The following is a 57,324-nucleotide window of genomic DNA, read 5'->3' as shown; positions in this document are numbered from 1 at the left end:
CGCCCCCGGGGCGACAGGACGCCCGCGGGGCTGCGGAATTGAAGCGCCTGGACCCCACAATTCCGTGGAATTTCCCTCAACTTCCTTGAGGCCAAGGCGGTCCCGATCGCCGCGACCCGGCGGCGGACCTCGGGCCCGGCCGATCCGGCTTGAGGAATTCAGGAATTGAGCATTTGAAGCGCCCGCCGCGGACCGGGCACCGGGTGCAGCGCGGGCGTTGACAATATTCCTATACGCGCGGCCGGCCGCGGCTGCAAGAAGGAAGATCGGGGAGAAGGTATTCTCCCCGGACCCCTCATCTATTTCCATGAGTCGGCATTCGCCGCGCGGCGATGACAAACCCACAGAAAGGAAGGGAGGGGTTCGGGGAGGGAATACTTTTCCCTCCCCGACCTTTCTTGTTTTCTACCGCCCCCGCTCTGCGAAGGCTTTCCCCGGATCGCCGAACCGCATGCTCGGATGGCTCCGCGCATATTGCGGCGGGAAGGGCGCGGTCGCGCCCAGTGCCTCGGCCGCGTGCCAGGCCCAGCGCGGCTCCCACATCATCCCCCGCCCCAGCGCGATCAGTTCCGCCGCGCCGTCCTGCAGCGCCTGCTCGGCCAGGTCGGGCTCGTGCAGCAGGCCCACCGCCATGGCGGGCATCCCCGCCTCCTGCTGGATCCGCCGGGCGAAGGGCAGCTGGTAGCCCGGCCGCACCCGGATCGCCTGGGCCGGGGTGATCCCGCCGGAGGACGCCGTGACGTAGTCGCACCCCAGCGCCTTCAGCGCGACGGCGAAGGCGACGCTGTCGTCGGCATCCCAGCCGCCGGCGGCCCAGTCGGTCGCCGAGATCCGCACCCCGATCGGCTTGCCCGCCGGCCAGGCGGCGCGGACCGCGGCAAAGATCTCCAGCGGCCAGCGCATCCGTCCGGCGAGATCCCCGCCATAGGAATCGTTCCGCCGGTTGGCCAGCGGCGACAGGAAGCAGTTCAGCAGGTAGCCATGCGCCGCATGCAGTTCCAGCAGGTCGAAGTCCAGCGCGGCGGCGCGGCGGGCGGCGGCGACGAAATCCGCCTGGATCGCCGCCATCTCCCCGATGGTCAGCATCTGCGGCACCGGCCGCCCCGGATAGGCCAGGTCGCAGGAGGACACCGGCTGCCAGCCCCCGGCCTCGGGCGGCAGGCTTTCGTTGCCCTCCCAGGGCCGTTCGACCGAGCCCTTGCGCCCGGCATGCGCCAGCTGGATGCCGAGCGCCGCCTTGCTGTGATCGCGGCAGAACGCGACCACCGGCTGCAGCGCCTCGGCCTGGGCGTCGGTCCAAAGGCCGAGGCAACGGGTCGAGACCCGGCCGCGCGGCTCGACCGCCGTTGCCTCCATGATGACCAGGCCGGCGCCGGACACCGCCAGGTTGCCGACATGCATCAGGTGCCAGGGCGTGGCATGGCCTTCGGGGGTCGCCGAATACTGCGCCATGGGCGAGACGGCGATGCGGTTCGCCAGGGTCAGGTCCCGCATCATATAGGGCGCGAACAGCAACGCCGACATGGATCAGCTTTCCCCCAGATGGGGGGCTTGCCCGTCCGGCTGCCGTCCCGGCCTGCCGGCTCCTGCCCCCCTCAGGGGGGTGATTGTGGCGTTGTTCGCGCAGGGGGCAAGCCTCCCTGGGGCAGGATGCGTCCGGCTTCGCTCACGCATCCTGCGCTGGCGTCCGTCGGGCCGCGCGATCCAGGCTTCCCGGCGCATCCGCCGCAGGCCATCGCGCTCCTCTGCCGGGCCGCGCGATCCAGGCCTCTCGGCGCATCCGCCGCAGGCCATCGCGCTCCTCTGCCGGGTCGCGCGATTCAGGCCTCTCGGCGCATCCGCCTCAGGCCATCGCGCTCTACCCGAAGGCGCCCACCTCATGCGTGATGGCGGCGCCGCAGCCGCGCACCAGGGCGAAGAGCCGGGCCATCGGCTGGAAGATCGCCGCGTGCTCGCGGGCATAGCTCAGGCCTTCGCGCGCCGGCGCCGGCTCGTGGAAGTCGAGCCCGACCACCGCGCCGGGCGCGGCGGGGAAGATTTCCTCCAGCAGGGCCAGGACGGGTTCCACGTCCAGCTGCAGGACGCGCAGCACCATGGTCTCCCGCGTCGCGCCGTGGCGCGGGCTGAAATCCGGCAGCTCCACCGCCAGCAACCAGATGCGGTGGATCAGCGCCAACCGCAGCGCGTGCAGCAGCACCAGCCGGTCCGGCATCACCGGCAGCCCCGGCCAGGCATGGCGCAGCGAGAGGTGGTCTGCCTGCAGCCGGCGGAACAGCCGCCGGGTCGGCGCGTCGAGGTCGAGCCGGTCGACCGCCCCGGCGACGCCGAGCAGCGTCTCCCGCCGCCCCGGCCGGCGGGTGAAGCCGGCGCGGTCCAGCCAGGGGCCGGGGTCGAGCGTATCGACCACCGCCCGCAGCACGCCGATATCGGAACAGGCCGAGGCCCGCGCCGCCATCGCCAGCGCGCGGCGGAAGCGCGGCGAGCGCGCCAGCAGGTCCTGGAAGGCGTCCGGATTGGCCTCCGCCGCGATGCCGAGCCCATGCAGCGAATTCGCCATCCAGCCGAGCTGCTGCAGGATGGCGTTGTTCGGGATGGCGCGGAGCTGGGACGGATGGCTGATCCGCATCGGCCCGCCCATGCCGTCGCTCTGGCGGACTGCCGGCCGCGACCCGGTGCGGTCGAGCAGGCCGGGGCCGAAGGCGCCGAGCAGCGCGGCATAGCCGGGGTCGGCCACCAGCGCCTGCATCTCCCGCCTGACGGTTGCGAAGAAGTCGGCGACGTAGTCGGCCTCGGCATAGACCGGGTCGTCCACCGGGCCGACGGGGGCGAAGGCGTGCGCCGCGATGCCGGCGACGGTGGCGGCGGCCAGCTGCGGCGTGCCGAACAGCAGGTAGCCGTCGCCGCCCTGGAAGGCCATCTCCTCCCGCAGCTTGAGCCCGGCGCGGTCGAGCGCGGCGCGGGCCTGCGGCGGCGAGAGATAGGCCATGCGGTCGGCCAGGCTGTCCGGATGCCCGCCGCGGCCGACGCTCTCGCCATGGGTGTCGAATAGCACCACCTCGATGCCGTCCAGCTTGTGCCGGCGCAGCAGGTCGACCAGCCGCAGCTTCAGGCGCTCGGCCAGGTAGCTGGCGGCGAGCTGGCCGACATAGCGGCCGCTGTCGGAATAGCCGAATTGCAGGCAGATCCGGCCGTGCAGCCGCAGGTAGTCGCGGTAGTGGGGACTGCGCAGCGCCTCCTCCAGCACCCGCTCGCCGCGGTCGAGCGCCTCGGCCGTCTCGAACAGCGGGGAGAGCTCGATGGCGTGGTCGCAGCCGAAGCGCTTCGCCAGCCACAGAGCGGCCAGCAGGGTATAGCCGGTCTCGGTCTCGGCGATCAGGAAGCGGATGGGCGCCGAGCCATCCACATGCTTGGCGATCTGGGTGCAGACCAGCATCAGCCGGGCGGCCGAGGCCTGCTCGGCGATCAGCGCGCCGAAATCGACCGGCTGCGGGGTGACCTCGGCCAGCGCCGCGTTGATCGAGGCGAGCAGGCCGCGGCGCTGCGCCATGTCGTCGGCCGAGACCGCCAGCCCGAGCCGCTGGCGGACCGCGTTGTGCACCTGCGCCGCGTTCAGCCGGACATGGGTATGGGCCAGCGCCAGCCCATGCGCCGCGAGCCCGCCGCGGGCAACCGCCAGGGCGAGCCGCGTTGCGTCGTCGGGCGCGGCGGCGATGGCGGTGCGGAACAGCTCCAGCAACGGCTCGGTCGTGGTCAGCGCCTCGCCGCGGCGGTCGAGCATCACGGCCGCGAGCCGCTCCACCGCCTGCGGCTCGGGCTTCTCCGGCACCGCGGCGATCTGCGCCTCGACCGCGTCGCGTGCCGCGCCGATGCGGTCGGCCAGCGGCGCGGCAGCGTCGCCGAGCGGGGCCATCTGCGCCTGCAGGCGCTCCAGCTGCAGCCGCTTCATGGTCAGCCGCAGCCGCAGCGTGTCCCACCAGCCGATATCGGTGCGGCCATCGGTGTCGTAGCCGACCCAGGAGGCGAGGATGACCGGGCGCGGCACCAGCCCCGTCCAACGGTCGCCCCAGACGCCGCGGGCGGCGGCCAGCAGCGCGGCGGCGAGGCCGTCCAACGCATCGCGGCCGCGCTGGATGGCGGCGACGGCCTGGCGGAATTCCTCGGCGAGCGTCGGCGCGGTCGGACGGTGGACCATGCCCTCCGGCCAGGCGGCGCCACTGGCCGCCTGGGCCAGGGCCTGGTTGGTCGCATAGGGCAGCGAGAAGGTCGGGTGCGCGGTGAAGACCGCGGCGAAGCGCGGGGTCTCCACCAGGGCGCGGTAGCGCGCGAAGGGGATCGGGCTGTCCTCGGGGTCCGGCCGGACCAAGCGTTCCGCCAGTTCTGCCAGGCTCGGCGTGCCGCCATCGAGCCCGACATAGGCGGCGATCCGCCCGGCCCGGTCGGTGGCGGCGGCGTCGGACAGCCGCTGGACCATGGCGGCGAGGCCGTCGAGGTCCAGCACCCCGTCATCCATCCGCCGGCTGATGGCCAGCGCGATGAGCAGGACGGGATCGCCGAAGGGGTCCTGCGCGGCGGCGGCGCGGGCCTCCCGCAGGCGGGCCAGGAGTTCCTCGAGGGGGTCGGGGGTGATGTCCGGCATCCCCCCATGGTGCACGTGCGAAGGGATGCCGCGCCAGGGGGGAGTTAGGGGGGCAAAGGGCCGAAAGCGCGGCGGGCGGGGCCGCCCGCGCTTCCATTGCCGCGAATCCGGGCAGGCTGGGCAGAATCAGCGCTGGGCGATGCCGCCCGAGGCGCTCACCCGCCAGACCTTGTTGCCGACATCGTCGGCCACCAGCAGCCCGCCGCGGTGGTCCGGGGCGACGCCGACCGGGCGGCCCTGCGCCTTGCCGCCGGCGTCGAGAAAGCCGGTGAGCACGTCGACCGGCAGGCCGTTCGGCCGGCCCTCGGCGAAGGGGACGAAGACGACCTTGTAGCCGGAGGGCGGCTTGCGGTTCCAGGAACCGTGCTGGCCGACGAAGGCGCCCTCGGCATAGGGTGCCGGCAGCCCGCCCTGGCCCGGGGCGAAGGCCAGGCCAAGCGAGGCGGTATGCGGGCCGAGCGCGTAGTCGGGCGGGATCGCCTTGGCCACCATCGCCGGGTTGGCCGGCGGCCGGCTGTCCACGTGCTGGCCGTAGTAGCTCCAGGGCCAGCCGTAGAAGCCCCCGTCCTTCAACCCGGTCATGTAGTCCGGCACCAGGTCGCTGCCGAGCTCGTCTCGCTCGTTCACCGCGGTCCACAGGATCTTCGTCTTCGGCTCCCAGGCCAGGCCGACCGGGTTCCGGGTGCCGGTGGCGTAGAGCCGGTGGGCACCGGTCCGGGCATCCTCCTCCCAGACCGCGGCGCGCTCGTGCTCGGCCTCCAGCCCGTTCTCGGCGACGTTGCTGTTGGAGCCGACGGCAACGTAGAGCTTGCTGCCGTCCTCGCTGGCGATGACGTTCTTGGTCCAGTGATGGTTCAGCGGCCCGCCGGGCAGATCGGCGACCTTCTCGCCGGGCGCGGTGATGCGCGTGTCGCCGCCGCGGTAGGGAAAGCGCAGCAGGGCGTCGGTGTTGGCAACATACAGCGCATCGCCGACCAGGGCCATGCCGTAGGGCGAGTTGAGGTTCTCCAGCAGCGGCGAGCGCGTCTCGGCGCGGCCGTCGCCGTCGGCGTCGCGCAGCAGGGTGATGCGGTTGGCGCTCTCGGTCTTGGCGCCGGCCCGGCTCATGATGAGGCCCTGCACCCAGGCCTTGATGCCCTTGTTGTCGTCGGGCCGTTTCGGGGCGTTGCTCTCGGCCACCAGCACGTCGCCGTTCGGCAGCACGAGGAGCTGGCGCGGATGGTCCAGCCCCTCGGCGAAGGCGGCGACGCGCAGGCCGTCGCCCGGCTGCGGTGTCGCGCCCTCGGCCCAGCCGCGGGCCGGGGCGACGTTGACGGTGGGGATCAGGCTCGATACCGGAGGCGGCAGCTTGGGCGACGGCCCCTGCCCTTCGGCGACGGTATGCTTCGCCTCGTCGCCACAGGCGGCCAGGGCGAGGAGGAGGAGAAGCGCGGCGGAGTGGCGGGGCATGCGGGGTCCTGCGTGAAGCCGTGGGCTCAACGCAGGAGACGCCCGCCGGTGCCCCGCCGGGGACTCAGCCGGCCATGGCCCGCAGCGCGGCGCAGATGCGGTCCACCTGCGCATCGTCGAGTTCCGGGTACATCGGCAGGCTGAACACCTCGGCGGCGGCGCGGGCCGTCTCGGCGCAGCCGGCGGGGCCCAGCGCGACGCGGCCCTCATAGGCCGATTGCAGGTGCACCGGCGCCGGGTAGTGGACGCCGGTGCCCACGCCTTCCGCCTTCAGCCGGGCCATGAATTCGGCCCGGCGGGAGCTGCGCAGGACATACTGGTGGAAGACGTGCTCGGCATCGGCGCGGCGGACCGGCGGCGCCAGCGGGCCGCCCTCCAGCGCCGCGTCGTAGCGCGCGGCGATCGCCCGGCGGCGGGCATTGCCGGCATCGAGCGCGGTCAGCTTGACCCGCAGGATCGCCGCCTGGATCTCGTCGAGCCGGCTGTTCACCCCGACCATCGAGGAGATGTAGCGCTCCTTCCAGCCATACTGGCGGATCGCGCCGATGCGGTCGGCCAGCTCGAAGTCGTCGGTCGCCAGCACGCCGCCATCGCCCAGCGCGCCGAGGTTCTTGGTGGGGTAGAGCGAGAAGGCCGAGGCCGCGCCCAGCGTGCCGAGCTTGCGCCCGTGCAGGGTCGCGCCATGCGCCTGGGCGCAATCCTCGATCAAGGCGACGCCGTGCTCGGCGCAGGCGGCCAGCATCGGGTCCAGCTCGCAGGCCTGGCCGTAGAGGTGCACGGCGATGACGGCGCGGATCGGCGGCAGGCCGGGCGGCGGGTCGCCCAGCACGGCGGCCAGCTCCTCCGCGTCCATGGTGTAGGTGTCGGGGTCGATGTCGAGCAGCAGCGGCGTGGCGCCGGCCATCTCGATCGCGGCGACGGTGGCGACCGCGGTGTGCGAGACGGTGACCACCGTCGCGCCCTCCCCGATGCCCAGGCCGCGCAGGATCAGCGCCAGGGCGTCGGTGCCGTTGGCGCAGCCGACCGCGCGGGTGGTGCCGAGCCAGGCGGCGTATTCCTGCTCGAAGGCCTCGCCCTCCTTGCCGAGGATGTACCAGCCGGAGGCCAGCGCGCGGGCGACCGCGGCGTCGATCTCGGCCTTCTGCGCCAGGTAGCCGGCGCCCGGATTGGCCTGCGGGATCATGGTGGTGGTGGCGTTCATGGCTGTCGGGTCCCGGGGAGCGTTCAGGTGTAGTCGGCGAGGCGCGAGCGGTACCACTCGAGCGAGCGGGCCAGGCCTTCGTCCAGCCCGACCAGCGGCTCCCAGCCCGTCGCGGCGCGGAAGGCGCGGTCATCGGCGTGGTAGCTGCCGATGTCGATCGGCGCACGGTCGGCGGGGAAGGACTTCACCGCATAATGGCCGGCGCCGCCATTGGCGGCGATCAGCCGGTCGGCGAGCTCGATCAGCGAGGCGGGCGGCGAGCCGCCGAGGTTGAAGACCCGGCCGGCGACATCCGGCTTCGTCGCCTGCTCGGCGGCCAGCAGGAAGGCGCGGACGACGTCATCCACGTAGGTCATGTCGCGGAGCTGCTCGCCGCCCCAGACCTCGAAGCCCTCGCCCTTCAGGACCTGGCGGATCCAGATCCCGAGGAAGGTCTGCCGCGCGTCGCGGATGCGCAGGCGGGGCCCATAGCAATTGGTCAGCCGCAGCGACACGACCGGGCGGTGCAGCACGCGCTGCTCCAGCAGCCAGTACTGCTCGCCGGCGAATTTGGAGACGCCGTTGGCGTCCGGCGGCTGCACCGGGTGGAATTCGTCGACCGGCAGGCGGACCGGCCGGCCATAGAACTGCCGGGTCGAGGCATGCACCACGGTCGCCTCCGGCGCCGCGTCGCGCAGCGTCTGGATCAGCCGTACCTGGGCCACGGCATTGATGGCGATGTCGGCCACCGGGTCGCGCTGGCCGCCCATGTGGCTGGTCTGCGCCGCCATGTTGAAGACCACGTCCACATCCTGGGCGAGCGAATGCAGCTCTGCATCACGGATGTCGCCGCGCACCAGCAGCACCGAGGCCCCTTCGAGGTTGGCGATGTTGGCACCGCCATCCTCCATCATCGCGTCGAGCGCGGTGACCCGGGCGCCGACCGCTGCCAGCCGGTGGCAGAGCGCGCTGCCGAGGAAGCCGGCGCCCCCGGTCACGAGCACGCGCTTGCCGCGCCAGAAGGCGGCCCGTTCCGCGTCGGTCATAAATCCTGCATCCTCATTCCTGCCGCGCCAGCCCGGCGGCATCCCACGTCGCTGTGGCCACGCCGCATGAGATCGCCCGGGATTGCGGCGGAAGCACGCCTAGTCCCCGGCGACGCCAGGGCGCCGCACCTGCGGTGCAACATGCGGCAGATGGGGGGCATCCGTGTAATGATGAGTGCGAGAGGCGGGAGGTCCTTCCACCTGCGCGTCATTTTGACCGGCGCGGGCCGGCGCGTCCGGCCCCCCGGCGCGGCTGCCGCGCATGATCTCGTAGAAGCCGAACAGCAGCAGCAACTGGGCGAACAGCATCTGGATGCTGGCCAGCACGCGGATGCCGTCATCGACCGGCTGGATGTCGCCGTAGCCGACCGAGGACAGCGTCACGACGCTGAAATGCAGCGCGTCCGAGAAGTCGATGCGGAGCGGCCCGGCCGGGCCGTGGAACAGCGGCCCGGCGGAAAGCCCGTCGGCGATCCGGTAGATCGACCCGAAGATCACCACCAGCAGCGCCCAGATGCTGGAGAAGGCGGCGATCGGCACGGCGAGGCGGGACAGCCGCAGGGTCACCGCGCGGAAGATCACCGCCATGTCCACCAGCAGCCGCACCACGTCGGCCACCGCGATCACGCTGATGAGGGCAATGGCCGCCATGGCGAGCAGCAGCGCCACCCCCTGCCCGGTCGGGTCCAGCCGGTTGATCGGCGTCGCCAGCGAGACCACCCCGACCGCGCCGGTCGCCACCAGCCAGCGCGCGAAGCGCGGCAGATGGGTGAGGTCCGCCGGCTCCTCCCCCTGCGCCCAGCCGCGCAGCAGCAGGCGCCGGTGCCAGCAGGCGACCACGAAGGCGAGGACCGGCAGGACGAAGCCGATGCCCCGCGCCCAGTCCGGCGCCCCGGGGAAGCCGGCCCGGCCCAGCACGGCATAGAGGCAGGCATACATCGCCAGGCCATTGGCCGCGCCGAGCGCGAATTGCGGCCCATGCGGGAAGACCAGATACAGCAGCCCCATCGCCGCCGCGGCCCCGCCCAGCACCACCAGGGGGAAGGCGCCGCCACGGTCGGCGATGCCGCCGGCGACCAGCAGCATCAGCGCGAAGGACATCGCCAGCGCCTTGGCGAAGCCCTTGGGCGGCCGGCCCGGTCCGGTGCGGCGCGGCAGGATCATGCCGGCGGCAGGGCGGCGGTCCCGGTGATCTCGACCTTCCAGGCCGGATCGACCAGCGGCGCCTGGATGGTCATCCGTGCCGGCTTGGCCGTCGGGTCCAGCCAGCGGTCCCAGGCGCGGTTCATCGCCGGCGCATCGCGGATATCGGCCAGCACCACGGTGACGCTGAGCAGCCCGGCCTTCGAGGTCCCCGCCGCGGCCAGCAGCGCATCGATCTGGGCCAGGATGTCGGCGGTCTGGCCCTCGGCATCCAGGCTGGCGTCGTCGGCCACCTGGCCGGCGAGCCAGACCACCCCGCCATGCACCACCGCGCCGGAAAGCCGCGCCTCCTCAGCAAGCCGCCGGATCGTCATCGCCACCCTCCCGTCGCTTCCCCTTGCCGTGGTGATAGCCTGCCGCGGGCGGCGGGCCACCCCCCGCATCGCCGCCCTTGCCGCCCGGCAGCCCGGCCGGCCATACCGGACGCGTCGCGATTCCGGGACCCATCCATGCTGCCGCTGCTCGCCCGCGTCATCCTCGCCAGCCGCTACCTGCTGGCCTTCTTCTTCCTCGGGCTGGTGGCCTCGCTCGGCCTCTATGCCATCCGCTTCGCGGCCAAGCTGTGGAAGCTGGCGCAGGGCGTGACCGAGATGGCGGAGGACGATTTCCTCATCGCCGTGCTGCACCTGGTGGATGCGGCGCTGATCGCCTCGCTGGTGGTCATCGTGGCGCTGGCAAGCTTCGACAGCCTGGTCGGCCGGCTGAACCGGGACGAGGCCGACGACGACCTGCGCTGGGTCTCCGCCACGGACCATTCGAACCTGAAGATCAAGGTGGCGACGGCGATCGTCGCGATCTCCTCGATCCACCTGCTGCAGGTCTTCCTGAAGGTGGAGAGCTACCCGGAGGCCGCGGTCTTCTGGCAGGTGGTGATCCACATGGTCTTCGTCGTCGGCGCGGTCCTGCTGGGGCTGCAGGACTGGATCGGGCGCCTGGGGAAGAATGCGGGGAAGCCGAAATAGCCAGGGCGCTTCCGCCGGGCAGGCCTCAGGCCGCAGGCGCGACCTCGTCCAGCGGCTCGGGCAGCAGGATCTCGATCCGCACCCGCGGCCGCTGGAAGGCGGGAACGAGGGCGACGACGCGCAGCACCGCCGTCTCGGGCTCGACGCCCAGGCTGGTCAGGGCCTCCTCGTCCTCCCGCGGCAGCCAGCCGAGCGCGGCGCCGGCCTCGGTCAGGATCTCGACCGAGAAGCCGCGCACCGGCTTGGCGACCCGGCGCAGGCGCAGCGGCAGGCCGATGCGCAGCTGGGCGAGCGCCGCCGGCATCGCGCGGTCGCCGACCCCGCTGATGAAGCTGTGCAGCGCCGGCTGCATGGGGCCGTCCGGCGCACGTGTGACTGACATGGGTGTTTTCCGTTCAGGCCGTGAGAGGCGCTGCAGAGAAGGTAGCCTGGTCGCCTGCCGGGCCTTGCCCGGCCGGGCTCATCCATCCACCGTCCACGCTGCCCCTCCCCTCGCCGGCCATCGGCCGGTCCGTTTTGTCTTATTGCCGCACCAAAGCGTGCTTCTGCCGCATCGGCGACAGGGACTCCGGCAGCACAGAACGCCACCGGGCGAAAAGGTACACCTCAAACTATGGCGATTCCGTTGCCAAACGGAGGCGGCTGCAATGCAGTGTGCGCGTCCCTAGATGCGAAGCCATGGAAAGCCCCCCGATCCGCGTGAACCGCGCCCCTGTCCTGACCCTCTGGGCCGCCGTGGTGGCGGAACGGCTGGGCCACCCGCCGGACACCGCGCTGAGCCTGGCCAGCGCGGTCGCCGGCACCGCCGCCCGGGCCAAGGCCAGGCGGCTTGGCCTGGCGGAGGAGCACCACGGTGATGCCCCCGCGCCGCCGCCGCGGCAGACCGTGCGGTTGCTGGGCCGGGAGGTTCCGGTGACCGAAACGGCGGAGGGGCTGCTGGCGGCGGACCCCGACGGCAAGCCGGCCAGGCCGGCCGCGGTCAAGGCCTATGTCACCCGGGCCTTCGGCGAGCGGCTGGCGGAGGTGCGGGCAGCGATGGAGGGCCTCGCCGCCGGGCTGGCGCCGGAGGAACTGAACCGCACCGGCTTCCGGCTGTATGAGGGCTTCCGGCCGGAGGTGCCGGCGGACGTGACCGGCTGGGGCGCCAAGGGGATGCTTGCGCTGGAGCGGATCCGCCAGGCCGCGGACTGATGCAGGGCAAGGCCGGGGAGAAGGTGGCCTCCCCCTCCCCCCTCAACTCCTTCCGCGCGTTGGCGCCGGCCGCGCGGCGAATGCCCAACCCACGAAAGACAATGGCCGGGCCTGGGAAGGAAATCCCTCCCTCTCCAACACCGCGCGTCAATCCCCCGCCGCCAGCCGCCGTGCCGCGGCCTGCTGCTCGTCCACCCAGGCACTGTGGTGTTCCCGCGCATAGTTGACGTCGACCCGGCCGGTGGACATCGTCTCGAAGGCGCCTTCGGTGCCGATGGTGCCGACATAGATGTGCCCAAGGATCACCGCGATGAGCAGCATCGCCATGACGCCATGGACCAGATGCGCCAGTTGCTGGTCGGTGATGTTGTCGAGCAAGGCGGGGGCCATCAGCAGGTAGCCGCTGACCGCCACCAGCGCGCCGCCGCCGACCTGGAACCAGAACAGCGCCTTCTGCGCCGCATTGAACCGCCCCGCCGGCGGATGCCCCTTGGCCAGCGGTCCGCCCGCCTTGACCCAGGCGACATCCACCCGCCGTGGCCAGTTGTCCCGCGCCCAGGCCGCCAGCATGCCGGCCAGGCCGACGACGAAGGCGAAGGAGACGTACTGGTGCGCCGCCTGGCCCCACCAGGTGACCGCGGTGAAGGCCTCCGGCCCGATCACCGGTCGCAGCACGTAGACGCCGAAGGTGATGTTCAGCCCGGTGAGCGCAAGGATGATGAAGCTGCTGGCGACCATCCAGTGGTTGAACCGCTCCAGCCAATTATAGCGGGCCATGCTGCGGCCGGACCGGCCGGATTCGATCGGCGTCGGCCCTTTCCAGAGGAACAGCCCGGCCAACAGCGCGACGGTGCCGAGCACGACGACCGCGCCGGCGATGGTCAGCACCGTGGTGCGCCAGGTCCGCCAGTCGCGCCCGACCGGCTGGATCAGGATGCCGGCGGACTGGTTGGGGATGGTCACCGTGCCGCGCAGCACGCCGAGCTGGCGGGCCATCTCCTGCTCGACCTCGGCCGCGTCCGGGCGGCCGCGGGAGGCGAAGGGCGGCGCCGGGACGATGGGCTCGACCGGGACGGCCGGGCGCGGCGCGACGCCCTGCGGCGCGGGACTGCGCTCCTGGCCGGTGTCGGAGGACTGCTCGGTACTCGTCGGCTGCTGGCTGTTGTTGGTGCCGCCGCGGCCGGCGCCGACCTCGGGCGCGGCGGATTGCACCTCCGGCGCGCCGGCCGCCGGTTGGGCCATGGTGCTGCCGCCGGACAAGGACAGGGCGATGGCGAGGGCGGCGGCGGGAAAGCCGGTCATACCGTCAGCTCCTGCTTGTAGGCGGTGCGCCAGCCCCAGGCGCCGGAGCCGTAGCCGCGCTGCTGCACCCGCTCGCGGTAGATGCTGGCGATGATGTCGCCATCACCCGCGAGCAGCGCCTTGGTCGAGCACATCTCGGCGCAGAGCGGCAGCTTGCCCTCGGCGATGCGGTTGCTGCCGTACTGCAAATACTCGACCGGCGTGTTGTCCTGCTGCGGCCCGCCGGCGCAGTAGGTGCACTTGTCCATCTTGCCGCGCCCGCCGAAATTGCCGACCTTCGGGTATTGCGGCGCGCCGAAGGGGCAGGCGTAGAAGCAGTAGCCGCAGCCGATGCACAGGTCCTTGTCGTGCAGCACGATGGCGTCCGCCGTGGTGTAGAAGCAGTCCACCGGGCAGACCGCGGCGCAGGGCGCGTCGGTGCAGTGCATGCAGGCCATGGAGATCGAGCGCTCCCCCGGCTTGCCGTCGTTGATGGTGACGACGCGGCGGCGGTTGATGCCCCAGGGCACCTCGTGCTCGTTCTTGCAGGCGGTGACGCAGGCGTTGCATTCGATGCAGCGATCCGAATCACAGAGGAACTTCATCCGCGCCATCAGCGTGCCTCCCCGCGGGAATGGCAGCGATTCACGTTCCGGGCCATGCGGCCCTCCACGATCGCAGCCATCATGCCCCCCTGATCTGACAGAGCGTCACCTTGGTTTCCTGCATGAAGGTGACCGGGTCGTAGCCATAGGTGGTGATGGTGTTGGCGCTTTCGCCCAGCACGTAGGGGTCGGTGCCGGGCGGGTAGAACTTCCGCCGGTCCTCGCCCTGCCACCAGCCGCCGAAGTGGTAGGGCACGAAGGCGACGCCGGGGCCGACCCGGTCGGTGATCATCGCCTTCACCTTGATCCGGCTGTTGCTCTCCGGCCCCAGCACCCAGACGAACTGGCCGTTGACGACGCCGCGTGCCGTCGCGTCGGCCGGGTTGATCTCGATGAACATGTCCTGCTGCAATTCGGCCAGCCAGGGGTTGGACCGGGTCTCCTCGCCGCCGCCCTCGTATTCCACCAGCCGGCCGGAGGTGAGGATGATCGGGAAGTCGCGTGCCACCTGGTGCGAGCGCATCTGCACCGAGAGCCCGAGATGCGGCACCCGGAAGCCGCGGCGGTCGCGCAGCGTCGGGTAGGTGCCGGTGGGCGCCTCGGCCTTGGGGTCGGCCGCCATCGCCGCGGCCTGGTCGGGGGTCGGGATCAGGTCGAGCCGCGGGGTGTAGATCGGCTCGCGGTGCATCGGCACCGGGTCGGGCAGGTTCCAGGCCACGGCGCGGGCCTTGGCGTTGCCGTAGGGCACGCAGCCATGGTCCATCGCCACCCGGATGATCCCGGCCGACAGGTCGGTGGACCACGACACGCGGTCGATGTTCTCGCCGCCGACGCGGGCGATGCTCTCCTTCTCCCGCGCCGTCAGCTCGTCGAACCAGCCGAGCCGCTTGAGCACGGCGACGGTGAATTCCGGGTAGCCGCCCTCGATCTCCGAGCCCTTGGTCCAGGACCCCTCGGCCAGCAGCGTCTCCCCGTTCCGTTCCACGCCGAAGCGGGCGCGGAAGGTGCCGCCGCCCTCCTTCACGTGCAGGGAAGTATCGTACAGGATGTGGGTGCCCGGATGCTTCATCTCGGGCGTCCCCCAGCAGGGCCAGGGCAGGCCATAGACCTCGCCCTCCACCGGCGAGCCCTTGGCGCCGCGCAGCGTGGTGATGTCGAAATGCTGCTGGTTGGCCATGTGGTGCTTCAAGCGCTCGGGCGATTGGCCGGTATAGCCCAGCGCCCAGGTGCCGCGGTTGATCTCGCGCAGGATGTCCTCGACCACGACGACGCCGTCGTTGACCTTGATGTTCTTGAACATCTCCTCGGCGAAGCCCAAGCGCCTGGCCAGGTCGTACATCACGTCGTAGTCGTTGCGGCTCTCGAAGATCGGCGACACCACCTGCTCGCCCCATTGCAGGGATCGGTTGGAGGCGGTGCGGCTGCCGACCGTCTCGAAATTGGTGCAGATCGGCAACAGGTAGGTTCCGTCGCGGCGGTCGGAGATCTGCGCGTAGGTGGTCGGATGCGGATCGCAGACCACGATGAGCTCCAGCTGCTCCATCGCCTTCACCGCTTCCGGCATGCGGGTGACGGTATTGCCGCCATGCCCCATGACGAAGATGGCCTTGCAGTTCGACGGCTGGTCCACCTCGCCGCGCGGCAGCACCACGCTGTCGAACCAGCGGGTGCTGGGGATACCGGGCATCTCCATCAGCTTCTTGCTGTGGAAGCGGCCGACCATCCAGTCGTAGTCGACCTGCCAGACCCAGCACCAATGCCGCCAGGCGGCGTCGTCCAGGCCGTAATAGGCCGGCAGGGTCGAGACATCGAGGCCCATGTCCGTCGCGCCTTGCACGTTGGTATGGCCGCGGAAGATATTGGCCCCGGTGCCGGCCGAGCCGACATTGCCGGTCGCCATGCACAGGATGCTGAAGGCCCGCACGTTGGCGGTGCCCACCGTCTTCTGGGTCGCGCCCATGCACCAGATCAGGGTGCTGGGCTTCTGCGTGGCGAAGACCTGCGCCATGCGCTTGAGCTGCGCCTCGGGCACGCCGGCCACCCGCTCCACCTCGGCCGGCGGCCATTTGGTCACCTCGCGGCGGATCTCATCCATGCCATGGACCCGCTGGGCGATGAATTCCTTGTCCTCCCAGCCATTCTGGAAGATGTGCCACAGCATCCCCCAGATGATCGGGATGTCGGTGCCCGGGCGGATGCGGACGTAATCCGTCGCATGCGCCGCGGTGCGGGTGAAGCGCGGGTCGACGACGAAGAAGTTGGACCGGTTCAGCTCCCGCCCCGCCAGCATGTGCTGGGTGGCGATGGGGTGGGATTCCGCCGGGTTGCCGCCCATGACGATCATCGTCCTGGAATTGCGGATGTCGTTGTAGCTGTTGGTCTGCGCGCCGTAGCCGAAGGTGTTGGCGACGCCAGCGACCGTGGTGGAATGGCAGATGCGCGCCTGGTGGTCGGTGTTGTTGGTGCCCCAGAAGGCGCCGAACTTGCGGAACAGGTAGGCCGCCTCGTTGGTGAACTTGGCCGAGCCCAGCCAGAACACCGCCTCCGGCGTCGAGCGCTGGCGGATCTCCAGCAGCTTGGCGGCGATCTCCGACATCGCCTGGTCCCAGGACAGCCGTTGCCACTCGCCGCCGACCAGCTTCATCGGATATTTCAGCCGCCGGCCGCCATGCACCAGCTCGCGCACCGAGGCGCCCTTGGCGCAGTGGGTGCCGCGGTTGATCGGCGATTCGAAGGCCGGCTCCTGGCCGGTCCAGACGCCGTTCTGCACCTCGGCGATGACGCTGCAGCCGACCGAGCAATGGGTGCAGACATTCTTGATCCGTCTGGCCGGGACGCTGCGGTCCATCGCCTCGGCGACCGGCGACTGCGCCTGCGCCAGCCGCGGCGGCAGCGCGCCGAGCGCCGCCAGCCCGGCCCCGCCCAGCCCCGCCTGCCTGAGGAAGCCGCGGCGGTCGGTGCCGCTGGCCGAGAGACCCTGGTAGGTCTCCGCCAGCCGTCGCCGGCCCGCCTGCGCGTCATTGCGCCGGATCAGCATCGCGTCGGGCCCTCAGTAACGGTTGGTGCGGTAGAAATCCCGCACATGGTCGGTTTCGCGGTAGCGCGGGGTGCGCCGCGCGCGCTCGCCCTCCTTCCGCGGCGCAAGCCCGCCGGTGCCGCCATCCGCCTCGATCGCCGCGGCCGGGGCGGCAACGGCGGCGAGGCCCAGGCCGCCGAGGAAGCGGCGGCGCGCCTGTGCCTTGTCGTCACGATCGTCCCGCATGGCCTGCCCACTCCCACCCAAACGCGCAGCGGCAACGCGGCACGCGGTGGCGGGATGCCGGAGCAGCCACGGATTTATCCGGGCAACCGTGCGGCGGCAGGCGGCGTTGCCACGGCACCCCGCCATCCAGGCCTGCCATTCAAGGAATGTCCCGTCATGCCGGCGCCCGCCCGACTCGCGCTCGTCCTGCTGTTGGGGCTGGCGGCGCCGCTCGCCGCCGCGGCCCAGGGCACCGCCCCCGGCCAAGGGGTGACGACGCCGATTCCGCAAGGCGCCCCGCCGGCGCAGCCGCCGGCACCGCGCCCGTCCGACCTCAGCGACGGCCGGCCGAAGCAGGATCCGGGGGGCGGTGCGGCCAGCACCGCGCCGGGGTCGACCTCGAGCCTGCCGCTGCCGCTGCCCGGTCAGGCCGACCCGCCGGGAAAGCAGTAAGCGCCGGCCGCTTGGCCTAGGCGATGAATACAAAAAAAGTTACAAGTCTCGGCACATGACGCAAATCTCGGCAAAAATAACTCATTTTTGAGAAATTAGCGATCATAGGTTGCAAATCGCCGCTTCCGCGGACATCACTCAGCTAGCGCCCCGTCACGAACCGATTACGCAATCCGGCGCGCGTTGAGGAGTGTCCGGGCATGGCGCCGCGCCCCGTCGTCTCGTTCGAGACCGTCGCTTCCACCGATGTCTATCTTGGCGACAGCACCACCCTCACCCTCCGCTTCGACAACATCCCGACGGATCCGACGGAGGTCGGCTACGCTCCCTACATCGACGTCATCCTGCCACGAAACGGCACCGACGGCAGCGGCACCGGCAACGCCCCGGCGAATGACGGCCTGACCTTCCTGCAGGCGACGCATCTCGGCGTCGCGGTCGAATCGACCCTGGTCGAATTCGATGCGGCCGGTCTCGCGCTGCACCCCTTCGCGCTGGATGCCGCAGGCAACCCGCTGGTCGTCCACGGCACGCCGGGCGACCAGCTGCTGGTGCTCAAGCTGCCCTTCGGCAGCTTCACCGGCGCGCAGACGCCGGCCGACATCCTGCTCACGCTCGGCCTGTCCAACCTGGCCGACCTCGGCCAGCCGCTGGCTGTCACCGCCACCGGCGGCTTCGCCTATGGCGCCGACGAGTTCAACGACCCGGCGGCCGACCCGGTCATCACCGGCGCGCCGGCGACCCTGGGCGTCAACCCGATCGTCGCCACCCTGCATGTCGACTACTGGGGCCCGGAACAGGAAACCGCCACCGGCCCCTCCTACCCCCGCACCTGGGTGGCCTGGGCGCAGCTCGCCACCGGCCAAAGCTTCGACAACCTGACGCTGATCGACACCCTGCCGGACGGCGTGGTGCTGACCCGGACGCCGCAGCTGATCGACGGGCTGACCGGCGCGGCCCTGCCCGGCACGGTCCAAGTGGTGCGGAACGCCGACGGCACCCAGACGGTGACCGGCGCCTTCGACGGCACCATCCTCGCCGGCACGGTCAAGCCGATGCTGAAGCTGGACTGGTACGTCACCGAGTTCCTCAGCAACACCGCGCTACCGCCGAACACCCCGGTGCTGGACCCGGCCACCGGCGCCTTCCGCCCGCTGCAGGACCATGCGCGGCTGACCGCCGACTGGATCCCGATCGACGCCCGCGACCGCGCCGATGTCGGCCAGCCGGCCGGCACCCCCCCGAGCATCCGGATCGACATCGACCCGGTCGGGCCGGAGGACATCGTCACCGCCAAGTCGATCGCCATCCAGAAGGGCGTCGCCCTGGTCAGCGGCGATGCCGACCTGAACGGGGTGAAGGACTGGCAGCCCGGCGGCGACCTGCGCTACACGCTGGAAGGCCAGGTCTCGAACTACTTCGAGATGCAGGACCTGGTGGTCGACGACACGCTCGGCGACGGGCAGACCTTCGACGCGGCGCAGGCGCCGACCATCTCGATCTTCGAAGGCGGCACGCTCGTCTACAGCGGCGCGGTGGTCTATTCCGCCGGCGTCGCCGGCGCCGGCGCGCTGGCCAAGACCGCGGCGGGCAGGACGCCGCTGGTCTTCGACATCTCGGCGACCCTGCGGAATGCCGGGCTGGACCCGGTGCTGGACGGCAACGGCGGCGGGCTCGGCGCGGTGCCGCATGCCGCCGCCTACCGGCCCGCCACCATCAGCATCGCCTACCACACCACGCTCGACGCCAGCTGGACCGGTCCGGTGCCGGGCGACGGGCTGGTCGACCAGGGCGACCCGATCCGCAACGACGTGCTGTACGACGGCGCCGTCTACCTGACCGGCGAGGTGCCGCGGGACGACAGCGGCGCGCATGTCACGCTGCCGGTGAGCAGCGTCTCCAAGGCGATCTACGCCATCAACGGCGACACCACGAAGGGCACCACCGGCTTCGACGCGCCGGCGCAGACCCAGGCGGGCGACCTGATCACCTTCCGCCTCGGCCTCGACCTGCCGCTGACCTCGGCGCACAAGGTCACGCTGGCGGATTTCCTGCCGCTGCCGGTGCTGCGCGCGGCGGATGCCGATGCGGATGCGGCGACGCCGGCCGGCTTCAGCTTCCTCAATATCGCCGATGCGACCAGCCCGGCGGCCGGCGTGGTGAAATTCGGCCCGGCCGACACCTTCCACGACCGCCTGCCGGGCCTGCTGCCCACGCTGCGCTTCGATGCCGCGGGCAACAGCCTGACGCTCGACTTCGGCGACGTCACCGACCCTGCCTACCGGCGCACGACGCTCGACCTGCTGGTCACGCTCCGGGTCAACGACAAGCCCTTCGGCGACGGGCTGCTGCTGACCAACCAGGTGACCTCGAGCGAGACCAACTCCTTCGGCGACGTCTCCGCCCGCAACGCGATCATCCAGTTCATCCTGGGCGAGCCGGTCCTGAAGCTCACCAAGGGGGTGATCGGCAGCGACAACCCGGCCTCGGGCTTCGTCAACGCGACGACGCTGGACGGCAGCCTCGGCCCGCTGGCCTTCACCGCCCCGGGCAGCGCCGGGCCGCGCTTCGCCGGCACGCTCGGCAGCGACCTGCTCTCGACCACGCCGGTCGATGCCGACCTCCACAACGGCGATGCCGGCGACACCGTCTCCTTCGCCATCGTGGTGGAGAATACCGGCCAGGGCTGGCGCGGCGCCTTCGACACGCTGATCCGCGACATCCTGCCGACCGGCTATGTCGCCACCGGCCTCGGCGCCGCGGGCATCAACCTCCAGGTCACCGACGGCAGCGGCCGGGCGCTGGCCTGGCAGGCGGTCGGGGCCGGGCTGTTCGACGCTGCCGGCGGGATCGAGCTGGTCGACCCGGCCAGCGGCAACGGCGCGCTCGGCAGCTACGATCCGACGAGCGGCGCCAATATCGCCGTCATCACCTACGACCTGAAGCTGGCGGACACGCTGGCACTCGCCGCGGTGCCGCTGCGCAATACCGCCGCGATCGCGCATTACGCGGCGGAGGAAGGCGGCATCGACCGGGTGCCGAGCAACCCGCTGCCAGTCAGCGACGACGCCTCGATCGACAATGTCCCGACCATCACCAAGCTGGTCGCGACAAGCAGCCTTGGCGCCACCGGCACCGCCCAGGGCGATGCCGCGCTGGCCGACCTGGCGATCGGCGAGACCGTCACCTACAGCATCACCATCCGCCTGCCGGAAGGCTCCGCGACGGCGCTGCAGCTGCAGGACCTGCTGCCGAACGCCGGCGGCCAGCTGCAGGCGATCTCGGCCACCCTGACCGGCATCGGCGCCAACCTTTCGGGCGGCGCGCAATTCGTGCTGGGCCAGGCCGGCCTGCTCAGCGACCGCAATGCCGACGGCGTCGCGGACACGCTGAGCTTCGACTTCGGCAATGTCGCCAACGCGCCCGACAACGTCACCGATGGCGGCGACCTGATCGCCGTGCAGGTGGTGGCGCGGCTGACCGACACGGCGGCCAACCGCGCGCTGGACGGCCAGGCGCTGACCAACACCGCGACGCTGAGCTTCCAGGCCGCCGGTGACCCGGCCGACCGCCGCAGCATCAGCGCGACCGCGGATGTCGAGGCGGTGAAGCCGCATCTGACCATCGCCAAGGGCATCAGCCAGTCCACCGGCGATGCCGCCGACGTGGTCACCTACACCATCACCCTGACGAACGAGGCGCGCGGCTACGACGCGACCGCCTACGACATTTCGATCGACGACGACCTGCTGGCCGACCTCGGCATCGATGCCGCGGTGCTGGCCAACTCGATCACCTTCGCCAGCGGCAGCGCCGCCGCCACGGTGGTCCAGGGCAATGCCGCCGGCGCCGCAGCGCTGCAGGTGACCGCGGCCGCGCTCGACGCCGGACAATTCATCAGGTTCAGCTTCAAGGCCAAGATCAGCGACACCGTGCCGGCCGGCACCACCATCACCAATACCGCGACGGCCACCGCCAGCACCCTGCCCGGCACCGACCCGCAGGAACACGCCTACAGCCTGGCCGACGATGCCGTCTTCAAGGTCAATCCGCCTTCGGTGGCGAAGCTGGTCTTCGCCACCGGCTATGCCGATACCGCCACCGCGCAGGGCAGCAGCGCCAGCGACGCCGACGTCAAGGTGAACGAGGAGATCACCTATCGGATCACCGTCACCCTGCCCGAGGGCATCAGCCAGAATTTCCGTATCGTCGACAGCTTGGCCGACAGCCTGGCGCTCGGCACCGGCGGCGGGCTGCTGAGCTATGTCGCGGGGTCGGCCAAAGTGGTCTCGATCGGCGGCAACCTCAGCGGCGGGGCGCTGCTGGCGGCCCCGACCATCACCGCGACCGACAGCGGCGCGGCGAACGGCTTCGTCGACCGCATCAGCTTCGACTTCGGCACCATCGACAACGACCCGAACCTGAACCTCGCCGGCGGCGACGATATCGTCGTCGAGCTGAAGGCGGTGGCGGCCAGCCATGCCGCCAACCAGGCCGGCGACCGCCTGACCAACAGCGCCTATGCCGAAACCGATCTCGCCAGGTCGACCACCGCGACCGCCACGGTGGACTTCGTCGAGCCCCGCCTGACGGTCGACAAGGCGGTCGACATCGCCGTCGGCAATGCCGGCGACATCGCCACCTATACCGTCACCATCCGCCATGCGGCCGGCAGCGGCGCGAACGCCTACGACGTCGACCTGACCGACCTGCTGCCGGCCGGCGAGGCCTATGTCGCCGGCAGCCTCAGCACGCTGGCCGGGCTCAGCATCTCCGGCGGCACCATCGCCTTCCACCAAGATGCATTCGCGCTCGGCAGCGGGCCGATCAGCTTCAGCTACCAGGCGAGGCTGCTCGACGATGTCGTCAACGGCCAGGCGATCACCAACACCGCCGTGCTCGACTGGCAGACCGCCGGCGCGGCGCAGGCGCCGAACCCCGGGCGGACCTTCAGCGCCAGCGACCCGGCGACGGTCTCCGTCGCGCTCGGCAACGCCATCGGCAAGGCGGTCGACACCGGCACCAGCCTCTATACCACCGGCAGCAACGCCGCGGCCGGCGAGACCTTCACCTACACCATCACCGCGACCCTGGCCGAGGGCACCCAGCACCTGGTGCTGACCGACCTGCTGCCGGCCGGGCTCACCTTCATCTCCGCGTCGCTGGTCTCGATCGGCAGCAACATCACCGGGGCGACGCCGGCCGGCGGCACCTGGAACGCGGCGACCCGCAAGGTCGGCTTCGACTTCGGCGACGTCACCAATGCCGGCGACAACCTCAGCGACGCCCGCGACCAGATCACGGTCCAGGTGGTGGCGCAGGTGCCCATCGGCGCCAGCGCCGGGACGACCTTGACGAATACCGCCAGCCTGTCCTCGACCGTGCCGGTCAACGCATACGGCGTGGCGGCGGGGACGGCGCAGCCGGACCTGACCGACGCCCGGTCACTCACCACCGTCGCCGCGGCGATCGGCAACCTCGTCTTCGTCGACAAGAACGGCAACGGGATCCAGGATTCCGGGGAGACCGGGGTCAACGGCTTCACCGTCAGGCTGCTCGACCCCGGCACCGATGCGGTGCTGGCGACCACCACCACGGCGCGGGTCGGCGGCACCGATGGCAGCTACAGCTTCACCAGCCTGGTGCCCGGCCAGTACAAGCTGCAATTCCTGCCCGCCGGCGCGACCGCGAGCTACCTGTTCTCCGCCGCCGATGCCGGCGCCGACGATACCAGGGACAGCGACGCCAACCCGGCCAGCGGCAAGACCGGGGTCTATACCCTGACCAACGGCACCACCGACACCAGCGTCGATGCCGGCGTCTATCTGCCCATCACCATCGGCGACACCGTCTTCGAGGACGTCAACGGCAACCGGCTGCAGGATGCGGGCGACCGGCCGCTCGCCGGCGTCACGGTGCAGTTGCTCGACGCCGCAAATGTCGCGATCGCCGGCAGGTCGGTCGTCACCCTGGCCGATGGCAGCTACAGCTTCTCCGGCCTGGCGCCCGGCAAGTATGCCGTCCAGTTCACCCGGCCGGCCGGCTCGGCCTATGTCATCACCGGCACCACGAGCGGCGCGGCGGCGACCGACAGCGACCCGAATGCCGGCACCGGCATCACCGCCGGCAAGACCTACGCCTCCGGCGCCAGCGACAGCACGATCGATGCCGGCTTCTATTTGCCGGCCGCGCTCGGCGACCGCGTCTGGCTCGACACCAACGGCAACGGCCTGCAGGATGCGGGCGAGGCCGGGCTGGACGGCGTCACCATCAAGCTGTTCAGCTTCGGCACCACCACCCAGGTCGGCGCGACGCAGACGACCTCGGGCGGCGGCGCCTACGGCTTCACCGGGCTGCGGCCGGGCGACTACTACGCCACCGTCACGGCGCCCGCCGGCTACCTGCTGACCAAGGCGACCAGTGGCGCCGCTGCCACCGACAGCGACCCGGTGACCACCGGCGGCGTGGTGAGCGCCAGCACCGGAAAGATCACCCTGACCTCCGGCCAGACCGACCTGGCGATCGATGCCGGCGCCTGGCGGCCCGTGACCATCGGCGACCGCGTCTTCGAGGATGCCAACCTCAACGGCCGCGACGATGGCGAACCCGGCATCGCTGGCGTCGCCGTCTCGCTGCTCGATGCCAGCGGCGCGGTGGTGACGACCACCACCACCGGCGCAACCGGCGCCTATGGCTTCAGCGTCGCTCCCGGCACCTACCGGGTGAAGGTGGCGACGCCCGCCGGCACCATCATCACCACGCAGGATGCCGCCGGCGTCGCCGATACCCTCGACAGCGACATCGACGCCGGCGGCCTCGCGCCGCTGCGGACCTATGTCTCAGGCGATGCCGACGGCTCGATCGATGCGGGCTTCTGGCGGCCGGCCTCGATCGGCGACCGGGTCTGGGTCGATACCGATGGCGACGGCGTGCAGGATGCGGGCGAGGCCGGGCTGGCGGGCGTCACCGTCAACCTGCTGCAGGGCGGCAGCCTCGTCGCCAGCCAGGCCACGGGGGCGGGCGGCACCTACCGCTTCGCCCTGCTGCCGCCTGGCGACTACAGGGTTCAGGTCGTCGCCCCCGCCGGCTACCGGCTTACCCTGGCCGATCGGGCCGGCGACGCGCTGGACAGCGACGCGGATCCGGCCACGGGCCGCACCGGCAGCTATACGCTGACCGCCGGGCAGGACGTGACCTCGGCCGATATCGGGCTGTTCCAGCCGGTCGCGATCGGCGACCGCGCCTTCGAGGACCTGAACGGCAACGGCATCGACGATGCCGAGCCCGGCGTCGACGGCGTCACCGTCACCATCACCAACGCGCTGACCGGCGAGAGCCTTTCCCAGGTCACCCATGACGGCGGCCAGTACCTCTTCACCGGCCTCCGCCCCGGCACCTGGCAGGAAAGCGTCGCGGCCCCCGCCGGCTGGGTACTGGCGCCGGCCGGCCGCGGCACCGCGGCGACCGACAGCGACCCGGACCCGGCGACCGGCCAGGGCGCCGCCTTCGCCATCGCGTCGGGTCAGAACGACCTCACCCACGATGTCGGGCTCTACCGCCCGGTCAGCCTCGGCGACACCGTCTTCCTCGACCGCAACGGCAACGGCATCCAGGATGCCGGCGACGGCGTCCTGGCCGGCGTCACGGTGCGCCTGCTCGGCGCCGATGGCCTGCCCATCGCCGGGCAGCAGGCGACGACCGATGCCGCCGGCCATTACGGCTTCGCCGGCCTCGCGCCCGGCCGGTACGGCGTGCAGTTCGACCGCCCCGCCGGCTACGTCGCCGCCTCGACCGGCGCCGGCACCGCTTCCACCGACAGCGACGCCGACCCGCTGACCGGCCGGACCGCGCTGAAGACCTATGCTTCGGGCGCCGCCGATGCCGATCTCGATGCCGGCTTCTACAAGCTCGGCTGGATCGGCGACCGGGTCTGGCTGGATGCCGATGGCGACGGCCGGCAGGACGCTGGCGAATCCGGCATCGCCGGCGTCGCCGTGCGGCTGCTGCGCGCCGACGGCAGCGCGACCGGCCTGACGACCACGACGGCGGCCGATGGCAGCTATGCCTTCGAGGCCCTGCCGCCCGGCGACTACCGCGTCGGCTTCACCGCCCCCGCCGGCCTCAGTTTCACCCGCCCCTTCCGGGGCGCGGCCGCCACCGATAGCGACGCCGACCAGGTCTCCGGCATCAGCGGCATCCACAGCCTCGCGTCCGGCAGCTTCGATGACGGCATCGATGCCGGGCTCTACAGGCGCGTCACCATCGGCGACCGGGTCTGGGAGGATGTCGACGGCGACGGGCTGCAGGGCAGCGGCGAGCCGGGGCTCGACGGCATCACGGTGACGCTGACCAACGACGTCACCGGCGACACCGCGACGCAGGTGACGGTGGGCGGTGCCTACCTCTTCACCGACCTGCCGCCCGGCCGGTACCACGTGGCCTTCACCGCCCCGCCTGGCTGGCGCTTCACGCAGCAAGTTACCGGCGATGCGGCGGCGGACAGCGACGCGCGGCCGGACGGCAGCACCGCCGGCCTCGACCTGACCAGCGGCGGCAGCGACCTGGCCCAGGATGCCGGGCTCTACCGGCCGGGCTCGCTGGCCGGGCATGTCGGCCTCGCGCTGCCGCCGGCGATCTGCGACTTCAAGCTGCCCGGCGCGGTCTTCGCCGGCGTCACCGTGCGGCTGCTCGACAGCCATGGCGCGCAGGTCGCCGCGACCACCACCGACCATGCCGGCGGCTATGTCTTCGCCGATCTCGCCCCGGCGCGGTACACGCTGGAATTCGTGCTGCCGGGCGGCCTCGTCTTCACCGCCGGCGGCACCGCGACCCAGCCGGTGGTGCTGCAGAGCGGGGAGGATTTGACCGGCCTCGACCGCGTGCTGGCCTATCGCACCGGCTCGCTGCTCGACGGCACGCCGCTGGTTGTCACCGGCGGCGCCTACGACGTGAAGGACGTGCCGCGGTACATCGCGCTGCCGGAGGGCGGCGTGGTGAACCTGAACGTCGCCGGCAACTTCATCGTCGCCGGCGTCGGCAACCTCAATGCCAATGGCAATGTCGGCGGCCAGTATGTCATCGGCGGCACCGGCAACAACGTGCTGCATTCCGGCCCGAATGGCGGCTCCATCCTGGTCGGCGGCGGCGGCAGCAACATCTTCGAGGGCAGCGCCGATCCCGACATCATGGTCGGCGGCTGCGGCCCCAACAACATGCAGGCGCTGGGGACCTCCAAGGCCTGGTTGGCCGGCTACGACATCCTGCTCGGCGGGCCGAGCAACGACGTGCTGGAAAGCAACGACAGCCTGGCGCTGATCTACGGCGGCGGCGGCAACGAGGACATCCACGGCAGCGGCACGCTGATCGGCGGCACCAACGACGGCACCATCCACCGCGACGCGACGACCGGCGAGCTGTCCGGCCTGCGCATCGGCGACCTGGTCAAGGGCGGCAACCAGGCCGACACCTTCATCTATCAGAAGGGCGACGGGGTGCAGTGGATCGAGGCCGTGCACCCCGGCCAGGGCGACACGGTGCAGGTCTACGGCTATGCCGCGCCGACCGCGACCGGCCGGCTGAACGGCATGGAGGTGCTGTATTTCGGCGAGGATGCGGCGCTGGTCTTCAACAGCCCGGTCCAGCCCGGCTCCATCGTCTACCACCCGGACGAGGACGCCATGCCCGGCGCCTTCGGCCATATCGCCCCACTCCCCCCGGTGGTCCTCGCCCCCGGCGCGAACCGGTTCCATGGCACCGAGGGCGACGACATCGCGGTGGCCACCACCGGCACGACCTTCCACGGCAACGGCGGCAACGACGTGCTGATCGGCAGCAACGCCGCGGATGTCTTCGACGGCGGCGACGGCGGCAACACCATGATCGGCAAGAACGGCGCCGACGTCTTCACCAGCGGCCGCGGCAACAACGCGATCGACGGCGGCGGCGGCACCGACAAGGTGGCCTACGGCTTCGCCGCGACCGAGGCCTCGGTCGTGATGAACGCCGATGGCTCCTGGACCGTGCGGCACATCCAGGGCGGCGCGGTGGTCAAGACCGACCTGCTGCGCGACGTCGAGACGCTCGCCTTCGCGGATGGCGACGTCACCATCGCGGTCGGCAAGGCGGCGGTGGCGCCGGCGCGCGATTTCGACGGCGACGGCAACAACGACTACCTGTTCCGCGCCGCGGACGGGTCGGCGGCGATCTGGCACATGGACGGCCAGGCCTTCATCGGCGGCGGCACCTTCGCCAATCCGGGAAATGCCTGGCAGGTCGCCGGCACCGGCGATTTCGACGGCGACGGCCGCGCCGACATCCTCTGGCGCAACGGCACGGATGGCAGCCTGTCGCTCTGGCTGATGGACGGCCTGGTGGCGAAGTCGACGACCGCGCTGTGGAATCCGGGCACCGGGTGGACGGTGAACGGCATCGGCGACTTCAACGGCGACGGCAGGTCCGACATCCTCTGGCGCCAGGACGACGGCACCATCGCCACATGGCTGATGGACGGCGCCACCAGCCTCGGCGGCGGCAGCATCGCCGCCGTTGCCAACGACTGGAGGGTTGCCGGCACCGGCGACTTCAACGGCGACGGCAAGTCCGACATCCTCTGGCGCCACGACAGCGGCGCGGTGTCGGAATGGTGGATGGACGGCCCCGGCTATGTCGGCGGCGCCGCCTTCGGCGTGATCGACACCGCCTGGCACATCGTCGGCACCGGCGACTTCAACGGCGACACCAGGTCCGACATCCTCTGGCGGCACGATGGCGGCGCGGTGTCGCTCTGGCTGATGGATGGCAGCAAGTACCTGGGCGGCGGCACGCTGGGCAATCCGGGCACGGCGTGGAAGGTCGCCGGCCTCGACGACTTCAACGGCGACGACCGTGCCGACATCCTGTGGCGCAACGACGGCGGCGCGATCTCGGTCTGGCTGATGGACGGCACGGCCGGCGTCGGCGGCGGCTTCGTCGCCAATCCGGGCGCGCTCTGGCACCTGGTGTAGCGGCAGGGCCGGGCCCCGAGGCCCGGCCGACGCGCCGCCACCCGCGCCCTGACCGCGGGCGGCGGTCGTGCCGTGACGCGGACAGGCCTGCGGCCCCCGTGCGCGAGGCGCCGGAGCCGGTCGATGCGGTGCCGTGGAAGGATGGCGTCCCCAGCGGGATTCGAACCCGCGTACCCAGCGTGAAAGGCTGGTGTCCTAGGCCTCTAGACGATGGGGACCACGGGGTGCGGAGTAGTGGCCGGGCGCGCCGCGGTCAAGTCCCCTGCCGTCAGGAACCCGGGCCCACCATCGCCGCATCGACCACGTGCAGGCAGGCGCTGACCTCGTCGTTCCAGCGCTCCGCCCGCAACTGGCCGCACAGGTGCATCGGCACGCCGTTGCGCGCCAGTAGCGCCTCGGCCAGCGGGCCTTCCTTGGCGCGGAAGCAGATCGCCTTCAGCCGGCCGCCGGCTTCGCCCTCGATGAAGGCGCGGATCGTGTTGCCTTCCTTGCCGACCCGGTCGGCGCGGACCACGCGGGCGCGCGGCAGGGCGAAGATCGGCTCCTCGTTGCCGGCGCCGAAGGGCGCCAGGCGTTCCACCTGCTGCGCCAGCGCCGAGGTCGCCGCCGGCACCATCACGCTGCCCTCGACCAGCAGGTCGGCCGCCCCCGGCAACTCGCCGGCGCGGGCCAGGCGGGCTTCCAGGAAGGCGTGCAGCTCGGCTTGGCGGCCGGTGCGGAAGCTGAAGCCGGCCGCCATGGCATGGCCGCCGCCGGTCTCCAGCAGCCCGGCCTGGCGCGCCGCGATCACCGCGGAGCCGAGGTCGAGGCCGGGCACCGACCGGCCGGAGCCCTTGGCCAGCCCCTCGGCCACCCCGGCGACGCAGGCGGGACGGTTGAACTTCTCCTTCATCCGGCCGGCGACGATGCCGACTACGCCGGGATGCCAGCCCTCGCCGCTCACCAGCAGGACCGCATGGCCGGCCTGGTACTGAGCCTCGGCCTCGGCGAAGGCGGCGCCCAGCACGTCGGCCTCGACCTCCTGCCGCCGGCGGTTCACCACGTCCAGCCGCTCGGCCATCGCGCGCGCTTCGATGGGGTCGTCGCAGAGCAGCAGGCGCAGGCCGAGATCGGGCTCGTCGATCCGCCCCGCGGCGTTGATCCGCGGCCCCAGCACGAAGCCCAGCGAATGCGCCGTCGGCTGGTCCCGCACCAGCCCGACATCGAGCAGCGCGGCAACCCCGGCATGGCCGCGCCGCGCCATCACCTTCAGCCCCTGCGTCACCAGGGCGCGGTTGACGCCGGTCAGCGGCATGACGTCGCAGACGGTGGCCAGCGCCACCAGGTCCAGCAATTCCAGCAGCGGCGGTTCCGGCCGGCGCTGGAACACCCCTTCCCGCCGCAGCACCCGGTGCAGCGCGATGCAGGCCATGAAGGCGACCGCCGCGGCGCAGAGGTGCCGCAGCCCCGAATTGCAGTCGAGCCGGTTGGGGTTCACCGCCGCCGCCACCTGCGGCACCGCGCCTTCCGCCTTGTGATGGTCGAGCACGATGACGTCGGCCAGGCCGCGCGCCGCCTCCAGCGCCTCATGTGCGGCGATGCCGCAATCGACGCAGACGATCAGCGTCGCGCCACGCGCGCAGAGCGCCCGGATGGCATTGGCGTTCGGCCCGTAGCCCTCGGTCAGCCGGTGCGGCACGTAGTGGGACACGGTGCAGCCGAGCTGGCGCAGCGCGCGGACCATCAGCGCGCCGGAACATGCCCCGTCGACGTCGTAGTCGCCGAAGACGGCGACCGTCTCGCCCTCCCGCACCGCGCTGGCCAGCCTGGCCGCCGCCACGTCCATGTCGCGCAGGATCGACGGGTCGGGCAGCAGCACCCGCAGGGTGGGCTTGAGGAAGTCGGCGACGGCGTCGATGCCCACGCCGCGCGCCGCCAGCAGGCGGCCGACCAGCTCGGGCAGCTCGGCCCGCTGGGCAATCGCCATCGCGGTGCGGGCATCCGCCTCGCGCCAGACCCAGCGCCGGCCGGTCACGCTGCGGCCGACGCCGAGCACGGCCTCCGGCAGCAGGCCGGCATCCATCGGCCCGGTTCCTTGTCCCGCCGCCTCAGCCGATCATGGCCGCCGGCTTGCGGGCGAAATTGTGTAGCCCCTCGACGTAGCGGACGGTGCCCGACTTGCTGCGCATCACGATGGAATGCGTCACCGCGCCGCCCGGGGTGCGGCGCACGCCGCGCAGCATGGCGCCGGTGGTCACGCCGGTCGCGGCGAACATGACGTTGCCGCGCGCCATCTCGTCGACCCGGTAGATCTTGGCGGGATCGGTCACGCCCATCTCGCGCGCGCGCTTCACCTGGTCCTCGTCCTCGAACATCAGCCGGCCGAACATCTGCCCGCCGATGCAGCGCAGCGCGGCGGCGGCCAGCACGCCTTCCGGCGCGCCGCCCGAGCCCATGTAGATGTCGATGCCGGCCTCCGGCTGCGACACCGCGATGACGCCGGAGACGTCGCCGTCGCCGAGCAGCGTGATGCGCGCGCCGGCGGCGCGGCAGGCCTTGATGAGGTCGGCGTGGCGGTCGCGGTCGAGCGTGCAGACCATCAGGTCGCCGATCTCGCATTTCTTCGCCTTGGCCAGCTCGCGCAGGTTCTCCGCCGGGCTGGCATCCAGGTGGACCACGCCCTCCGGCAGGTCGGGGCCGACCGCGATCTTGTCCATGTAGATGTCGGGGGCGTGCAGGAAGCCGCCGCGCTCGGCCAGCGCCACGGTGGCGATGGCGTTCGGCCCGCCCTTGGCGGTGATCGAGGTGCCCTCCAGCGGGTCGACGGCGATGTCGACCTCGGGCCCGCCCAGGCCGATATGCTCGCCGATATAGAGCATCGGCGCCTCGTCCATCTCGCCTTCGCCGATCACCACGGTGCCGCTGATGGCCACCGTGTCGAAGGCCTTGCGCATGGCGTCCACGGCGGCGCCGTCGGCGCTGTTCTTGTCGCCGCGGCCGATCCACTTGGCCGAGGCCAGGGCCGCGGCCTCCGTCACCCGGACCAGTTCGAGCGCCAGGTTGCGATCGACCAGCAGCGTCGACGCCTCGTAATCCGCCATGTGAGCCTCCGTATCCTTGGGCAGGAACCTACAACGATGGGCCGGGCGCCGGAAGCGGCCCGCGGGTCAGAGCGGCTCGATCCGGATCAGGGCCGGCTTCTCCAGCACCGAATCCAACGCGGCGATCCGGGCCAGGGCGGCGCGCATCGAGGCTTCCTCGCAATCATGCGTGGTCAGCACCACCGGGACCACCTCGCCCGGCGCCCGGCCGCGCTGCAGCATGGCCTCCATGCTGATGGCATGGTCGCGCAGGATGCCGGTGACATCGGCGATCACCCCGGGGCGGTCGAGCACCATCAGCCGCAGGTAGTAGGCGCCGACATGGCGTTCCATCGGCACCGAGGGGACGGCGTCCAGCGAACCGGCGGCGGCGCCCCAGACCGGCGTCACCCGGCCGCGCGCCAGGTCGATGAGGTCGGCGACCACGGCGCTGGCCGTGGGTCCGGCGCCGGCGCCGCGGCCTTCCAGCATGATCCGGCCGCAATGGTCGCCTTCCGCCACGACGGCGTTGTAGACCCCGTCCACCCGGGCGATCGGCGCCGCGACCGGCACCATGCAGGGATGCACGCGGGCCGAGATGCCGGCCGGCGTCCGCGCGGCGAGGCCCAGCAGCTTGATGCGGTAGCCCAGCTCGGCGGCGAGCGCGATATCCAGCGCGCTGACCTCGCGGATGCCCTCGACATGGACGGCGGAGAAATCCACCGGCCGGCCGAAGGCGAGCGCGGCCAGGATCGCCAGCTTGTGTGCCGCGTCCACGCCGTCGATGTCGAAGGCCGGGTCGGCCTCGGCGTAGCCGAGCGCCTGGGCGGCGGCGAGCACCTCGGCGAATTCGCGCTTTTCCTCCCGCATCACGGTCAGGATGTAGTTGCAGGTGCCGTTCAGGATCCCGGCGACGCGGGAGATGCGGTTGGCCGCCAAGCCTTCCCGCAGCGCCTTGATCGCCGGGATGCCGCCGGCGACCGAGGCCTCAAAGGCCAGCGGCACGCCGCGCGCCTCGGCCAGTTCGGCGATCGCCGCACCGTGGACCGCCAGGAGCGCCTTGTTGGCGGTGACCACCGGCTTGCCGGCACGGATCGCCGCCTCGACCAGGGCGCGGGCCGGGCCCTCGCTGCCGCCGATGAGCTCGACCACTACGTCGGTGCCGGGGTCGGCGGCCAGGGCCACCGGGTCGTCGTACCAGCGCAGGGTGGAGAGCGGCAGGCCGCGGTCGCGGTTGCGGTCGCGGGCGGAGACCGCCCCCACGATGATGGGCCGCCCGGCGCGGGCGGCGACGATCTCGGCATTGTCCGTCAGCAGCTTGAGGACGCCGCCGCCGACCGTGCCGAGGCCGGCGACCGCGATGGAAAGCGGCTTGCCGTGCGGCGGGCGCGGCTGATTCACGCTCCAGGCCTCCGGCCTTCCACGCTCCGACGCGCTCATGCGGACACGACCTCCTTCTCCGGCTCGACCGGGCCGAGGTTGTCCCCGGCCAGGAAGCCGCGGATGCCACGCAGCGCCTGGCGGATCCGGTGGTTGTTCTCGACGAGCGCGATGCGGACATGGCCGTCGCCGTGCTCGCCGAAGCCGAGGCCGGGGGCGACCGCGACCTTGGCCCGCGCCAGCAGCAGCTTGGAGAACTCGACGCTGCCGAGATGGCGGAACTTCTCCGGGATCGGCGCCCAGATGAACATCGAGCCATCGGGCGAGGGCACGTCCCAGCCGGCGGCGTGCAGGCCCTTGACCAGCAGGTCGCGGCGCTCCTTGTAGAGCACGCGCATCTCGGCGACCGAATCCTGCGGCCCGTTCAGTGCCGCGGCGGCGGCGATCTGGATCGGCGCGAAGGCGCCGTAGTCGAGGTAGGACTTCACCCGGGTCAGCGCGCCGATCAGCCGCTCGTTGCCCGCGGCGAAGCCCATGCGCCAGCCGGGCATGTTGTAGGTCTTGGACAGCGAGGTGAACTCGACGGTGACGTGGCGCGCGCCCTCGACCTGCAGCACGGAGGGCGGCGGGGTGCTGCCGAAATATAGCTCGGCATAGGCGAGGTCCGACAGGATGAAGAGCTCGTGCTTCCGGCAAAGCGCGACCAGCTCGCGGTAGAACTCGATCGAGGCCAGATGCGCCGTCGGGTTCGACGGGAAGTTGACGATGACCGCGGTCGGCTTCGGCACCGAATGCCGCACGGCGCGGTCGATCGCCGCCAGCATCTCGTCGTCCGGCGTGCAGGGCAGGCTGCGCGCGGTGGCGCCGGCGATGATGAAGCCGAACTGGTGGATCGGGTAGGAGGGATTGGGCACCAGGATGGTGTCGCCCGGGGAGGAGATGGCCTGGGCCAGGTTGGCCAGGCCCTCCTTGGAACCCAGGGTCGCCACGACCTCGGTCTCTGGGTTCAGCTTCACCCCGAAGCGGCGGTCGTAGTAGCCGGCCAGCGCCTTCCGCAGGCCGGGGATGCCCTTGGACATAGAATAGCGGTGGGTGCGCGGGTCCTGCACCGCCTCGATCAGCTTGGCGACGATATGCGGCGGCGTCGGGCTGTCCGGGTTGCCCATCCCGAGGTCGACGATGTCCTCTGCCGCTGCCCGTGCCTTGGCCTTGGCTGCGTTCACCTCGGCGAACACGTAGGGCGGCAGGCGGCGGATGCGGTGGAATTCCTCGGTCATCGACTTGGGTCCGTGCGGTGGGCCCACGCCTGCAGGCGGCGCGGCCCGCCGGTATAGAGCCTATCGCGCCGCAAAGTCAGCGCCCCGGTGGCGGTGCGGCAAAAAACCGCCTCAGCGCGGCAGCGGCGGCGGGCCGAGCAGCTCCGGCGGCGGCGCGGCGGGGGCATCGGCCGGCATCTCCGGCAGCGGGGCGGACGGCCTGGCGGGGGCGGCGGGCGCGCCATCCGGCAGGCTGCGCGGCGCGGGCTGGGCCGGCGCCTCGCCCCAGGGGATGGCGGGGGCCGAGGCCAGGCTGGCGCGGCGCGGCGGGGCGGCCGGCATGGCGGCCCCGCCGCTGCTCTCGCCGCCCGCGGCACCCGGCACCGCGACGCTGCGCAGCACCAGCGGGTCGCGCGAGCGGGCGCGGTCCGCGGCCAGGGCATCGGTCACCGCCTGGCGGAATTCGGGGGAAGGCCGCTCCGGCCGCGGCGGGATGCTGGCCAGGTTGGGCGTCGGCAGGTCCATCCCGGGCGGCACCGGGCGGTTGGCATCGGCCCTGCCGGAGATCCGGTCGTAGATCGCCACCACATTGAGCTCCTCCGGCACCGCGCAGGCGCCGAGCGACAGGCAGAGCAACACCCCCGCCCCCCTCGCAACCCGCCCTGCCCCGCGCCGCCGCCCGTTTCGCATGATCCCAGCGCCCCGCATCCAGGCCCCAGGAATAGGCCAAAACCGCAGGTGCGGAAACGTGCGGCGCGCGCAATCGGGTTATTGCGCTTCGTCACAAGAACATAAAGGGTACCGGGCTGGAGCGAAGCCGCAGCGACGCGGTAGGATGCAGCATGGACCAGGAAAAGCCGCCCGATCACCCGCATTTCCGGCTGCCCGATCCGGCGCTGGTGACCCGCACCATGTCGGAGGTGGCGGAGCGTGGGCAGCGGATCGTCACCGACTTCCTGAAGCGCCAGGCCAATGCGGACGGCTCGCCCGACCCGCTGAACATCGGCGGCGCCTTCCTCGACATGACCGCCCGGCTGATGGCGAACCCGGCGCGGATGATGCAGGCGCAGCTCGGCTTCTGGCAGGACTACCTGACGCTCTGGCAGAACACCGCCCGCCGCATGATGGGCGCCGAGCCGCCGCCGGTGATCGCCGAGGACCCCCGCGACCGCCGCTTCAAGGACGATGCCTGGCGGGAGAACGAGGTCTTCGACTTCATCAAGCAGTCCTACCTGCTCAGCGCCCGCTACTTCCAGACGGTGGTCGGCGGGGTCGAGGGGCTGAACCCCAAATCGGCGCAGAAGGTCGATTTCTACACGCGGCAATTCGTCGATGCGATGAGCCCGTCCAACTTCCTGCTGACCAACCCGGAAGTGCTGCGCCGCACCGCCGAGACCGGCGGCGAGAACCTGCTGAAGGGCCTGTCGCACCTGTTGGCGGACCTCGAACGCGGCAAGGGCAGGCTGCGCATCCGCATGTCGGACGACAGCAAGTTCCGGGTCGGCGAGAACATCGCGGTCACCCCGGGCAAGGTGGTGTTCCAGAACGACCTGATGCAGCTGATCCAGTATGCGCCGACCACGCCGACGGTGCTCAGGCGCCCGCTGCTGATCCTGCCGCCCTGGATCAACAAGTTCTACATCCTCGACCTCAGGCCGCGGAACTCCTTCATCCGCTGGGCGGTGGACCAGGGCCACACGGTCTTCGTCACCTCCTGGGTCAACCCGGACGAGAGGCTCGCCGAGAAAGGCTTCGAGGACTACATGCAGGAGGGCATCTACGATGCCCTCGGCGCGATCGAGCAAGCGACCGGCGAGCGCCAGATCAACGCCATCGGCTATTGCCTCGGCGGCACGCTGCTGGCGACGACGCTGGCGCACATGGCGGCGAAGCGCGACACGCGGATCAAGTCGGCGACCTATTTCGTCACCATGACGGATTTCGAGGAGGCCGGCGAGCTCGGCGTCTTCATCGACGAGGAGCAACTGCACAGCCTCAAGGAGCGGATGCAGAAGCACGGCTTCCTCGAAGGCCGGGAGATGTCGACGACCTTCAACATGCTGCGCGCCAACGACCTGATCTGGTCCTTCGTGGTGAACAACTACCTGCTCGGGCAGGAGCCCTTCCCCTTCGACCTGCTCTACTGGAACGACGACAGCACCCGCATGCCGGCGCGGATGCACAGCTACTACCTGCGCCACATGTACCAGCAGAACGACCTGGTGAAGCCCGGCGCGCTGGACCTGCTCGGGCAGCCGATCGACCTGCGGAAGATCAAGGTGCCGAGCTACTTGGTCTCGACCCGGGAAGACCATATCGCACCGTGGAAATCCACCTACCGCGCCACCCAGGTCTATGCCGGGCCGGTGCGCTTCGTGCTGGCCGCGAGCGGGCACATCGCCGGCGTGGTGAACCCGCCCGACAGCGGCAAGTACAGCCACTGGGTGAACGAGGCGCTGCCGGCCGACCCGGAGGAATGGTTCAAGGGCGCCACCGAACTCGCCGGGTCCTGGTGGCCGGACTGGCACCGCTGGGTGGCCGGGCTGAACAAGGACCAGGTGCCGGCGCGCATGCCCGGTGCCGGCAAGCTGGCGGCGATCGAGGATGCCCCGGGCAGCTATGTGCGGGTGATGGCGACCGATTGAAGCCCGACGAGGGAAAGGCCGGGGAGCAGGTATCCTCCCCGGTCGGCTCAGTAACCGACGCCGGTATTGCCGCCGAGGCCGAAGGTGGTGATGAGGTTGCCGCTGGCATCCACCGGCCGGCCGGCGAGCCAGCGGCCCTCCGCATCCAGCCGGGCCACCTCCCGCTGCAGCAGCTCGCTGGCGATGGCCGCCTGCGGCAGCGGGCCGAGCTCGCCGAGGCGATCGACGCTGCGCGTCCCGCCGGGGCGGAAGATCGGCGCCGGCAGGGCGCGTGCCGCGCGGGCCCGGTCGCCGGTGCGGAGCGCCCCGGCGGCGGCGAGCAGCGCCGGCACCACCGCCTCGGGCGTCGCGTCATCGGCGGTGCCCAGCGCGTCGCGCAATTCCTGCCGCGCCAGCAGCAATTCGCGCCGGATGCCTTCCGGTATCGGCGCGTAGCGCGGGTCGCGCGGGATGGCGGCGGTGACGAATTCGAGCTGCGCCGCGGCCTGCGCCGCCTCCGCCGGACGGTCGGCTAGGCCGCGTGCCCGGTCGGCGAAGGCCGGGGCCATCGCCTCGATCGCGCCGCGCACGCCATCGGCGCTGTTCGGGGCCAGCGCCGCGGTCGGGATGGCGGGCGGCGCCTGCCGCATCTCGGCGCAGCCGGCGGCCAGCAACAGCAGCATCAGGGCGCCGTGCCGCATCAGAAGCGGCCGGGATTGGGTTCGCTGCGCTGCAGCGACTGCGACACCATCACCGCCGCATCGTTGGTGAGCGGCAGGCTGGGCAGCGAGGCCAGGCGCAGCAGCGCGGTCTGGCCGCCCTGCGGGAAGACGCTGGCCGGCAGCGCCGCGGCCGCGGCATCCCTCTGCCCGGCCTGCAGGGCGCGGGCGGCGGCATAGAGCGAATCGATCACCGCCTGCGGCGGCTGTTCCGCCGGGATGCCGAGGGCGCCGCGCCATTCGCGCCGCGCCGCGACGAGCTGGCTGCCGGTGGTGGGCGAGAGGCCGAGGAAGCGCGGGTTGTTGGGGATCTGCACGGCGAGGTATTCCATCTGCGCCACCGCGCGCGCCGCATCGGCGGGGCGGCCGGCGAGCAGCCGCGGCGAGCCGAAGGCCACCGAGGTATTGGCCGCGGCGCTGCGCAGCGGGTCGCCGGCGCCGACGATCGCATCCGCCGGCAGGCTGGCAGTCACCTGCGCCGGCTGCGGTCCGCAGGCGCCCAGGGCCAGTAGGATGGCCAGCGGCAGGAAAGCCTTGCTCATGCGCGAAGTCTCCATGGTTCGAGGCGGCACGCAAGGCCGGCCCCGGTCGCCGCAACCGGGAACCGCGACGCGACTCCTCCGCCCGGCACCATGCGGGCTTTGGCGTCGCCACACAATTGCCGGAGCCTCACCGCACCGTCATGCGACCGATGCATTCAATAGCAGCCAGCCAGCCTCGCCCGGGTCCGCAGCAGCGCCAGCACGGTCTGGCAGGTCGGCGCCGGGATGCCGGCGATCCCGGCCAGCTCGACCACGCTGCCGAGCAGCGCATCGACCTCCATCGGCCGGCCGCGCTCCAGGTCCTGCAGCATCGAGGTCTTGTGGGCGCCGACCTCGGCCCCGCCGGCGATGCGCTTGTCGACATCGATGGCGAAGCGGACGCCGAGCGATTCGGCCACCGCCTGCGCCTCCACCATCATCTGCCGGCAGACCGCGCGGAGTTCGGCATCGCCGGTGATGACGTCGAGCGTCGCGGTGGTCAGCGCGCTCAAGGGATTGAAGGCCAGGTTGCCCCAGAGCTTGACCCAGATCTCGTCGCGGATCTTGGGCCGCACCGGCGCCTTGAAGCCGGCCGCGGACAGTGCGGCGGACAGTGCCATGGCGCGGTCGCTGCGGCTGCCGTCCGGCTCGCCCAAGGTGAAACGGTCACCGTAGGTGTGCTCGATGACGCCGGGCTCGGGTACCTCGGCGGCCGGGTAGATGATGCAGCCGAGCACGCGCTCGGGCGGCAGCAGCCGGCCGACCTCGCCGGTCGGGTCGACGCTCTCGACCCGGCGGCCTTCATGCGGCCCGGCCAGCTTGTGGAAGTACCACCAGGGCACGCCGTTGACCGCCGAGACGATCGTCGTCCCCTCCCCGATCAGCGGTTGCATCTGCGCCGCGGCCCCGGCCAGCGCCGGCGCCTTCAGGGTGATGACGACATAGTCCTGGCGGCCGGCCTCGGCGGCGGAGGCGACGCAGCGCGGGTGCACCACCGTCTCCTGGCCGTCCGAGATCAGCTTCAGGCCGTTGGCCTGCATGGCCGCGAGATGCGGGCCGCGGGCGATGACGGTGACCTCGGCCTCGCCCTTGGCGGCCAGCTTCGCCGCCATCAACCCACCGATCGCGCCGGCGCCGAAGATGCAGATTTTCATCGCCGCGCCCTCAGGCCGTGATGCCGAGCTTCTCGGCCAGGCCGATGCGCATCAGCTTGCCGGTCGCGCCCTTCGGGATCTCCGCCAGGAACACCACCTTCCGCGGTACCTTGAAGTCGGCCAAGTGCTTGGCGGCGAAGTCGCGCAACTCGCGGTCGGTCACCGCCATGCCCTCGCGCAGCACCACGGCGGCGCCGACCTCCTCGCCCAGCATCGGGTGCGGGATGCCGAAGGTCAGCGCCTGGGCCACCGCCGGGTGCTCCGACAGCACGCCGTCCACCTCGAGCGGGGAGACCTGCTCGCCGCCGCGCTTGATGAGTTCCTTCAGCCGGCCGGTCAGCATCAGGTAGCCGTCGCGGTCGAACATCCCCTGGTCGCCGGTGCGGAACCAGCCATTGGTGAAGGCCTTGGCGTTCGCTTCCGGGTTGGCCTCGTAGCCCTTGGTGACGTTGGGGCCGCGGATCACCACCTCGCCGATCTCGCCCTGCGGCAGCATCGTGCCGTCGTCGTCCATGATGGCGACCTCGGGCCCGGCGGGGAGGCCGACGATGCCGGGCTTCTGCGCGCCGGGCGGCAGCGGGTTGCTGCACATCTGATGGCTGGCCTCGGTCATGCCGTAGCTCTCGATGACCGGGGCGGAGAAGACCGCGGCCAGGTCCTTCATCGCCTGCGCCGGCAGGGATGCGGAGGACGAGCGGATGAAGCGGAGCGGGGCGCGGGCGATGATCTCGGCGTTGCGCTCGGCCCGCGCCAGGATGGTCTGGTGCATGGTCGGCACCGCCGTGTACCAGGACGGCCGCTCGGCATCGAGCAGGGCGAAGAAGCGCAGCGCGTTGAAGCCCGGCGTGCAGATCACCGCGCCGCCGCCGGCCAGCGATGCCAGAGTCGCGGCGATCAACCCGTGGATATGGAACAGCGGCATCACGTTGAGGCAAGCATCCTCGGCGCCCAGCCGCAGCGTGCGGGCGATGTTGCCGGCGGAGGCCGTGACGTTGGTATGGGTCAGCGGCACGATCTTCGGCCGCGCTGTGGTGCCGGAGGTGTGCAGCACCAGGGCCACGTCGTCCGGCCCGGCCAGGCCCGGCCGCGCCGCGGCACCCGGGGTGCCGCCTTCCAGGGTGAACTCGCCGGCCGCTTCGCCCGCCACCAACTCGATCACCGGCACGCCGAGCCGCTGCGCCACGGCGCGGGCCGGGGTTTCCCAGCCCTGCTGCACCACCAGCGCCCTGGCCTTCAGGTCTTCCAGGTAGAAGGCGAATTCCTCGTCCTTGTAGGCGGGGTTCAGCGGCGCGGTGGTGGCGCCGCAGGCGATGGCGACGAAGCTCGCGGCCATCTCCGGCCCGTTCGGCAGCACGATCGCCACCCGGTCGCCGCGGCCGATGCCGATGCGGTTCAGCCCGGCCACCGTGCGCTCCGCCAGCGCCCGCAACCCGGCATAGCCGAGCGAGGGGCGCTCCGGTGCGCGGATGGCGGGGCGGTCGGCCGCGCCGGCGTCGAGCAGGTCGGTGATGGTACTGGCAGCGGTCATGGCGTGTCTTTCCCCTGGCGGGCCTTGTCGGCGCTCCTGTGCATCAGGTGATCGGGAACGGCAAGGCAGGGCGTGGTGGGCGCCGATCCGGAGCCGCGGCGGATGGTCCGAGGCCGTATCAGCGTCACGTCGCGGCGGTCTTCATTTCATTGTCCGCTTTACACGCTTTTCGTTGCTTTACCCAAATTTCGGGCCGAACTGGGGGCAACGCCGGGGCGCACTGCGTGTTCGGCGATGAGATTTTACGACTTTGACGCCGCCGGGGATGAGAAAGAATGCAGTTGGGTACAACGCGCCGCACGGTTCTGCTGGGCACCGCGCTCGCCGCAATGGCCCCCGCCGCCCACGCCCAGCGCGGCTGGGAGCCGGCGCGTCCGGTCCAGTTCATCGTCCCCGCCGGCACCGGCGGCGGCGCCGACCAGATGGCGCGCGTCATCCAGGGCATCGTCTCGAAGCACGGGCTCATGAAGCAGCCCATCGTCGTGGTGAACAAGGCCGGCGGCGCCGGGGCGGAAGGCTTCCTCGAAGCCAAGGGCGCCCGCGGCAACCCGCACATGCTGGTCATCACCCTGTCCAACCTGTTCACCACGCCGCTGGCCACCGGCGTGCCCTTCAACTGGAAGGACCTCACCCCCGTCACCATGATGGCGCTGGATGAGTTCGTGCTCTGGGTGAAGGCCGACTCGCCCTGGAAGACGGTTGCCGAATTCCTCGCCGCGGCGAAGGACCAGCGGCTCAAGCTCGGCGGCACCGGGTCGAAGCAGGAAGACCAGATCATCGCCGCCGCGATCACCAAGTCCAGCGGCGCGCCCTTCGCCTACATCCCCTTCCGCGGCGGCGGGGAGGTCGCGGTGCAGCTGGTCGGCGGCCATATCGACGCCACGGTGAACAACCCGATCGAGGCGGTGACCCACTGGCGGTCCGGCGCGCTGCGCCCACTCTGCGTCTTCGACGACAAGCGCCTGCCCTACACCGAGAAGATGACCGAGACCCAGGCCTGGTCCGACATCCCGACCGCGCGCGAGCAGGGGCTCGACGTCGAGTACCTGATGCTGCGCGGCATCTTCATGCCGGCCGGCGTCAAGCCCGAGCAGGTCGCCTTCTACGAAGGCCTGATGGCCAAGGTGCGCGAGACGCCGGAGTGGAAGGAGCTGATGCAGCAGGGCGCCTTCAACACCACGGCGCTGACCGGCGAGCCCTTCCGCGCCTGGCTGGGCAAGGAGGACGACCGCCACAGGACGCTGATGCAGGAAGCCGGCTTCCTCGCGCAGCCTTCGTAGCCGACGACGACAAGGAACCAGTCCGATGAGCAGCACCACCCTCGACATGGCCCCGGTCGTCCGCAGCAGCGCGCCGGGCGTCACCCGCAACGCAATGGAAGTGGCCACCTCCCTCGCCCTCGCCATGGTCGGCGCCGCGGCGATCTGGGACAGCGCCCGCATCGGCGCCGGCTGGGGCGCCGACGGCCCGCAATCCGGCTATTTCCCCTTCTGGATCGGCATCGTCCTGGCCGCGTCCAGCTTCGCCAACCTGCTGCCGATCCTGCGCGGCCGCAGCGATTCGGCGGGCGAGATGTTCGTCACCTGGCCGCAGCTCCGCCTGGTGATGTCGGTGCTGATCCCCACCGTCTTCTACGTCGCCGCCATCCCCGTCACCGGCCTCTACGTCGCCTCCGCCGTGCTGGTCGCCTATTTCATGATGAAGCTGGGCGACTTCACCTGGCGCAGCGCCCTGCCCGCCGGCCTGGCCACCGCCGTCGTCGCCTTCGTCACCTTCGAGATCTGGTTCCTGGTCGGCCTGCCCAAGGGCCCGCTCGAGGACCTGCTCGGCTTCTGAGCCGCCGCTCTCCCCTCCCCGACTCCACGACCGTTCCTTGCGGCGAGGCCCTCCGGCCTCGCCGGCGGCGACTCTGACGGATATTGCGTCCCATGGAAGAACTCGGCCTGCTGATGCAGGGCTTCTCGGTGGCCCTGCAGCCCGAGAACATGTTGCTCATGCTGGTCGGCGTCGTGCTCGGCGTGCTGATCGGCGTCCTGCCCGGCCTCGGCGGCGCCAACGGCATCGCCATCCTGCTGCCGCTGACCTTCGCCATGCCGCCGGTCTCGGCGGTGATCATGCTGTCCTGCATCTACTGGGGCGCGTTGTTCGGCGGTGCCATCACCTCCATCCTGTTCAACATCCCCGGCGAGCCCTGGTCGGTCGCCACCACCTTCGACGGCTATCCCATGGCCCAGCAGGGCCGCGCCGGGGAGGCACTGACGGCCGCCTTCACCTCCTCCTTCGTCGGCGCCTTCGTCGCCGTGGTGATGATCACCTTCGTCGCCCCGATCATCGCGGGGTTCGCGCTGCGCTTCGGACCACCCGAATTCTTCGCGGTGATGTTCCTCTCCTTCGCCAGCTTCGTCGGCATGGCCAAGGGCTCGCCGCTGAAGTCGCTGGCCGCCATGATGCTGGGCTTCCTGCTGGCCGCGGTCGGCATGGACACCGTCACCGGCCAGCTGCGCATGACCTTCGGGTCGGAGGAGATGATCCGCGGCTTCGACTTCCTGGTCGCCGTCATCGGCCTGTTCGGCATCAGCGAGATCCTCTGCTCCATCGAGGACGGGCTGAGCTTCAAGGGACAGAAGGCCAGGATCGACCTGAAGGTCGTGCTGAAGACCTGGAAGGAGATGCCGAAGCACGCGCTGCTCGCGGCGCGCTCCTCGCTGATCGGCGTCTGGATGGGCATCACCCCGGCCGGCGCGACGCCGGCCTCCTTCATGTCCTATGGCGTCGCCCGCAAGATGTCGAAGGACCCGGCGGGTTTCGGCCACGGCAAGATCGAGGGCGTCATCGCGCCCGAGACCGCGGCGCATGCCGCCGGCACCTCGGCCCTGCTGCCGATGCTCACCCTTGGCGTGCCGGGCTCGCCCACCGCGGCGGTGCTGCTGGGCGGGCTGATCATGTGGGGGCTGCAGCCGGGCCCGATGCTCTTCGTCGAGCAGAAGGAGTTCGTCTGGGGGCTGATCGCCTCCATGTATCTCGGCAATATCGCCGGGCTGCTGGTGGTGCTGGTGGCGGTGCCCTGGTTCGCCGCCATCCTGCGAGTCCCCTTCCCGATCATCGCCGCGCTGATCCTCACCGTCTGCGCCATCGGCGCGTACACGGTCAGCAATGCCGAGTTCGACATCGTGCTCATGCTGATCTTCGGCATCATCGGGTACGTGATGAAGAAGCTGGACTACCCGCTGGCGCCGCTGGTCCTGGCCCTGGTGCTGGGGGACCGGACCGAGGAAGCCTTCCGCCAGTCGCTGCTGGTCAGCGAGGGCAATATGGGCGTCTTCTTCCACAATTGGCTCAGCGGCGGAATCATGGCCGCCGGCATCGCCCTGCTGGCCTGGCCGCTGCTGGGCTGGCTGCGCGGGGTGGTGATGGGCGGCATCGGGAAAGCCCGGGCGGCCTGACCCAGCAGCAGGGGGACGCTGTCTCCCTGCACCCCCCGCCAAAGGCCGAAAGGCCCTTGGAACCCGGGGGGGTGGCTAGCCTGCCAGGGTTGCCTTGTAGCGGGCGGCCAGCTCGACATAGTGCGGGGCGGTGCGGCCGAAGCGAACTCGCTCCTCCTCGCCGAGGACGCGGACGAACTTGGCCGGGTTGCCGACCCAGAACTCGAATCGCCCCATGCGCTTGCGCGGCGGCAGCACGCTGCCGGCGGCCAGCAGCGCGCCTTCCTCCAGCACCGCGCCGTCCAGCACTGTGGCGCCCATGCCGACGAAGGCGAAGTCCTCCAGCGTGCAGGCATGGATGATGGCGGCGTGGCCGACCGTGACATGGTCGCCGATGATCGTCGCCTCGGCGGCCCGGTTCACATGGATGATGGTGCCGTCCTGGATATTGGTCCCGGCGCCAATGCGGATGAAGTTGGTGTCGCCGCGCAGCACGCAATGGTACCAGACATTGCTGCCAGCCCCGATCGTGACGTCGCCGATCACGGCCGCCGTCGGCGCGACCCAGGCGGTGGCGTGCACCGCCGGGGCCTTGCCCTCGAAGGGATAGAAGGGCGGCGAGACGTCGCTCATTCCGCGGCGGCCGGCAGCCGGGTCTCGACCGCGATGCCCAGCATCAGGCCGAGATTCTGCACCGCCGCGCCGGAGGCCCCCTTGCCCAGGTTGTCGTAGCGCGCGGTCAGCACCGCCTGGCCGCGCACCGCATTGCCATGCACCCGCAGCTCCAGCAGGTTGGTGTTGTTCAGCGCCTCGGGCTCCAGCTTGGCCTCGGCCCCGACGACGCGGACATAGTCGCTGCCGGCATAGCGCGCCGCCAGCACCGCCTCGAGATCCGCCGGCGTCGGGTTGCCTTTCAGCAGGTCCAGGTGCAGCGGGATGCTGTCGATCATGCCCTGGCGGAAATCGCCGACGCTGGGCACGAAGATCGGCCGCCGCGCCAGCCCGCTGTACAGATGCAGCTCGGCGACATGCTTGTGCTCCAGCCCCAGCCCGTACAGCTCGAAGTCGGGCGCGGTGCGCGCCTCATAGGCCGCGATCATCGCGTTGCCGCCGCCGGAATAGCCGGATACCGCATTCACGGTGATGGGGTAGTCGGCCGGCAGCAGCCCGGCCTCGATCAGCGGCCGCAGCAGCAGGATGCCGCCTGTCGGGTAGCAGCCCGGATTGGACACCCGCATCGAGCCGGCGATCCTCGCCGGCTGCTCCGGCGACAGCTCCGGCAGGCCATAGGCCCAGTCCGGGTTCACCCGGAAGGCGGTGCTGGCGTCCAGCACCTTGGGCGCCGCGGCGCCGAGCGAGGCAGCCAGCGCCGCGCTCTCCTTCGCCGCCTCGTCCGGCAGGCAGAGCACGACCAGGTCGACCGCTTCCATCATGGCGCGGCGCGCCCCGGGGTCCTTGCGGCGCTCGGGTGCGATGGATCGGACGGTGACATGCGGCAGCAGGTCCAGCCGCTCGCGGATCTGCAGGCCGGTGGTCCCGGCCTCGCCATCGATGAATACCGTCGGGATGCTGCCCTTGGCCATGTCGCGCACTCCTCACGCCCCCGCATAGGCCGCAAAACCGGCCGGCGATGCAAGGGCTGCCGGCCCCGAGCGGCTGCACCCCAGCCATGCAACGGCGCCGTCGGACCGCGGCGACGGAAGCCACGCGAGGCTTGAACCGGCAGGCTTTTGTTGTGCTGAATGGCGGAACGACAAAAGGGGGAATGGCCAAGGATGCCCGTCTATCTGAATGCAGGCGAAGTCGGCACCGCCCGCGACCTGCTCGGCTTCCCGCAGGCGCCGCGCAGCCTCGGCGTGGTGGCGATGACGGCCGGGGCCTTGTTCGGCGTCAATCTCGATGCTGAGGCACCGGACACCGCGGTCGCAACCCTGCGGGACTTCATGGCGACGCGTCAGGCCGGCCCGATCCTGGCGCTCTACGGCTCCTGCAACCATGCCGGCCGCTACGCCGATGCCGCCAACCGGCTGGCCGCGTGGCAGGCGGAGATGCAGGGTGTCGCCGGCCTGCTCGGCGCCTGGCACGGGCCGGCGCGCGGCTGCAACACCGGCTTCATCGAACCGCGCGAGGGCACCACCATCGAGTATTCGCCGGACTACGGTGCCGGCGCCTGCGACATCCACTACCGGCGCGCCTCGGCGGGCCAGGGGCAGTTGCACGCGATCGACAGCGAGACGCGGCTGCTGGCCTTCGAGGTCTGAAGGCCAGGGCGGAAGCATCCTCCCTCGACCCATCGCTGTTTCCGTGGGCTTGGCACCTGCCGCGCGGCAGGTGCCAAGCCGAGAAGAAGGTAGGGTGGGGTCTGGAGGGCGAATGCTTCCCCCTCGACCTTCCTGGCGCAGACATGAAAAAGGCCCCGGCATCGCTGCCGGGGCCTTTCTCGGGGTGCAGGCTCAGCGCTTGCTGAACTGGAAGGACCGGCGGGCCTTGGCCTTGCCGTACTTCTTGCGCTCGACCACGCGCGGGTCGCGGGTCAGGAAGCCGGCCTTCTTCAGGATCGGCCGCAGCTCCGGCTCGTAGTTGGTCAGCGCACGGCTGATGCCGTGGCGCACCGCGCCGGCCTGGCCGGACAGCCCGCCGCCGACCACGGTTGCGACGATGTCGAACTGCTCGTAGCGGTCGGCCACCAGGAAGGGCTGCGACAGCAGCATCCGCAGCACCGGCCGGGCGAAGTAGGTCAGCACCGGCTTGCCGTTGATCTCCATGTTGCCCTTGCCGGGCTTCACCCAGACGCGGGCGACCGCGTTCTTGCGGCGGCCGGTGGCATAGGCGCGGCCCCACTGGTCGCGCTTGGGCGTACGGGCGACCGCTGCCGCCTCGCCGGCGGCGGGCGTGCCCTGCACCAGCGTCTTCAGGTCGGCGAGCGTGCCGGTGATCTGCTCGCTCATGCTCAAGCCACCTTGTTCTTGCGGTTCATGCCGGCGATGTCGAGCTCGACCGGCTGCTGGCCGGCATGGGGATGCTCGGCCCCGGCATAGACATGCAGGTTCTTCATCTGGGCGCGGCCGAGCGGGCCGCGGGTGATCATCCGCTCGACCGCCTTCTCGACGACGCGCTCGGGGTGCTTGCCCTCGAGCCGCTCGCGCACGGTGCGCTCCTTGATGCCGCCGGCGTAGCCGGTGTGCCAGTAGAAGACGGACTGTTCCGCCTTGTTGCCGGTCACCTTCACCTTCTGCGCGTTGACCACGATGACATGGTCGCCGCAGTCGACATGCGGGGTGAACTGGGGCTTGTGCTTGCCGCGGAGGCGCATGGCGATGATCGTGGCGAGGCGGCCGAGCACGAGGCCCTCCGCATCCACCACGAACCAACCCTTCTGCACGTCCGCCGGCTTCAGCGAGCGGGTCTGCGTCTCTAGCAGCGACATCGTCTCGATCGGTCCGGAAGGTGGTGAGGCGCGGCTTATGGCCCCCGACCGGCCGCAGGTCAAGGGAAAAGGCCGGATTCGGCGATGCGGTATCCCGGTACCGCAGCCGGCGGAATAGTCGGCGCCGGGAGGCTGGCCCGCCGCGCCGGCCGCACTATCATGCCGCCGACGCGTGCCGAGCGGCGCCGAGGGAGACAACGAGTGACCGACGATCCGAAGGGCAACGATCCGAAAGGCCTGGCCCGCAACGTCGCCAACTACGGCGACCGCGAATTCTCCCTCTATCTCCGGCGCACCTTCGCCGCCTCGATGGGCTATTCGCGCAAGGCGCTGGAGAAGCCGGTGGTCGGCATCGCCGACACGGCCTCCGACTACAACAACTGCCACCGCTCAGTGCCCGAGCTGGTCGAGGCGGTGAAGCGCGGCGTGCTCGGCGCCGGCGCCCTGCCCTTGGGCTTCCCCACCGTCAGCCTCTGCGAGCCGTCCCTCACCCCGACCTCCATGCACTACCGCAACCTGATGGCGCTCGACACCGAGGCGATGCTGACCGCCCAGCCGATGGATGCCGCGGTGCTGATCGGCGGCTGCGACAAGACGGTGCCGGCCCAGCTGATGGCCGCTGCCAGCGCCGACGTGCCCTGCGTCATGCTCGTCACCGGCCCGATGCTCGCCCAGCGCTTCGAGGGCGAGCGGCTGGCCGCCTGCACCGATTGCCGGCGCTACTGGGCGCAGTACCGCGCCGGCACCGTCTCGGCCGAGCGCATCGGCCAGATCGAGGGCAAGCTGGCGACGACCTCGGGCACCTGCGGCGTCATGGGCACCGCCTCGACCATGGCGTGTCTCGCCGCCGCGCTCGGCTTCATGCCGCTGATGGCGGCCTCGGCGCCGGCGGTGCATTCCGACCGGCTGCGGATGGCGGAGGAGGCCGGGGAGCTGGCCGTCCGCCTGATCACCCACCCCGTCCGGCCGTCGCAGCTCATCACCGAAAAGTCGGTCGAGAACGCGCTGCGCGTGCTGCTGGCGCTGGGCGGCTCGACCAACGCGCTGATCCACCTGACCGCCATCGCCGGCCGGGTCGGGGTCAGGATCGACCTCAAGCGGCTCGACGCCCTGAGCGAGGAGACCCCGGTGCTGGTCGACCTCAAGCCGACCGGCGAGGGCTACATGGAGGATTTCCACGCCGCCGGCGGCATGGTGGCGCTGCTGCGCGAGCTCCGCGACCTGCTGCACCTCGACACCATCGACCTCTACGGCAGGACGCTGGCCGAGCAGATCGATGCCGGCACGCCCTGGGTCGACCGCACCTATATCCGCGCCCGTGCCACGCCGGTCTCGCCGGTCGGCGGCATCGTCTCGCTGTTCGGCAGCCTGGCGCCCGACGGCGCCATCCTCAAGCGCAGCGCCGCCACCCCGGCCCTGTTCGAGACCGAGGCGCGCTGCGTGGTCTTCGACGGGCTGGCCGACCTGGCCGAGCGGATCGACCGCGACGACCTCGACGTCACCGCCAGCGACATCCTGGTGCTGAAGAACGCCGGGCCGCTGACGCCGGCCGGGATGCCGGAAGCGGGCTACCTGCCGATCCCGAAGAAGCTGGCGCGGCAGGGCGTCAAGGACATGGTGCGGATGAGCGACTGCCGCATGTCCGGCACCGCCTTCGGCACCATCGTCCTGCACATCGCCCCCGAGGCCGCCGCCGGCGGGCCGCTCGGGCTGATCGAATCGGGCGACCGGGTGCGGCTCTCGGTCAGGGAGCGCCGGCTCGACCTGCTGGTGGAGGAGGCCGAGCTGGCCCGCCGCCGCGCCGCCTGGGCACCGCCGGCCCGGCCTCGGCGCGGCTGGGACCAGCTGGTGCACGACCAGGTGCTGCAGGCGCCGGAAGGGGCCGACTTCGCCTTCCTGCGGCCCGAGGGCGCCTGACGACCTCGGCGGGGGCGGCGGGGGTCCGCCCCCGGCCCCTGCCCGGCCCTTGCAAGTCGCACGCTCACGCCCGATAGGCTGTGCCAAGCAGCCGGACAGAAAATCATGCCCGTTCTCAATCGCATCGCCGAGTTCCACCCTGAGCTGACCGCCTGGCGGCAGGACCTGCACGCGCATCCGGAAACCGCCTTCGAGGAGGTGCGCACCGCCGGCATCGTCGCCGCCAAGCTGCGCGAATTCGGCTGCGACGAGGTGATCACCGGCATCGCCAAGACCGGCGTGGTGGGCGTGATTCATGGCAGTGGGGGGGGCCAGGGCGGCAGCGGCCGCGCCATCGGCCTGCGCGCCGACATGGACGCGCTGCCGATCCTGGAAGCCACCGGCCTGCCGCATGCCTCGACCGTTCCCGGCAAGATGCATGCCTGCGGCCATGACGGCCACACCACCATGCTGCTCGGCGCCGCCCGCTACCTGGCGGAGACGCGGAATTTCTCCGGCACCGTCTATGTCATCTTCCAGCCGGCCGAGGAGGCCGGCGGCGGCGGCAACGTCATGGTGCAGGAAGGCCTGTTCGACCGCTTCCCGATGGAGCGGGTCTTCGGCATGCACAACTGGCCCGGCGCGCCGGAAGGCGTCTTCATGTGGCGCGACGGCCCGGTGATGGCGGCAACCGCCAATCTCCGGGCGACGATCACCGGGAAGGGCGCGCATGGCGCCATGCCGAACCAGGGCAACGACCCGATCGTCATCGCCGCCGCCATCGTCTCCGCGCTGCAGAGCGTGGTCGCGCGCAACGTCGACCCGGTGGAATCGGGCGTCGTCACCATCGGCCATATCCAGGGCGGCGACACCTGGAACGTCATCCCGCAGGAGGTCACGCTGCGCGGCACCGCGCGCTGGTTCAAGCCGGAGGTCGGCGACCTGCTGGAGGCGAAGTTCACCAGCCTCGTCACCGGCATCGCCACCGCCTTCGGCGCGACCGCCGAGGCGGTCTTCGACCGCGGCTACCCGGCGACGGTGAACGAGGTCGAGAGCACCCGGCTGGCGCTCCGCGCGGCGCAGGCGGTGGCCGGCGAGGCGCGGGTGCAGGAGATGCCGCGGCCGACCATGGGCGGCGAGGATTTCTCCTTCATGCTGAACGCCAAGGCGGGCAACTACATCATGCTCGGCGCCGGGCGCGGCCCGGCCGACCCGCAGGTGCACCACCCGATGTACGACTTCAACGACGCGGTGCTGCCGATCGGCGCGAGCTACTGGGCGACGCTGGCGGAGCAGCTGCTGCCGCGCGGCTGAGGCAGCGGGGCGGCCTGGCGCCGCCCCTCCCCGCCGGGCGGGACTGTGTCCTGCGGCATTGCGCGGAACGGCCGGACAGGCCGCAGGACGAAGGCCCCCACCGTGCGGTGATAGACGAGGCCCGTGCGCCACCGCCCGGGGATATCGTCCATGCTTTCGCTCGATCCGATCCTCAACCTGTTCATCGGCCTCGCCTTGACCTTCGGCAGCTTCAGCCTGCTGACCGGGGCGATGGTCGAAGCCTTTGCCTCCGCGCTCGGCTGGCGGGCGGCGACGCTCGAAGCCGGGCTCCGGCAGATGCTGAACGACCCGAAGCTGCAGGGCCTGGCGAAGGACGTGCTGGCGCATGCGGCGGTGAATCCGCTCTCGCCGGGTGCCCCGGGTGGCACGCTCGACGCCAAGCGGCCCACCTATATCGAGCCGGCGCAATTCGCCGCCGCGCTGACCGACGTGCTGAGCCTGCCGGGCCAGGTGGACCAGACGACGGCATCGCTGCAGGCCGCCCTGGCCAGGGTCGAGAACCCGCAGCTCCGGCAGTTCCTGGACGGCCTCCTGGCCCGGGCCAAGGGGGATGTGGACCAGTTCCGCTCGGGCCTCGCCGCCTGGTTCGACAGCGCCATGGACCGCCTCAGCGGCGGCTACAAGCGCAAGGTGCAGGCCTGGAATTTCTGCCTGGCGCTGGCGCTGGCCGGGGCGATGAACGTCGATGCGCTGACCATCGCGCGCCAGCTCTGGGTGCAGCCCGGGCTCTCCGGCTCGATCGCCGAACAGGCGCGCAGGACCATCGAAGCGGCATCCAGCACCCCGGCGGCGAAGCCGATGCCTGGCACCCTGGCGGCGGCGCCCGGCACCGGGGAGTCCGATGCCACGGCGGACCCCGAGGCGACCAGCCAGGCGCGGGCCGCCGCCCAGCAGGAACTCTACGACAGCCTCTACGGCGTCTGGTCGAAGAGCCTGCCCTTCGGCTGGGCCAATTTCCGCGTGCCGGACGCGTCCGAGCGGGTGCAGGTGGTCCTGCTGCTGATCTGCGGCTGGGTCATCGCCGCCTCCTCCACCGTGTTCGGCGCGCCCTTCTGGTTCGACACGCTGCAGAAGCTGGCCCGCATCCGCAGCAGCGGCCTGAGCCCGCGCGAGGCCGCCGCGGCGCGCGGCGCCGGCCAGCCGGTGGTCAAGGCCGGGCTGGCGGTCGGCGCGGCGACGACGCCGGCCTCCCCTGGCTGACTCACCGCGCGATCCGCCGCACCAGCACCGCCAGCGCCACCGCCAGCCCCGCCAGCAGCGCCGGCACCCAGGTGATCGGCGCCAGCCCCAGCAGCGCCGGCAGCAGCCCCGCGCCGAGCGTCGCCGCCGCCACCTGGAACCCCACCGCATGGGTCGCCGCCGCCGCGCCCAGCCGGGCCGGCGTCAGCGCCATCAGGGTGGGGTAAAGCGGCGCCAGCGCCACCGCCAGCAACCCGGCCGCGGCTAGGTCCCATCCCGCCGGCGCCAGGGCGAAGCCGGCCGAAGCCAGCGCCGCCACCAGCACCGCCCAGCGCAGCATGCGGTCCGGCCCCATCCGGTCCACCACGAAGCCAAGCCCGATGCGGCCCAGCGCCAGCGCCGCCCAGAAGACCGCCGTCGCCGCGCCGGCGGCCGCCGGGCCGGCGCCGCGGGCATCGACCAGGATGGTGGCCAGCCATTGGCCGGTGCCGGCCTCCACCCCGCAATAGAGGAAGAAGGCAGCGATCTGCCGTCGTGCCATGGGATTGCGCAGCACCGCCAGCGCCGGCAGCCGCGGCCCCGCCGCCTCCGGCCCACCCCAGCGCGCCCGGGTCAGCAGGAAGGCCAGGGCCAGCGCCGCCAGCATGAGGCCGATGGTGAGGTAGACCGCCCGCCAGGAGGCCCCGGATGCCAGCAGGCCGGTGGCGATGGCCGGACTCAGGGTGGCGCCGATGCCCCAGCAGGCGTGCATCCAGTTCAGGTGGCGCGGCTGGAAGCGCGCCGCGGCGAAGACGTTCATCGCCGCATCCACCGCCCCGGCGCCGAGCCCCGACAGCAGCGCCAGCGCCACCAGCATCCACCAGGGCGGCGCCAGGGCCGCGCCGAGGGCGGCGAGCGCCGTCAGCCCGACGCTGGCCGCCAGCACGCCGCCGGTGCCGAAGGCGGCGATGGCGCGGCCGGACAGGATGCTGGCCGCCATGGTCCCGGCCGAGACCGCCAGGAGCAGGGCGCCGAGCGCCGCCACCGGCCGGCCGTAATCGGGCCGCAACACCGGCCAGAGCGTCCCCGGCAGGGGATCCGGCAGGCCGAGGCCGATGAAGGCGATATAGGCGAAGACGAGCAGCGGCACCCGGCGGCGCCGGACTAGGAGCCGACCTTCAGCGTCGAGGTCAGCCCGCGCAGGCAGGCGAGGATCGACAGCGGCGTGATCTTGCCGGTGCGCGGGTTCTCCTCCGACGGCACGTTCTCGATCGTCATGGTCAGCCGCACCGTCTCGGCCTCCAGCCGGATGGTGTGGGTGTTGCGGGTCACCGTCGGGTCGCCCCAGATCTCCACCATCGTCCGCTCCGGCCCGATGCCGGCCAGCGCCAGGGCGGCGGCGACGTTCACGTTGGCGGGAAAGCCCTTGGCGGCGTCGAAGGCATTGCCCTTGAACACGATCCTCGGCGTGGTGATGGCGAGGACGTCGATCCCGTGCTCGACCAGATAGGGCGCGCCTTCGAGGCCGCGCGGCGGCTTGCGGGTCTCGATGGTCACGCTCTCGACCCTGCCCTCGGCCGCGGCCCGCACCGCATCCAGCCCGAGCAGCGCGCCGGTCGGCACCACGATGCGCGCCCCGGTCTCCCGCGCCCGCGACACCAGCTGCATCCGCGGCAGCAGCGCGCCGACGGAGGAGGGCACGAAGATGCGGCCGCGGGCGATCGCCGCCTCGGCGATCTGCTCGAAGACCGCGGCGGGGGCGGCCTCGACCACGATATCGGCCAGTTCGGCAAGCTCCGCCAGCCCGGCCAGCTTCGGCGGCGCCCGGAAACCGGCCACGGTGCGCCGCGCCTTGTCCTGGTCGCGCGCCGCGACCGCGACCAGGCGCAGCCCCTCGACGCCCGCATCCAGGGCACGGGCGAGATGCGCGCCGATCGCACCCAGCCCGCCGATCGCCACCGTCAATTCGCCCGCCATGGGAAGTCCTTCGCGCCGTGTGCCAGGCGCCGCGGTTAGCAGAAGCCGGGCGGCGGGACGAGAGGTTGAACGGAACCTTGGGGGACGTGCCGCGCTAGGCGGAACGACCAGCCAAGACGCAGGTCCGGAACAGACCGAGGAGTACGCCTTCCATGCATGTCACCCCCCTGCTGCGCGGCCTTGCCGCTGCCGCGATGCTGACCACGCTCGCCGCCTGCGACAACACCCGCGACGGCAGCCGCGGCAACCCACCGAGCACCGCCATGCAGCGCGCCTACGACAAGGCGACCGACGCGCCGCGCACCAGCGCCGACGGCACCGGCAACAACCCGGCCGGGACCGCGGCGGAGCGGGCGCTGGACAGGGCGGTCGGCACCAACACTTCGGGCGCCTATCCGGCGCAGTCGGACGGCACGCGGGGAAATCCGCCGGGCACGGCGGCCGAACGCGCCTATGACCGGGCCACCGGGTCGAACACCTCGGGCGCCAACCCGCGCAACCGGTAGAAAAACGAACGGTCGGGGGAAGGCATTTCCCCCGACCCCCCTTCGCCGTTGCCGGGTCCACCAACAAAGATCGATGCGGGGTCCGGGGAGAACAGCGTCTCCCCGGCCTCGCTTGCTCAGACGACCGGGCTGCGCCCGCCATCGACGTTGAGCGCCACGCCGGCGATATACCCGCCGCCCTCCGAACACAGGAACAGCGCGGTCGCGGCGAATTCCTCCGCCTTGCCGTAGCGCCCCATGGGCAGTGCCGCGCCCAGCTTGCCCAGCCATTCCTCGTAGCTCTCGTTGGTCTTGCTCGCCGCGTGGCGGCGGCGATGCTGGTCGCTGTCGATCAGCCCGACCAGCATCGCATTGACCAGGATGTTATGTTTCGCCCCCTCGTTCGCCTGCACCTTGGTCAGTGCCATGCCGGCGGCGCGGGTGACGGCGGTCGGGGCGCCCTCGGCCGGCGGCGCCTTCGCGCCGGTGTTCAGCACATTGATGATCCGGCCCCATTTGCGCGCCTGCATCCCCGGCCAGACCAGCCGGCCGAGCCGGATCGCGGCGAACAGCTTCAGGTCGAGGTCATTCTGCCAGAGCGCATCCGAGACCTCGAGGAAGGGGGCGCGCTGGCTGGTGCCGGCATTGTTGATCAGGATGTCGACCTGGCCGAAGGCCGCCTCGGCGGCGGCGTAGGCGGCCTCGCAGCCTGCGGCGGTGCTGATATCGGCCGGGACGGCGAGGACCTGGGCGCCAGGCGCCGCCGCCCCGATCTCAGCTTCGGCGGCGGCAAGCTGCTCGGCGCTGCGGGCGACGATGGCGACCTTGCCGCCGGCGACGGCGAAGGCCTTGGCGATGGCCAGGCCCAGGCCCTTGGAGCCGCCGGTGATCAGCGCGGCCCGCCCGTTCAGTGAAAGCTGCATGGATATGTCTCCCCCTTGGATACCGCGCATCCTGCCGTCAGGCGGCGGATGGCGAAAGGAGGGGGGGATGGGGCGACCTACGGGGCTCGAACCCGCGACATTCGGCACCACAAGCCGACGCTCTGCCAGCTGAGCTAAGGCCGCCACACGACACCCGCCGCGGTTGGCGCCGCGACGGGGGTGGGAATACGGCTAGCCGGCGGCTGCCGTCAACTGCCGACCGCGGGATTCCACCCAGCCCCGCAGCCGGTCCAGCGCCGCATCGATCACCGCCTCCCCCTTGCAGAAGGCGAAGCGGGCGTAGTGGCTGGGCGCATCGGCCGAGGCATAGAAGGCGGTCACCGGGATGGCGGTCACCTTCGCCTCCTCGGTGATGGTCCGGCAGAAGGCCACGTCGTCGCCGTTGAAGCCGAGCGGGCGGAAATCGGTGGTGATGAAGTAGGATCCCTGCGCCGGCAGCACGTCGAAGCCGATCTCGGCCAGGCCCCTCGCCAGCCGGTCGCGCTTGGCCTCCAGGTGCGCCGACAGGCCGGCGAAGTAGGCGTCGTCCTTCCGCAGCCCGACCGCCACGCCGCGCTGCAGGTTGGGCGGGGTGGTGAAGGTGAGGTTCTGGTGCGCCTTGGCGACGTTCGGCGCCAGCGACCGGTCGCAGGTGATGTAGCCGACCTTCCAGCCGGTCAGGCTGAAGGTCTTGCCGGCGCTGCCGATCCGCATGCAGCGCTCGCGCATGCCCGGCAGCGTCATCAGCGGGATGTGCTTCGCGCCGTCGAAGGTCAGGTGCTCGTAGACCTCGTCGCAGATGGCGTAGCAGTCGTGCCGCTGCAGGAGTTCGGCGACGAAGGCCAGCTCGGCCGCCGTGAAGACCTTGCCGGTCGGGTTCATCGGGGAGTTGAACAGGATGGCCTTGGTCTTCGGCCCGAAGGCCGCGGCGAGCTCGGCCCGCGGCAATGCCCAGTCCGGCGGGTTCAGCCGGACCAGCTTCGGGACGGCGCCCAGGAGCTTCACCACCGGCAGGTACGTGTCGTACAGCGGCTCGATCAGCACGCACTCGTCGCCCGGGTTCAGCACCGCCATCAGGCAGGCGGTGATCGCCTCCGTGGCGCCCGAGGTGACGATGACCTCGGCATTCGGATCGGCCTCGATGCCGTAGAAGCGCCGCGCATGGGCGGCGACCGCCTGGCGCAGCTCCGGCACCCCGGTCAGCGGCGGATACTGGTTGCGGCCGTCCTTCAGCGCGGCGGCGGCGGCCTCGATGACGTCGTCCGGCCCGTCGTAGTCGGGGAAGCCCTGGCCGAGGTTGATCGCGCCGTGTTCCAGCGCCAGGGCGCTCATGACGGTGAAGATGGTGGTGCCGGTGGCCGACAGCAGGCTGTTCTGGGGCTGCATTCCGCCCTTGCCCTTTTCGATGGATCGGAGAGATGGAGTCGGCGTGGTGCCTAGGCGCTTTTTTGCGACCTTGGAACGCCTGCCCCTGGCTGCGCGCCATCATGCGGGCCGGATTTCCCCGCCGCAAGCCGCGGCCGGAACGGCGTTTGCCGTTCTGATAAGCAGATTGCCGCCGTCATAGGCGCGAATCAGGCACAAACCGGTGGATTTCGCCCCGCCGGCCGATTGAACCCGTGGCACGGGGCGTGCAAAACACCCTCGGCCGGCACCGCCGGATTGGGCGGAACGGGCGGAGGAAGCGTCATGCCGGGACGACTTCGGAACCTAGGCCATCGCCGGAACGCAAAGCGGAGCCGATGAAGAAGATCGAGGCCATCATCAAGCCCTTCAAGCTCGACGAGGTGAAGGATGCCCTGCACGAGATCGGACTGCAGGGGCTTACCGTCGTCGAAGCCAAGGGCTTCGGGCGCCAGAAGGGCCATACGGAACTCTACCGTGGGGCCGAATACGTCGTGGATTTCCTGCCGAAGGTGAAGATCGAGGTCGTCTGCACCGACGACCTTGTCGACCGTGCCGTCGAGGCGATCCAGCAGGCCGCGCGCACCGGCCGCATCGGCGACGGCAAGATCTTCATCTCGGAGATCCAGGAAGTCATCCGCATCCGCACCGGCGAACGGGGCGAGGACGCGGTCTGATCGATCGGCATGCGGCCAGCCGGGGGCTGGCCGCATGCGCAAAGCGGTGCCCTGATCCGGCCGGCATGGCCGGGGCCAGGATGCCGAATACACGCCGCGGCCGGGACGAGCCCACGGTTCGCGGCGAAC

General features: G+C 71.4%; 43 protein-coding genes and 2 tRNA genes. 14 read left to right on the top strand and 31 right to left on the bottom strand.

The features are described from left to right. Window positions 1-405: 405 nt before the first annotated feature. The 7 genes from ACFQS7_RS21985 to ACFQS7_RS21955 form a co-directional block, all read right to left on the bottom strand. Window positions 406-1,524 (bottom strand): NADH:flavin oxidoreductase/NADH oxidase, encoded by a 1,119-nt coding sequence (locus tag ACFQS7_RS21985; RefSeq protein ID WP_380069282.1) that lies wholly within the window; start codon window positions 1,522-1,524, stop codon window positions 406-408. Between the two features lie 334 nt (window positions 1,525-1,858). Next, the gene (locus tag ACFQS7_RS21980; RefSeq protein WP_380069281.1) at window positions 1,859-4,636 is read right to left on the bottom strand and encodes a phosphoenolpyruvate carboxylase; all 2,778 of its coding nucleotides are present in this window, start codon (window positions 4,634-4,636) and stop codon (window positions 1,859-1,861) included. A gap of 126 nt (window positions 4,637-4,762) precedes the next feature. After that, the gene (locus ACFQS7_RS21975; RefSeq protein WP_380069280.1) at window positions 4,763-6,085 is read right to left on the bottom strand and encodes a PQQ-dependent sugar dehydrogenase; all 1,323 of its coding nucleotides are present in this window, start codon (window positions 6,083-6,085) and stop codon (window positions 4,763-4,765) included. Between the two features lie 64 nt (window positions 6,086-6,149). Next, the gene (locus tag ACFQS7_RS21970; RefSeq protein ID WP_380069279.1) at window positions 6,150-7,286 is read right to left on the bottom strand and encodes a DegT/DnrJ/EryC1/StrS family aminotransferase; all 1,137 of its coding nucleotides are present in this window, start codon (window positions 7,284-7,286) and stop codon (window positions 6,150-6,152) included. Between the two features lie 23 nt (window positions 7,287-7,309). Beyond that, the gene (locus tag ACFQS7_RS21965; RefSeq protein WP_380069278.1) at window positions 7,310-8,311 is read right to left on the bottom strand and encodes an NAD-dependent epimerase/dehydratase family protein; all 1,002 of its coding nucleotides are present in this window, start codon (window positions 8,309-8,311) and stop codon (window positions 7,310-7,312) included. A 99-nt stretch (window positions 8,312-8,410) separates the two neighbouring features. Further along, complete coding sequence (locus ACFQS7_RS21960; RefSeq protein WP_380069277.1) at window positions 8,411-9,475, bottom strand: potassium channel family protein; 1,065 nt, start codon at window positions 9,473-9,475, stop codon at window positions 8,411-8,413. Further along, window positions 9,472-9,828 carry a RidA family protein gene (locus ACFQS7_RS21955; RefSeq protein WP_380069276.1) on the bottom strand — a complete coding sequence of 119 codons (357 nt, stop codon included), beginning with the start codon at window positions 9,826-9,828 and terminating at the stop codon, window positions 9,472-9,474. Before ACFQS7_RS21955 ends, ACFQS7_RS21960 begins: the two co-directional genes overlap by 4 nt. A 135-nt stretch (window positions 9,829-9,963) precedes the next feature. Between ACFQS7_RS21955 and ACFQS7_RS21950 the strand changes: the two genes are divergently transcribed. Next, the gene (locus ACFQS7_RS21950) at window positions 9,964-10,476 is read left to right on the top strand and encodes a TIGR00645 family protein (protein WP_380069275.1); all 513 of its coding nucleotides are present in this window, start codon (window positions 9,964-9,966) and stop codon (window positions 10,474-10,476) included. A gap of 25 nt (window positions 10,477-10,501) precedes the next feature. Here ACFQS7_RS21950 and ACFQS7_RS21945 read toward each other — a convergent pair whose 3' ends face one another. Continuing rightward, a complete protein-coding gene (locus ACFQS7_RS21945) occupies window positions 10,502-10,858 on the bottom strand; it encodes a hypothetical protein (protein WP_380069274.1) in 357 nt (118 codons plus the stop codon). A gap of 296 nt (window positions 10,859-11,154) precedes the next feature. Here ACFQS7_RS21945 and ACFQS7_RS21940 point away from each other — a divergent pair, with 296 nt between their 5' ends. After that, complete coding sequence (locus tag ACFQS7_RS21940) at window positions 11,155-11,667, top strand: hypothetical protein (RefSeq protein WP_380069273.1); 513 nt, start codon at window positions 11,155-11,157, stop codon at window positions 11,665-11,667. 147 nt (window positions 11,668-11,814) lie between these two features. On the opposite strand, the gene ACFQS7_RS21935 is transcribed toward ACFQS7_RS21940, so the two are convergent. From ACFQS7_RS21935 to ACFQS7_RS21920, 4 genes are all read right to left on the bottom strand, one after another. After that, window positions 11,815-12,969, bottom strand: a complete 1,155-nt coding sequence (locus ACFQS7_RS21935; protein ID WP_380069272.1) for a formate dehydrogenase subunit gamma — start codon at window positions 12,967-12,969, stop codon at window positions 11,815-11,817. Then, the gene (gene fdh3B / locus ACFQS7_RS21930; protein ID WP_380069271.1) at window positions 12,966-13,562 is read right to left on the bottom strand and encodes a formate dehydrogenase FDH3 subunit beta; all 597 of its coding nucleotides are present in this window, start codon (window positions 13,560-13,562) and stop codon (window positions 12,966-12,968) included. Before fdh3B ends, ACFQS7_RS21935 begins: the two co-directional genes overlap by 4 nt. A gap of 70 nt (window positions 13,563-13,632) precedes the next feature. Next, window positions 13,633-16,590, bottom strand: a complete 2,958-nt coding sequence (locus tag ACFQS7_RS21925) for a formate dehydrogenase subunit alpha (protein WP_380069270.1) — start codon at window positions 16,588-16,590, stop codon at window positions 13,633-13,635. Window positions 16,591-16,602: 12 nt separating this feature from the next. Further along, window positions 16,603-16,815: a hypothetical protein gene (locus tag ACFQS7_RS21920; protein WP_380069269.1), complete on the bottom strand. Its 213-nt coding sequence runs from the start codon at window positions 16,813-16,815 to the stop codon at window positions 16,603-16,605. A 156-nt stretch (window positions 16,816-16,971) separates the two neighbouring features. On the opposite strand from ACFQS7_RS21920, the gene ACFQS7_RS21915 reads away from it, so the two are divergent. Together ACFQS7_RS21915 and ACFQS7_RS21910 are read left to right on the top strand one after the other, a co-directional pair. After that, complete coding sequence (locus ACFQS7_RS21915) at window positions 16,972-17,247, top strand: hypothetical protein (RefSeq protein ID WP_380069268.1); 276 nt, start codon at window positions 16,972-16,974, stop codon at window positions 17,245-17,247. 200 nt (window positions 17,248-17,447) lie between these two features. Then, window positions 17,448-28,250: an SdrD B-like domain-containing protein gene (locus tag ACFQS7_RS21910; protein ID WP_380069267.1), complete on the top strand. Its 10,803-nt coding sequence runs from the start codon at window positions 17,448-17,450 to the stop codon at window positions 28,248-28,250. 142 nt (window positions 28,251-28,392) lie between these two features. On the opposite strand, the gene ACFQS7_RS21905 is transcribed toward ACFQS7_RS21910, so the two are convergent. The 6 genes from ACFQS7_RS21905 to ACFQS7_RS21880 all read right to left on the bottom strand — a co-directional run bounded on the left by ACFQS7_RS21905 (window position 28,393) and on the right by ACFQS7_RS21880 (window position 34,584). Beyond that, a tRNA-Glu gene (locus ACFQS7_RS21905) sits at window positions 28,393-28,468 on the bottom strand. Window positions 28,469-28,518: 50 nt separating this feature from the next. Further along, window positions 28,519-30,312, bottom strand: a complete 1,794-nt coding sequence (gene recJ / locus ACFQS7_RS21900) for a single-stranded-DNA-specific exonuclease RecJ (RefSeq protein WP_380069266.1) — start codon at window positions 30,310-30,312, stop codon at window positions 28,519-28,521. A gap of 25 nt (window positions 30,313-30,337) precedes the next feature. Beyond that, complete coding sequence (gene glpX, locus ACFQS7_RS21895; protein WP_380069265.1) at window positions 30,338-31,330, bottom strand: class II fructose-bisphosphatase; 993 nt, start codon at window positions 31,328-31,330, stop codon at window positions 30,338-30,340. A 66-nt stretch (window positions 31,331-31,396) separates the two neighbouring features. After that, window positions 31,397-32,749 (bottom strand): homoserine dehydrogenase, encoded by a 1,353-nt coding sequence (locus tag ACFQS7_RS21890; protein ID WP_380069264.1) that lies wholly within the window; start codon window positions 32,747-32,749, stop codon window positions 31,397-31,399. Further along, window positions 32,746-33,966, bottom strand: coding sequence for an LL-diaminopimelate aminotransferase (locus tag ACFQS7_RS21885; protein WP_380069263.1), 1,221 nt, complete (start codon window positions 33,964-33,966; stop codon window positions 32,746-32,748). Before ACFQS7_RS21885 ends, ACFQS7_RS21890 begins: the two co-directional genes overlap by 4 nt. A gap of 111 nt (window positions 33,967-34,077) precedes the next feature. Further along, window positions 34,078-34,584: a hypothetical protein gene (locus tag ACFQS7_RS21880; RefSeq protein ID WP_380069262.1), complete on the bottom strand. Its 507-nt coding sequence runs from the start codon at window positions 34,582-34,584 to the stop codon at window positions 34,078-34,080. A 203-nt stretch (window positions 34,585-34,787) separates the two neighbouring features. Between ACFQS7_RS21880 and ACFQS7_RS21875 the strand changes: the two genes are divergently transcribed. Beyond that, window positions 34,788-36,590 (top strand): PHA/PHB synthase family protein, encoded by a 1,803-nt coding sequence (locus ACFQS7_RS21875; RefSeq protein ID WP_380069261.1) that lies wholly within the window; start codon window positions 34,788-34,790, stop codon window positions 36,588-36,590. A 47-nt stretch (window positions 36,591-36,637) separates the two neighbouring features. Here ACFQS7_RS21875 and ACFQS7_RS21870 read toward each other — a convergent pair whose 3' ends face one another. The 4 genes from ACFQS7_RS21870 to ACFQS7_RS21855 all read right to left on the bottom strand — a co-directional run bounded on the left by ACFQS7_RS21870 (window position 36,638) and on the right by ACFQS7_RS21855 (window position 40,491). Next, on the bottom strand, window positions 36,638-37,270 hold the full coding sequence (locus tag ACFQS7_RS21870) for a hypothetical protein (protein WP_380069260.1): 633 nt from the start codon (window positions 37,268-37,270) through the stop codon (window positions 36,638-36,640). Next, the gene (locus ACFQS7_RS21865) at window positions 37,270-37,830 is read right to left on the bottom strand and encodes a hypothetical protein (RefSeq protein WP_380069259.1); all 561 of its coding nucleotides are present in this window, start codon (window positions 37,828-37,830) and stop codon (window positions 37,270-37,272) included. The genes ACFQS7_RS21870 and ACFQS7_RS21865 overlap by 1 nt, the downstream gene beginning before the upstream one ends. A gap of 155 nt (window positions 37,831-37,985) precedes the next feature. Further along, window positions 37,986-38,963, bottom strand: coding sequence for a 2-dehydropantoate 2-reductase (locus ACFQS7_RS21860; protein WP_380069258.1), 978 nt, complete (start codon window positions 38,961-38,963; stop codon window positions 37,986-37,988). A gap of 10 nt (window positions 38,964-38,973) precedes the next feature. After that, window positions 38,974-40,491, bottom strand: coding sequence for an acyl--CoA ligase (locus ACFQS7_RS21855; protein WP_380069257.1), 1,518 nt, complete (start codon window positions 40,489-40,491; stop codon window positions 38,974-38,976). A gap of 275 nt (window positions 40,492-40,766) precedes the next feature. Between ACFQS7_RS21855 and ACFQS7_RS21850 the strand changes: the two genes are divergently transcribed. From ACFQS7_RS21850 to ACFQS7_RS21840, 3 genes are all read left to right on the top strand, one after another. Continuing rightward, window positions 40,767-41,771: a Bug family tripartite tricarboxylate transporter substrate binding protein gene (locus tag ACFQS7_RS21850; protein WP_380069256.1), complete on the top strand. Its 1,005-nt coding sequence runs from the start codon at window positions 40,767-40,769 to the stop codon at window positions 41,769-41,771. A gap of 25 nt (window positions 41,772-41,796) precedes the next feature. After that, window positions 41,797-42,327: a tripartite tricarboxylate transporter TctB family protein gene (locus ACFQS7_RS21845; RefSeq protein WP_380069255.1), complete on the top strand. Its 531-nt coding sequence runs from the start codon at window positions 41,797-41,799 to the stop codon at window positions 42,325-42,327. A gap of 92 nt (window positions 42,328-42,419) precedes the next feature. Beyond that, window positions 42,420-43,934 (top strand): tripartite tricarboxylate transporter permease, encoded by a 1,515-nt coding sequence (locus ACFQS7_RS21840; protein ID WP_380069254.1) that lies wholly within the window; start codon window positions 42,420-42,422, stop codon window positions 43,932-43,934. 75 nt (window positions 43,935-44,009) lie between these two features. On the opposite strand, the gene ACFQS7_RS21835 is transcribed toward ACFQS7_RS21840, so the two are convergent. Both ACFQS7_RS21835 and argC read right to left on the bottom strand, forming a co-directional pair. After that, window positions 44,010-44,546, bottom strand: coding sequence for a gamma carbonic anhydrase family protein (locus ACFQS7_RS21835; protein WP_380069253.1), 537 nt, complete (start codon window positions 44,544-44,546; stop codon window positions 44,010-44,012). Beyond that, window positions 44,543-45,496 (bottom strand): N-acetyl-gamma-glutamyl-phosphate reductase, encoded by a 954-nt coding sequence (argC, locus tag ACFQS7_RS21830; RefSeq protein ID WP_380069252.1) that lies wholly within the window; start codon window positions 45,494-45,496, stop codon window positions 44,543-44,545. Before argC ends, ACFQS7_RS21835 begins: the two co-directional genes overlap by 4 nt. Before the next feature lie 192 nt (window positions 45,497-45,688). Between argC and ACFQS7_RS21825 the strand changes: the two genes are divergently transcribed. Beyond that, window positions 45,689-46,174, top strand: coding sequence for a hypothetical protein (locus ACFQS7_RS21825; protein WP_380069251.1), 486 nt, complete (start codon window positions 45,689-45,691; stop codon window positions 46,172-46,174). A gap of 192 nt (window positions 46,175-46,366) precedes the next feature. Here ACFQS7_RS21825 and rpsI read toward each other — a convergent pair whose 3' ends face one another. Both rpsI and rplM read right to left on the bottom strand, forming a co-directional pair. After that, window positions 46,367-46,861, bottom strand: coding sequence for a 30S ribosomal protein S9 (gene rpsI / locus ACFQS7_RS21820; protein ID WP_380069250.1), 495 nt, complete (start codon window positions 46,859-46,861; stop codon window positions 46,367-46,369). 2 nt (window positions 46,862-46,863) lie between these two features. Then, complete coding sequence (rplM, locus tag ACFQS7_RS21815) at window positions 46,864-47,340, bottom strand: 50S ribosomal protein L13 (protein ID WP_380069249.1); 477 nt, start codon at window positions 47,338-47,340, stop codon at window positions 46,864-46,866. A 201-nt stretch (window positions 47,341-47,541) separates the two neighbouring features. On the opposite strand from rplM, the gene ACFQS7_RS21810 reads away from it, so the two are divergent. From ACFQS7_RS21810 to ACFQS7_RS21800, 3 genes are all read left to right on the top strand, one after another. Further along, window positions 47,542-49,257: a dihydroxy-acid dehydratase gene (locus tag ACFQS7_RS21810; RefSeq protein ID WP_380069248.1), complete on the top strand. Its 1,716-nt coding sequence runs from the start codon at window positions 47,542-47,544 to the stop codon at window positions 49,255-49,257. A 105-nt stretch (window positions 49,258-49,362) separates the two neighbouring features. After that, window positions 49,363-50,550, top strand: coding sequence for a M20 aminoacylase family protein (locus ACFQS7_RS21805; protein WP_380069247.1), 1,188 nt, complete (start codon window positions 49,363-49,365; stop codon window positions 50,548-50,550). Between the two features lie 150 nt (window positions 50,551-50,700). After that, window positions 50,701-51,771 (top strand): hypothetical protein, encoded by a 1,071-nt coding sequence (locus ACFQS7_RS21800; protein WP_380069246.1) that lies wholly within the window; start codon window positions 50,701-50,703, stop codon window positions 51,769-51,771. Window position 51,772: 1 nt separating this feature from the next. On the opposite strand, the gene ACFQS7_RS21795 is transcribed toward ACFQS7_RS21800, so the two are convergent. Beyond that, window positions 51,773-52,879: an MFS transporter gene (locus tag ACFQS7_RS21795; protein WP_380069245.1), complete on the bottom strand. Its 1,107-nt coding sequence runs from the start codon at window positions 52,877-52,879 to the stop codon at window positions 51,773-51,775. 14 nt (window positions 52,880-52,893) lie between these two features. Beyond that, the gene (locus tag ACFQS7_RS21790; RefSeq protein ID WP_380069244.1) at window positions 52,894-53,706 is read right to left on the bottom strand and encodes an aspartate dehydrogenase; all 813 of its coding nucleotides are present in this window, start codon (window positions 53,704-53,706) and stop codon (window positions 52,894-52,896) included. Between the two features lie 152 nt (window positions 53,707-53,858). On the opposite strand from ACFQS7_RS21790, the gene ACFQS7_RS21785 reads away from it, so the two are divergent. Then, window positions 53,859-54,212, top strand: coding sequence for a hypothetical protein (locus ACFQS7_RS21785; protein ID WP_380069243.1), 354 nt, complete (start codon window positions 53,859-53,861; stop codon window positions 54,210-54,212). Between the two features lie 116 nt (window positions 54,213-54,328). Here ACFQS7_RS21785 and ACFQS7_RS21780 read toward each other — a convergent pair whose 3' ends face one another. The 3 genes from ACFQS7_RS21780 to ACFQS7_RS21770 all read right to left on the bottom strand — a co-directional run bounded on the left by ACFQS7_RS21780 (window position 54,329) and on the right by ACFQS7_RS21770 (window position 56,500). Then, a complete protein-coding gene (locus ACFQS7_RS21780; RefSeq protein ID WP_380069242.1) occupies window positions 54,329-55,114 on the bottom strand; it encodes an SDR family NAD(P)-dependent oxidoreductase in 786 nt (261 codons plus the stop codon). A 68-nt stretch (window positions 55,115-55,182) separates the two neighbouring features. Then, window positions 55,183-55,258: transfer RNA gene (locus tag ACFQS7_RS21775), tRNA-His, on the bottom strand. Window positions 55,259-55,306: 48 nt separating this feature from the next. Further along, complete coding sequence (locus tag ACFQS7_RS21770) at window positions 55,307-56,500, bottom strand: aminotransferase (RefSeq protein WP_380069241.1); 1,194 nt, start codon at window positions 56,498-56,500, stop codon at window positions 55,307-55,309. A gap of 356 nt (window positions 56,501-56,856) precedes the next feature. On the opposite strand from ACFQS7_RS21770, the gene ACFQS7_RS21765 reads away from it, so the two are divergent. Next, the gene (locus ACFQS7_RS21765) at window positions 56,857-57,195 is read left to right on the top strand and encodes a P-II family nitrogen regulator (protein WP_380069240.1); all 339 of its coding nucleotides are present in this window, start codon (window positions 56,857-56,859) and stop codon (window positions 57,193-57,195) included. Window positions 57,196-57,324 lie beyond the last annotated feature (129 nt).

The sequence above is a fragment of the Dankookia sp. GCM10030260 genome, assembly GCF_042666655.1.
Classification (GTDB): domain Bacteria; phylum Pseudomonadota; class Alphaproteobacteria; order Acetobacterales; family Acetobacteraceae; genus Paracraurococcus.
Note: the sequence above shows the minus strand (reverse complement) of the source record. Positions and strands in the feature narration are given on the sequence as shown.

Coding starts and splice junctions, on each gene's coding strand:
- ACFQS7_RS21790 (WP_380069244.1), bottom strand. CDS start 53,706: ATGGCGGGCGAATTGACGGTGGCGATCGGCGGGCTGGGTGCGATCGGC.
- ACFQS7_RS21890 (WP_380069264.1), bottom strand. CDS start 32,749: ATGAGCGCGTCGGAGCGTGGAAGGCCGGAGGCCTGGAGCGTGAATCAG.
- ACFQS7_RS21925 (WP_380069270.1), bottom strand. CDS start 16,590: ATGCTGATCCGGCGCAATGACGCGCAGGCGGGCCGGCGACGGCTGGCG.
- ACFQS7_RS21940 (WP_380069273.1), top strand. CDS start 11,155: ATGGAAAGCCCCCCGATCCGCGTGAACCGCGCCCCTGTCCTGACCCTC.
- ACFQS7_RS21805 (WP_380069247.1), top strand. CDS start 49,363: ATGCCCGTTCTCAATCGCATCGCCGAGTTCCACCCTGAGCTGACCGCC.
- ACFQS7_RS21785 (WP_380069243.1), top strand. CDS start 53,859: ATGCATGTCACCCCCCTGCTGCGCGGCCTTGCCGCTGCCGCGATGCTG.
- ACFQS7_RS21985 (WP_380069282.1), bottom strand. CDS start 1,524: ATGTCGGCGTTGCTGTTCGCGCCCTATATGATGCGGGACCTGACCCTG.
- recJ (WP_380069266.1), bottom strand. CDS start 30,312: ATGGATGCCGGCCTGCTGCCGGAGGCCGTGCTCGGCGTCGGCCGCAGC.
- ACFQS7_RS21915 (WP_380069268.1), top strand. CDS start 16,972: ATGCCGGCGCCCGCCCGACTCGCGCTCGTCCTGCTGTTGGGGCTGGCG.
- ACFQS7_RS21955 (WP_380069276.1), bottom strand. CDS start 9,828: ATGACGATCCGGCGGCTTGCTGAGGAGGCGCGGCTTTCCGGCGCGGTG.
- rplM (WP_380069249.1), bottom strand. CDS start 47,340: ATGTCGCTGCTAGAGACGCAGACCCGCTCGCTGAAGCCGGCGGACGTG.
- ACFQS7_RS21910 (WP_380069267.1), top strand. CDS start 17,448: ATGGCGCCGCGCCCCGTCGTCTCGTTCGAGACCGTCGCTTCCACCGAT.
- ACFQS7_RS21825 (WP_380069251.1), top strand. CDS start 45,689: ATGCCCGTCTATCTGAATGCAGGCGAAGTCGGCACCGCCCGCGACCTG.
- ACFQS7_RS21850 (WP_380069256.1), top strand. CDS start 40,767: ATGCAGTTGGGTACAACGCGCCGCACGGTTCTGCTGGGCACCGCGCTC.
- ACFQS7_RS21840 (WP_380069254.1), top strand. CDS start 42,420: ATGGAAGAACTCGGCCTGCTGATGCAGGGCTTCTCGGTGGCCCTGCAG.
- rpsI (WP_380069250.1), bottom strand. CDS start 46,861: ATGAGCGAGCAGATCACCGGCACGCTCGCCGACCTGAAGACGCTGGTG.
- argC (WP_380069252.1), bottom strand. CDS start 45,496: ATGGCCAAGGGCAGCATCCCGACGGTATTCATCGATGGCGAGGCCGGG.
- ACFQS7_RS21770 (WP_380069241.1), bottom strand. CDS start 56,500: ATGCAGCCCCAGAACAGCCTGCTGTCGGCCACCGGCACCACCATCTTC.
- ACFQS7_RS21845 (WP_380069255.1), top strand. CDS start 41,797: ATGAGCAGCACCACCCTCGACATGGCCCCGGTCGTCCGCAGCAGCGCG.
- ACFQS7_RS21960 (WP_380069277.1), bottom strand. CDS start 9,475: ATGATCCTGCCGCGCCGCACCGGACCGGGCCGGCCGCCCAAGGGCTTC.
- ACFQS7_RS21935 (WP_380069272.1), bottom strand. CDS start 12,969: ATGACCGGCTTTCCCGCCGCCGCCCTCGCCATCGCCCTGTCCTTGTCC.
- ACFQS7_RS21950 (WP_380069275.1), top strand. CDS start 9,964: ATGCTGCCGCTGCTCGCCCGCGTCATCCTCGCCAGCCGCTACCTGCTG.
- ACFQS7_RS21945 (WP_380069274.1), bottom strand. CDS start 10,858: ATGTCAGTCACACGTGCGCCGGACGGCCCCATGCAGCCGGCGCTGCAC.
- ACFQS7_RS21835 (WP_380069253.1), bottom strand. CDS start 44,546: ATGAGCGACGTCTCGCCGCCCTTCTATCCCTTCGAGGGCAAGGCCCCG.
- ACFQS7_RS21870 (WP_380069260.1), bottom strand. CDS start 37,270: ATGCGGCACGGCGCCCTGATGCTGCTGTTGCTGGCCGCCGGCTGCGCC.
- ACFQS7_RS21885 (WP_380069263.1), bottom strand. CDS start 33,966: ATGACCGAGGAATTCCACCGCATCCGCCGCCTGCCGCCCTACGTGTTC.
- glpX (WP_380069265.1), bottom strand. CDS start 31,330: ATGGCGGATTACGAGGCGTCGACGCTGCTGGTCGATCGCAACCTGGCG.
- ACFQS7_RS21975 (WP_380069280.1), bottom strand. CDS start 6,085: ATGCCCCGCCACTCCGCCGCGCTTCTCCTCCTCCTCGCCCTGGCCGCC.
- ACFQS7_RS21860 (WP_380069258.1), bottom strand. CDS start 38,963: ATGAAAATCTGCATCTTCGGCGCCGGCGCGATCGGTGGGTTGATGGCG.
- ACFQS7_RS21765 (WP_380069240.1), top strand. CDS start 56,857: ATGAAGAAGATCGAGGCCATCATCAAGCCCTTCAAGCTCGACGAGGTG.
- ACFQS7_RS21970 (WP_380069279.1), bottom strand. CDS start 7,286: ATGAACGCCACCACCACCATGATCCCGCAGGCCAATCCGGGCGCCGGC.
- ACFQS7_RS21855 (WP_380069257.1), bottom strand. CDS start 40,491: ATGACCGCTGCCAGTACCATCACCGACCTGCTCGACGCCGGCGCGGCC.
- ACFQS7_RS21865 (WP_380069259.1), bottom strand. CDS start 37,830: ATGAGCAAGGCTTTCCTGCCGCTGGCCATCCTACTGGCCCTGGGCGCC.
- ACFQS7_RS21780 (WP_380069242.1), bottom strand. CDS start 55,114: ATGCAGCTTTCACTGAACGGGCGGGCCGCGCTGATCACCGGCGGCTCC.
- ACFQS7_RS21800 (WP_380069246.1), top strand. CDS start 50,701: ATGCTTTCGCTCGATCCGATCCTCAACCTGTTCATCGGCCTCGCCTTG.
- ACFQS7_RS21980 (WP_380069281.1), bottom strand. CDS start 4,636: ATGCCGGACATCACCCCCGACCCCCTCGAGGAACTCCTGGCCCGCCTG.
- ACFQS7_RS21965 (WP_380069278.1), bottom strand. CDS start 8,311: ATGACCGACGCGGAACGGGCCGCCTTCTGGCGCGGCAAGCGCGTGCTC.
- fdh3B (WP_380069271.1), bottom strand. CDS start 13,562: ATGGCGCGGATGAAGTTCCTCTGTGATTCGGATCGCTGCATCGAATGC.
- ACFQS7_RS21920 (WP_380069269.1), bottom strand. CDS start 16,815: ATGCGGGACGATCGTGACGACAAGGCACAGGCGCGCCGCCGCTTCCTC.
- ACFQS7_RS21875 (WP_380069261.1), top strand. CDS start 34,788: ATGGACCAGGAAAAGCCGCCCGATCACCCGCATTTCCGGCTGCCCGAT.